This is a genomic window from Methanohalophilus sp. (assembly GCF_030156785.1).
In the GTDB taxonomy this organism is placed as follows: Archaea; Halobacteriota; Methanosarcinia; order Methanosarcinales; family Methanosarcinaceae; genus Methanohalophilus.
This window is the reverse complement of sequence record NZ_JASGLW010000009.1, coordinates 1-57,671: the sequence shown is the minus strand read 5'-3', so window position 1 is coordinate 57,671 and position 57,671 is coordinate 1. Positions and strand designations below refer to the sequence as shown.

Below are 57,671 nucleotides of genomic sequence, written 5' to 3'. Positions count from 1 at the left end.
TACCTGTTGACAACCGATGACACAAAACTCAGAAAAATCGTATTTGATATCACACCCTTTAGCACCCGGAATACCTATGTTCTGTTGGATGAAATGAAGAACATCATTCATTCAACAGTCATTTCAACCCTCATGATTGCAGCCATACAGGGTTCCCTTCTTGCAATCACATTTTATCTTGTTGAGATACATGGAGCGCTTCTTTGGGGCTTTATCACAGCCATCCTATCAATTATCCCAGTAATTGGAGCACCCATCATTTGGGTTCCGGCAATTGTATTTAAACTGATCGAAGCCGATTACTATGCTGCTGTGATAATCCTGATAGCCGGAATAATTATAAGCAATGTCGATAACTTCCTGCGACCAATCATCCAGAAAAAAGTCGGATCCATTCATCCCTTTGTATCCCTTCTCGGGATTTTCATAGGAATTTCTCTCTTTGGCCTTGTAGGAATAGTTGTTGGTCCAATGCTCCTGGCGTCATTTATACTGATGCTTAAAATCTTCAACGAGGAATTTTTGCAAACGTGATTTTCAAGCCTGAACTTTCTTTTTTAAGCCCCTGAACATCTGCTTTATAAAATACTGTGGTGGCGTACGTTGGCCACCTGCTTTGACATTCCCGTTTTTGATTGCCGAAAGCACTGCTTCAACTGTTTTTTCAGATGCATCGATTTCAGTATAGGAACGCCCCACCATACCAGGCTCATGTGCATCACTTCCCCCCACCTGCGGTATGCCTAACCTATCGGCAACCATTTTTGCACGCTTGTTGGCATATGAAGTAAGACAGCGTGAATTAAAAACTTCGACCGCATCAATGTCCAGCCCTTCAACATATCCAATGCCATGGGAAGTACGTTTGAAAGGATGTGGAATTATCACAATTCCTCCCTACTCCCGGGCACATATTATTGTTTCAGGGACACTCAATCCAGGTGGAATTGCTTTATTCACTCCAATGATCAGTACATGCCCTTCGGCAGAGCTAACTTCAATTCCCGGAATTACAAGAATATCACAATCCAATTCTTCAGCGCGTTTGGAACAAGCCACTCCCCCCTCTACCGAATCATGATCACAAATTGCAAGCCCGTCAAGCCCATTTATTTTTGCCCACTTCAGGATGGAATCCAGATCCGAATCACTGTCTTTTGAAAAGCAGGAATGAACATGCAAATCGAATAGCATCAGGAAGATAATCAGTTTTTGTGTGTTATAAGTTTTTGTGCCGAATAAGCAAACCTGATAGGATTGCATTAATCTTCTAAAAGATTCTGGACAAACTTTTTCGCTTTTTCCACAACCGAATCCGATGCTTCTACATCCAGCGTGATTGTATCACCGTAATCCGTGGAATGTACAATACCCTGCTCCATCAGCCATGAAAGAACTGACATACCTTTATCTGAATTAGGTAATGATATCGTGAATCTTTTCCATTCCGGGAGATTGGAGTATATTGTTTCTTTTAGCTTGTCCAAGGCAATACTCTCTTTTGCGGAAACAATCACAGGATTCGGGCAGAGGTATCTAAGAGCATTGATTTTTGCCTCCAGATCTGCCGGAGAGACAAGATCAACCTTATTAAATACAGTAATTATAACCGCATTCTCAAGTTGTTTCCAGAAAATATCGTGGGAAACAGCAAGCTTTTTTCTCATTACATCAATCGGATCACTCGCATCAACAACAAGCAGGATGATATCTGAGAGAAAAACATCTTCAAGTGTTGAGCGAAAAGCATCAACGAGGAAGTGAGGCAGATCCTCGATAAAACCGACCGTATCAGTAAGCATTGCCCTTCTTCCATTAATATTAATAGAACGCGTGGTCGGTGAGAGGGTTGTAAAAAGCATATCCATGCTTTCTACATTTTCGGAAACTAATGTGTTGAAAAGAGTGCTTTTTCCCGCATTCGTATAGCCTGCAAGGGAGATCAGGGAAAAACCCTGTTCATGCCTGCTTTCCCGACGTGTGGCACTGCTTCGAATAGTATTTTTGAGTTCTTTCCTGATCCTGCTAATCCTTTTCTTGAGATCCTGCTCATATGAATCCTCGTAACCGCCCATTCCCATAAATCCGGGGCGTTCTTCTTGTTTTAACAGCGATACAAGTTTGCGTGCCCTCGGGAGTTCGTACTCAAGTTTTGCAAGTTCAACCTGTAATTTGGAGCGGCTGGTAGTTGCCCTTGTAGCAAATATTTCCAGAATCAGCTGGAATTTGTCAATAACCTCGCACTGGCAGAGTTCAGAAAGATTGTAGATCTGTGTAATTGTGAGAGGATTCAGGAAAATCACTTTTGAAGGATATAGTTCAGCTACGTGTCCAGCAATTTCTTCGGCTTTTCCTTTTCCCACATGATACCTCCGATCCGGATGATGTTGCTGCACAATAGAATCAAGCACATTGTAACCAGCTGCAAATGCAAGTTCTTTCAACTCTGCAAGTTTTCGGATGTTGTCCCTTTCCTTACTTCCGGGAACCGTACGCTGGACAAGAATTACATCATTCATGGAAAAACCGCGTTTTTGAATATCGGATATTAGCTCTCACGTACTTCCTGTTTCATCAGGAGATTTCGACTGCTTAGTGATACGTGGTGTGCAAATTCAATTCCCAGCTTTTCAGCCATGGATTCAGGATATTTGAAATCAACCCTGAACATTTGTTTTACCATATCCTCCGGCTGGTTGAACATGTCCCCTCTTTCTGCTACAACAGTACCTTTTATCCCGATTCCTTCAACTGATTCTTCTATCATATGTACAACATCGGTAATCTCAGGTGGTTTCGTACTGGAAAACGGAATGACATGAATTCCTTCTATTCCCCTGATGTTGCCTTCTGAATATGATAAAGCCACAGCCGCACTAACCATAAAATATCTGTCATTTTCATAATGGCGGCCCGATATATCTACGGCAATTATTGTATCAAGCAAGTTTTACTCTCCGGAAATTGTATTCGGAAAGGAATGCAATATTGATAAATTATTTGCTTTTCATGATTCTGAAAAATTCAAAAAATGTTTCAGCCTGTGTTGTTGTGGCTGGCATGTTTCCCCCAAGGCCGCCATCTTCACTAATTTCCATTGCAGCATATCGTTTCATAGAGGAATAGCGTAAGCTATTAATAAATACCACATATATTAGTAATTATAAAAGGTGGTAGATATAATGAAAAGTGCAATACCAATACTTGTCAGTATGCTAATACTATTGTCTCTGGCGATCATGCCGAATGTTGCGGCCCAACCAGATAATGAAAAGGTTCCGGTTATTATCGGATTCAAGGACAAACCGGATGCAACCTTGGTTAAGGCATTCGGTGGGGAAATTAAACAAGAATACACCATAATTCCCGCAATCGCGGCTGAAGTTCCTGTAAAAGCGCTGCGTGGGCTCTCAAATAATCCCAATATCGAGATTATAGAGTATGATGCAGAAGTCCATGTCATGGGGCAGACTACTCCGTGGGGCATTGAGAGAGTAGGAGCAACACAGGTTCATTCAACATATTCGGGAGATGGAATCAAGGTTGCAATAATTGACACCGGTGTTGATTATACCCACAATGATCTCGTGGCTAACTACAAAGGTGGCTACGACTACGTTAACGATGATACGGACCCAATGGATGACGCAGGACACGGGACCCACGTGGCCGGTACTGTGGCAGCAATGGACAACGAGATTGGTGTTATTGGAACAGCTCCTGATGTTGATATATATGCACTGAAAGTGTTGGATTCTACCGGATCCGGTTCCTACAGCGACATAATATCTGCTGTGCAATGGGCAGCTGACAATGATATGGATATTGCATCCATGAGCCTGGGAGGCAGTCTTAATTCTGTCTGGCTCAGGAAAGCATGTGACAACGCTTATAAAGACGGTGTGGTTTTGGTTGCTGCCGCCGGGAATGATTATGGAGGACGCGTAAGCTATCCTGCCGCATATACTTCTGTGATTGCAGTGTCAGCCACCGACGAGAATGATAACATAGCATCATTCTCAAACGTTGGCTCACAGGTCGAACTTGCAGCCCCCGGAGTAAGAATTAATTCCACCACATTATACGGAGGATACAGTGGCAATACATGGAGTGGAACCAGTATGGCCACACCTCATGTGACGGGCACTGTGGCATTGTTGCTGAACACGCCTGTACCTGCAAACTATGATACCAACGGGAACGGTTATTGGGATCCGGCTGAAGTAAGGGAAAGACTGCATGATACTGCCACTGATCTGGGAGATGCCGGAAAGGACAATTTCTATGGTTACGGGCTTGTCAGTGCTGCTGCAGCCGTTGACGTTGGGACAACTGAGCCTGAGCCTGAGCCTGAACCTGAACCTGAACCACCGGGAAGTGACATGTACATAAAGGACATATCAATGGCTATAGGCACAAAGACAGGGGGACCAAATACCTTTATCTGGGCTACAGCTACTGTGACGGTTGTTGATGGGGACGAAAATCCCCTGCAGGACGCCGAGGTATACGGAGTCTGGAGTGGTATGACTTCCGACAGCGATACTGGCATAACCGGAACTGACGGTGCAGTTACCTTAAAATCCAACAGTATCAAGAATCCTGCAAGCGGTGGGGAATACACATTCACAGTAACTGATGTTGTGCTTGCAGGCTGGACATACAACGCCACTGCGAATGTTGAAAATGGCGATAGTATAAATTATTAAACAAACTAGTTGGTGCCACCCTCGGCACCATCATTTTTTAATTTTTTTTCTTTTGGTCATCTGGTGAATGGCTCAAACTTTTCTAAAATCTGTTCCTACAAAGGCTATCAATGAATATCCCCAAAAAATTGCTAGACGCCAACCCATAGCAGGAAGTAAAATTCCATAAACAGTTATCAAAATTCCAATCATTGACTTGCAAATTCGATTAATAATTTGAGTTTATCTTTCCAGAAGTAGCGCATTTCTTCTCTCATGCTTTCTTTTTTCAGGCCTTCCTGATGGAAATTAATCGCCGTGCCATTTGCCCGGGGAGTTACACGGATTTGTAAAGTTGATTCCTTGTCCCAATCCTGAAGTTTCCATGTCATTCTGATATGGGATTCCGGTTTAATTACGCGAATTTCACCGGTGATTCCATCCCTGGTTTCATAGCCGGATTTTTCTTTCAGTTCGACAGCATCACCAAGCCAGATTTGCATGCCATCTGCAGAGGTAATCAATTCCCATGCATCTTCCAGTGGAATCGGGAAAGATTTCTGGACTCCAATCTGAAAACCTGTTTCCATTTCCCCGGTTTTCCTTCTACCAATGTACTTTTCATAGGTATTGGTAATAGTTTGCCCCCACCAGGCATTCTCCAACCCTCCGTCTTCATGAAGCAAAACCACTATTTCCTTATGAGACAAATCAGAAGCTTTCTTGTTTTCCAGATAATCCATCCACTCAGGCCAATCGTGTTCGGTGGCTTTAATGATTGCCTCATTAGAAATCCCTGAAAGGGATTCCAGATCTGGATTTTCTTTCATATTCAAGATTTGGGGGGGTTTTGAAATCACTTTTTCTTCCCAGACATAAAAGATCCGGTTTTGTTGGTTTCATTCACTATTGGCCACATCATCCAATCTGCTCAGAAAGGCATCAGTGTCTACATATCCGACTACCCTCATCCCTGCAATCTCGCTGCCGTCAGCTCTGAGAAAGACGCCTGTAGGTGTGCCGCGAATGTTCAGCCCGCTGGCAACCGATGGATTTCTGGCATTGTTAACTGAAAGCCGCTCAAAATCACTGTTTAGCATTTCAACAACACGTTCGTCATGGAATGATTCGGCCTCAAACTTCTTACACCAGCTACAGTAGTCAGAATCAACATACACATAAACAGGCTTCCCGCTCTCCTCTGCAGCCATAAGAACAGTATCCATAGATATGTAGAAATCAATTTTACCGAGCTGTACGGTATCGCCTTCAACCGTGTTTTCATCTTCGGACGCTAAAAAATCGGTTTGAATCAATCCTGAAGATTGAGCCAAAAGAATCAATACCAGAATTGCTAACGGAATTCCGAATAACAGGAGAAAGGCGCGTTTATTCTGATTTTCCATAACTTAAACCCCTGTAAAAGATATCATTCACCTTATTTGAAACAACTGCTACAGACTTTATGTTTGTTATAAATACAACGATTTTAGATATGTAATCCATATTCGTGAGGGAATTTTACGAGGTACTGGAAACCTGCTGCAACGGTGGTCCACCGTGGCTGTATGTCATGGAAGCAAAGATGGCCAGCCAGTCGAAATCCGTAATGCTTTGAGAAGTCAGCGCGAAGTAGGCCGGATCTTCATGCTGCTAGAGCAGGTCAAAAGATCTGATACCAGCCCCTTATTTTTATCTGTTGAATATTATCCCCGTATGATCAAATAACTTGTAGGCACGAACTTTTATGAAATCTGTTACGACAAAAGCTATCAATGCGTATCCCCAGACGAAAAGTGCCAGATTCCAACCCATCGCAGGAAGCAAAATTCCATAGACGGTTATCAAAGTGGCTATTAGTTGTGTGACTATGATTGCTATAAATAATGGCCTTGCCGGTTTTACTGACCAAAAGGGACCATGTGTTCTTGCCACAAGTATTGTTAAATGGCCTGCTACGGAAAGCTTCAGATATATAAATGACTGGAGAATTTCATGCGTAAGATGAAAAGTATGCAAGCCTATGTAAAGAATTCCAAAAGATGTGATAACTCCAATAATCCCAAGCATAGTAGCCATACTCAATAAAGTTCTCATATCCCATTTTTCCGGCATATTGGAATATTTGACATTATCGTAAGCAATGGTCATGATTGGTGCATCATTTAGAAGTGCCAGCAAAACTATCATTAATGCAGTAACCGGATAGAACTGAAATACGATGATAGAGAGAGTTATGAAAAACAGTATGCGAATGGTTTCAGCAATACGATAGGTGGAATAACTTTTCATCCTCTGGAAGATTATACGGCTTTCCTTGATTGCATCAATTATGGTTGAAAGCCCCGGTGTCGTGAACACTATATCCGCAGCGGATTTTGCAGCATCTGTGGCACCGGCAACTGCAATACCTGCGTCCGCCTTCTTCAGGGCAGGAGCGTCGTTGACACCATCCCCGGTCATGCCCACAATATGTCCCTTGTTCTGAAGCAGTTTAACAATACAATATTTGTGCTCTGGAAATACCTGAGCAAACCCATCAGCTGTTTCCACGACATCATAAGAGCTGCTATCCGGAACGTCAACAAAAGAAGAAGCGGGAGCAATGTTTGTTCCGAGATCCACCTGTCTGGATATCTCTCTGGCAATAGCAACGTGATCTCCCGTGACCATCTTGATATCCACATTCATTGCCTTTGCACTCTTAATTGTCTCTGCAGAATCTTCATAAGGTGGGTCGTAAAGGGCTATAAGTCCAAGTAAACTCCATTCATCTTCAACATCACTCCTGGCAACCCCAAGTGCACGATATCCCTTCTCTGCAAATGCATTTACAGAATCTTCAACCTCTTTAGCTATATTCTCTTTATTTTTAACCATCTCAAGGATTACCTGCGGTGCTCCTTTTGCCACTTTAAACTGTTTTCCTTCCGAATCCTTTATTGTCGCTTCTGCACGTTTTATAACTGGATCAAAGGGTTTGAATTCGGTTATCCTGTAATTTTGCATGGATTTCAAAATATCTTCTGATTCCCTGACCCCGGCCATCACGGCAATATCAATGGGATCCTGATCTTCCTCACGGGATGCTAATGCAGCATACAAAATCACATCTTTTTCATCAGAACCTTTCATCGGCACTGCATCAGCAAGTGTCAACTTATTCCGGGTTATGGTACCGGTTTTATCAGAACAGAGTATGTCCATTCCAGCCATTTCCTCTATGGATACCAGTTTACTGACAATTGCTCCTTTTCTGGCAAGATCTATGGCACCTACTGCCATAGACACCGAGAGCACGGCAGGCAGTGCAGCCGGTATTGCAGCAACGGTAAGAACAAGGGCAAATTGAAGCGTCTCCAGAAGATCGGTATGACGGAATAAAGCCACCACAAATATCAGGGTAACCAGCAGGACAGCAAGGACTATAAGGTAATCTCCGATCTTGACTATGGCTTTCTGGAAATGGCTCTTTTTCTCGACTCCTGCAACAAGTTTTGTGGTTTTGCCAAGATAGCTGTTCATGCCTGTGGCAACAACCAATGCATTCATTTCCCCTTTTTGTATTATCGAGCCGGAATAGGCGATATCTGAAGAATGTTTTTCCACCGGAAGGGATTCACCTGTCAACGCAGACTCATCCACCATCAGATAACCTCCTTCCATGAGCTTGACATCAGCAGGGACAACCTCTCCCAGGCGTATCCGGACAACATCCCCGGGGACAAGATCACGAGCATTCACTTCAACCCATTTATTATCCCTCAATACTCTCGCCTTGAGTGCCATTCTCTTTTTTAATAATTCGATAGCATTGTCAGCTTTATTTTCCTGCCAGAATCCCACCACAGCATTCAAAAGCAAAAGAACAGAAATTATTAGGAAATCCTCCCAACGCTGTATAATCGCAGATAGAATTACGGCAGCTTCAATCATCCAGGGAATCGGACCCCAAAAATAACCAAGGAATTTTCTCAAGGGGCTTGTTTTTTCTTCCAGTATCTCGTTATAACCATATTCTTCAAGCCTTCTTTGCGCTTCGGAGGCAGAAAGACCGTTTTCACTGGAAGATAGTGTTTCTAACAATTCTGTTACAGAAGTTTCTTTACTTTTATTAATATCAAGAATATTCTGCCCCATCGGACTTCCACTCCCCAATATACAAAGCAGGTTTATTGTACAAATAAATAGCTCAAGAAGACAATAGAAATCCTGAAACCCGGTTCCGGAAAGGCTCTTAACATGTTTACCAGAGACAGGTCTAAATTGTGACAACAGACATATGAAAAGTTGAATTCAAGGAAAGGTAAATTAATTATGAATCTTCGTTATGCTTCTGCCTGTAAATTTTCTGTAAACAAATTCTACACCAAAAGCTGAACAAAGCATAAAAGCCAGAATGAAAAGATCTTTAGGTGAATTGTTCACTGTGTACCAGATCAATGCAAAAAGAGCAGTCGAGCAGACAATCGTACCTAATATTGAAATCCACCTTTGACTTCCGGTTTTCTGATGCAGGCGGGCATTCGAAGCGTTTACGGCTCCAAAGAGTATTAGAAATCCGGCACTTCCCATTATTGAAATACTGGACAGATCAAATATATTTGCTACAAAGAGTGTGAAAGCCGAGGTAATCAGTAAACCCTCAATTGGTCGATTCCATATTTTTTCTTCTAGTATTTCAGGCAATTCTCCGTCCTTGGCGATTATGTAACTCACCCGTGAAGCACCGTATAAAGTTGCATTAATTGCGGAAGCTGTTGATAAGAGAGCTGCAACCGCAATGAGATTGAAGCCAAAATTACCTAAAAAGGGTTTTGCAGCTACAGCAAGAGCATAATCCTTGGACTGGACTATGGTATCTATTGATACATTTCCAACAGTAACAAGAGCAATTAATACATAAAGTAAAATGACAAAGATGACTGCTGAATAATAAGCTCGTGGAAGTGTTTTTTCCGGATTTTTCACATCATTTGCCGTGTTTGCTATCAGTTCAAACCCCTCATAAGCCAGAAAAATAATCATTCCCGCCGATATCAATTGCAATGGATTAGAAACAACTGTTGGCTGGAACTGCTGGATTTTAACGCTCCAGATACCTACTCCTATGAATGTCAATAAAATAGCAACCTTAAAACCTACAATCCATTCTTCGGATTTTCCAACTACCTTTGCACCAACGATATTTACCACAGTTAATAAGACTATAATAATGCTGGTGAATACATGCCTTAAAATTGCCTGATGGGATTCAGGAAAAAATGTAGATCCATAGCTTCCGAAAGCATAGGCATAAAGGGATAACATCACAACATAACTTAACCATAAGAGAACATTCAGCCCTCCTGTAACCAGGCCTGAACCAAACGCCTGGTTCAGGAATTCAACTGTTCCTCCTTCTGAAGGATACCTGACAGACAATTTTGCATAGGAATATGATGTTATCAATGCGACTATGCCGGCAAACATAAATGCTATCGGTGTTTCTCCCTGCCCAAGTTCAACGGCAAGACCGAGAACTGCAAAGATACCTCCACCAACCATGCCGCCAATGCCTATGGAAACTGCTGACCAATATCCTATAGATTTCCTGGAAGATGTCTCATTCATAAAATACCCTCATCTGTCAGCGTTCTGGTCTTTAATGATCTTCTGGAGTATTTCCTATAAACCCACTCTACAATAAAACAGAATATCAGAACAGCAGCAAATAGCACTAAGGTTTTTGTTGAGTTTGTGAATTCATAATATGTAAGAATCCCAAAGAAGATAAGACTGCTGAAAAGGGATGTCCATATCAAATAAGTTTTTGCACCTGTTTCCCCGGACAAACGCAAGTGAGCTGCATTAACGGCTACATATATTACCAACAAGGAAGCACTTGCCAGCATACCAATTCCTTCTAAATTGAGGAAGTTTGTACACAGGATGACCAAACCTGACGTGATAAATAAGCCTTCAGTTCCTTTTTTCCAGACTTTCCTTTCAAAAAATTCAGGCAATTCACCGTCCTTGGCAATAAGATAACTGACATTTGCACCGCCGTAAAGAGACGCGTTTATTGCTGAAGAAGTTGAGAATAGGGCAGCTATTGCCATGATCTTAAATCCTATACTACCAAGGAACGGTTGTGCTGCTGCTGCCAGAGCATAGTCCTTGTAGTTGCCGATTTCAGAAATCGAAAGGTTTCCGATTACTGCCAGACTTACAAGAACATAAATGCATATGACAATTAATACACTCAGGTACAGAGCTTTAGGAAGTGTTTTTTCGGGATCATCCATATCTTCTGCAGCATTGGTTATCAATCCAAAACCCTGATAGGCAAGAAATACAATTCCTGCTCCAAAAAGTATATGCGGTGTGTTTGGGAAATGTGATGTGGAAATATTAACCGGATTAATAAAAAACATGCCTGCAACAGCAAAAAGCATGAGAATGCTTACTTTTATTGAAACAATAAAGATTTCCGACCTGCCCACAGCTTTTGAACCTATAAAATTGATGGCTGTGAAGATGACAATTATTGCTGTGGCAAATATATTTGGCCAAATTGCCGCCGAACCAGCCGGCATAAATGTCATTGCATAAAGGGAAAAACCCTTTGCATAAAGAGCAAGTCCAAATATGTAACCGGTCCAGAGGAGGATATTCAATCCACCAGTTAATACTCCATCCCCAAAACCCCTTACAAGAAACTCGACAGGACCACCTGCAGAAGGATACGTAACACCCAGTTTTGCATAGGAATATGTACTTAACAGGGCAATGAAACCCGCAATCACAAATGATATGTAAACCGCATTCCCCGATATCTGAGTTGCAGTTCCAAATATCGAAAATATCCCTGCCCCAACCATCGCGCCAACACCGATGGAAGTGGCCGACCATAGCCCCATTGACTTGTTTTTATCCATCAAATAATCCACACAATAAATTTCGCCTCATATTTTTCGTCTGATTCTGAGTGAAACAAATACAATTCCAAGTATAAATAACGTCGATTCGTAATTTATAAAAGGAATCTCTGGTGCTTCCTTATCAACAATGTAATTGTCATAAACGTGATTATCCGCATAACCTTCTATATTGATCCCCTTGCTGTTATTCAATATGGAATTGTCATTCAGGGTATTGTTTGAAGACTCTTCCAGCAATATTCCTAACTGGTCGTTTGAATTTATTGTATTATTGCTAATTCTGTTACTATTAGAAGAAATCAAAGAAATACCATTCTGCTTATTCAAATTTATAGTATTATTTTTCAGCAAATTATTATTGGAAGCTTCAAAGTCTATACCATCCCGGTCATTCAAGACAATGGAATTGTTATCCAGCAAATTATCATTTGAACGCTCAAGATAAATACCAACCCAGCGACTTGAATTAATATTATTGCCAATCAGAATATTTCCTGTTGAAGATGACACCCCTATACCATTTTGATTATCCGATAGAACATTGTTGCTAATATTACAATTTTTGACACTATCAAGGTAAATTCCTGTTTTTTCAGGACCTCCGGCATCCTTTACAGTAAATCCACTGATTGTCACCCCATCTGCTTTTATGTGTAAGACATGTTCTTCCATTCTGGCAGCTTGAATGATAACATCGGATGGATACTCGGAATTAGCTTTTATTGCCAGTTTCTTATCAATATAGATGTTCTCAACGTAAGTTCCGGGAGATACGAGAATTGTATCTCCTCTGCTGGCATTGTTTACAGCTTCCTGTATTGTTGAGTACTTTTCGTCCCCATTTTCATCCACTTTAAGTGTGGATGCAAAAACTGTAGAAGTAGTGGTCAACAAGAAAAAAAGGATAACTAAAATACAGATTGTTTCCCTTGATTTAGAATCCACCAATATCACCCCATCTGAAACAAAGACATAGCAAAAACATCTTGTTTGGAATCAATATTGTAATCTATTCGTATTCAATATAGGTTTTACCAATCGACCAGATGAATGTGAAAAATGTTGAGTTATGAATGAGAGGTTGGGAATTATAAGATAAATAACAGTTTAGTGAGTTCAGAGAAAAGGATTTCTACAGAGCCGAATTCCTCAATAAGGGAGGAAATCAACAATTAGTTGGAATTTCTCTTGAGTTTAACCATATGATATTTTTATTGTTGAGTCTTCTGAGAAATCAAAATTGAATATAGAAGGGGCCAGCATTATTGGCTGAACCCTGCTTTTAATTGTACAATACGGTTTTTCGTCTCATTTATTTCATCGTGTCATTACTGAATACACGACCTGTCTCCATTTCGGTACTGCTTCTGGTATCCGTCCCCATCCCCAGACCCATGTCCAAGCCTAAGGGAATTGTCATTGATACCATCACCATCTTCGTCTACGAAGTTATCACATACGCCATCACCATCTTCGTCTATGAAGTTGTTATATGCGCGGTCACCGTTTGCATCTGCGAAGTTATCACATATGCCGTCGCCATCTGCGTCGATGAAAGAAGTCATACCTGCCCCTCTTTCTTGGCCTGCAGCCATAGCAGATACTGCCAGAAGACTTACCAGCATGAATGCCACAGCAATCAAACTAAATGTTTTTATTTTCATTATTTAACCTCTTTTTATATTCCTATTTGGCTATCGCAAGGCTCTGGCTTCTTGTTTTTGTGGTGGTAATCCAGCCTGAACCTGCAATTTCCATATTCCTGAGGGAAATATAAACATACTTTATTTCATGAAGCTTTTTATGTGCAATAACAGGTAAAATAAATCCTTTAATGCTTTATTTTGAGTAAAATTGCTTTACTATCCTTTAGATAACTTTTTAAAGGGACAAGGATGATTTTTTTGAAGATAGAGTTTCTAAAAAGCCTGAACTTTGGATTCGTACACAGAAATTTTTTTAAAATATTTGCACTATTTTTTATAATCGTGGCGTTTTTAAGAGGAGCTATAAACCCGATTTATGTGTGAAGATTAAAAATCGAACAACTCCAAAAATAACCCAAACCCAAAACTATCAAAAATTATCTCATGGGCCTAACCGGATTTGAACCGGTGATCGCCCGGTTATGAGCCGGGCGCTCTAACCAGACTAAGCTATAGGCCCTCACTGATATCAAAAGGAAGAGCGCCGCCAACAGGGCTCGAACCTGTGACATTCTGGTTAACAGCCAGACACTCTACCAACTGAGTTATGGCGGCATTGCGTGCGAGTCATGTCGCGGACTTCCTTAATGTACTAATCAAACTTAAACTTTTTGATTGGAAAGCGGTTCCAGCCATCCATTTAAAAGATTTAAGGAACCCGGGAAGAAGGAGATCCTGAGTTCCCGAATATAGGAATAGGTTCCCCGCAGTATTCACACTTCTTGTCAGATGTAATGTGATTTTCTTCCACATCAAAACCGCCCCTTTTGATGAGCAAACTTTTACAATTCGGACAGAACGTATTCTCGTAGATGTGACCGAAGACGTTTCCTATATACACAAATTTCAAGCCCACTTCAGTGGCAATCTCATGCGCCATCTCCAGTGTTTCCACCGGTGTTGAAGGAAGGTTTTGCAACTTGTAATATGGATGAAAGCGAGTAAAATGAATAGGCGTATTCTCCCCAAGTTTTTCATAGACCCATTTGCTCAACATTTCGAGTTCCCCTCGTGAATCATTGAGTGTAGGAATTACAAGGTTAACAACTTCCACATGCATACCTAATTCACGCGCCAGTTTAGCAGAATCAAGAACCGGATGCAATTTGGCGCTTGCAACTTCATGATAAAATTCTTCGGTGAATGCCTTGATATCCACCCTGAAAGCATCAAGATAAGGAGCAATGTGGCGCAGAGCTTCGGGAGTAATATAACCATTGGTTACGTAAACCGTGGCCAACCCGGCTTCTTTTGCAAGTTTCGCAGAATCATATGTATATTCATACCAGATTGTAGGTTCGTTATACGTCCAGGCAATGCTCCTGCAACCGGTTGCAATAGCCCTCTCAATCGCCTGCTCAGGTGTAATTTCCACAGACATTGCCTCATCAAGGCTCACCTGTGAAATGCTCCAGTTCTGACAATGTTTGCATCTGAAGTTACATCCGATTGTTCCAAGAGAATATGCAAGGGTGCCTGGATAAAAATGAAACAGCGGTTTCTTCTCAATCGGGTCTATCGCTTCACTTGAAACCGTATTGTATATCAAACTGTATAACACACCTTCACGGTTCTGTCGCACCCTACAAATACCGGTCTTCCCTTCTGCAATCTTACATCTGTGGTTGCAAAGATTACAGCGGACTTTCAAATCATCAAGTTTCTCATAGAACATTGCCTCTTTAAGCATTTCAGTGTCCCCATAATAATAAATCATAGATACCTTAAAAATATACCTGAAATGTAAAAAACAATATTTTAGAAAATACCGGTTGATATTTCAATCGTACTTTCCTTAAGATAAAGTTCCAAATGACCTGCAGGGGAAATACTGATCCTCGCATAATCATCACCTTCAACCACTGTGAAATCTGTTGAATAGGTCAGACCTGCCGAAAATGCGGAAGTATTGAAATATTCAGCCCATGAAGATGGATAGTTTGAATTAACTGAAATAGTCACATCCGTCAGGCTTTCATTATTTCTGAATAGCCAGACAGAACTCTGTGAATCAAGCCTTACATCCTGAGTACCGCTGCTGCTAACTGATCTGGTATCACCTCTGAGCGATATCGAATTCACATTTACGCTGTAGTTGTTCCCGCAGAGATGTCTTATGTAAATAGAGGGAGAGAGTTTCATGATTGAACGGTTATTCTGGGAAAGCAGCAAGGCACCATTCTCATAAATTAAAACCTGATCAACATAATAGTTATTGTTTGAACTATAGATGATAGAACCTCTGTTATCCATATTGAAATTATAAGTATTGCCACTTGTGCTATTGCTGGCAACAATTTGCATGCTGCAAATATTATCGTTTATGGAAAGACTTCCACTTGACTTACTTGCACCAACTATCGGAATATAACCTCCACCCATTGTTATTGGAACACTCAGGGAAGTAATTGTATCCGGATCAACTGATGTGGAAAGAGCTATTAAATCCCCACCTGTTTTTAGCCGGGACATATCATCATAAACCTCATCCATATGAGCTCTTTCGGCATCCGCTTTCCATTCAGGAACATAATGAACATTGAAAACAGTCACTACTGAAACAAACAACCCCAGCAAAAGGACTGCAGAAAGAACTGTAGAAATACCTGAATCTGAAACTCGAAAAAATTGCCCTGACATGCTATTTATTCCTTGATAAGTTTGTGTTAAATTTACTTTTATGTGCCATCTTGATATTTGTTTAAGTTACTGATTATTCTTAGAGGAACTGGGTAAATACAATATATGATACCAAAACCATAAATGCAGAATGCTTTAAGCCGGATGATATGGAGCCTGAACCCATTTTTCCTGCAACCAATCCCGAACAGAAACCTTGGATAAGGGTTGCATGGAAAAAGAGTAAACTGAAAGCCTCCATATTGAAACCAAAATTAAGAGGCATTCCTGATCCGACTTCTTCCGTACCGGCAGGTAAAGCAGGGAGAAAAATTGCTGCCAGCACATACACAATGAAAAGGAATACAAAAAAAGATACGTAAACAACGAAAACATAAACAAGCATCTCAGAAGCGCGCTCTTTCTTAAGCTGATTATCCATATCTGCTTCCGAAGAGGCAATGTTCAATACACTTATGACATCACTTGTAGATTCACTGGCTTTTATGATGAGAGTAATTATCCTACTGTTAAGATCTGTGCGCACTCTGTATTCGAATTTCCTGAGTACTTCAACAAGGTTCGATCCCCATGAGATATACTCCACCATTCTTTTGACTTCTGAATGTAAAACGCCTATTTTCGATTTTGAAACCAGAACAATTGCATCTATGAGCAAAATACCTGCTTCATTGATACTAGCCAGACGTTTGAGGAAATCGGGCAGTTCATCTTCAACCTTTCGTAACCAGTGAGCGTGCATCTCATAAAATACAATAAACGGAATTGCAATTATGAAAAAAGAAAAAATAATGTGATCGTCGATCATTGAAGCAACTTCAAGATTCATGTTCTCAGGTTGGAAAGTTCTGAAATCCAACTGAAAAAGCATGTCCCAAAAACCCCATGCCGAATACAGGAAATATAATAAGGCTACAGGAATTGTAATGTAAAATGAATAATGTGGATTGGTTTTTAACAAATCAAGGGGATTTAAAATCCTGTTTTTGATTCTGGAAATACGATGATGGAATCTTATTTTCTTCAGTATTTTCTTATCTGTTGATTTTGCAGGGGCAACGGTGACATCATCAAACTCATCAAGCACCTCTGATAAAACGTACAGCTTGGGAGATTTTAATTCGTCTGAAATTGTGGAAAGAAAAACTATGAAGAGAACAGTTCCAATTGGAATCAGTAGATAAACAAGTATATAGAGTACGGATATTGAGTTTGATCCCAGAAATCCCAATACTACAAGAATTGTCATAAGGGATACAGGCCCTACAACAAATACGGTAATATAAACTTCTGCGAGGATGCCTAATGTTTCTAAAAATAACTTCTGTTCACGCGCAGCGATTGACCTGTACTCGTAAGACTTATTTTTTAGATATGCAGTAAGGTCTCCACCACTTGAAATAATTGATATCAGTCCATCAATAAAAATCTTAAATTTCTCAGAAGGAGAAACAAGGCTCGCATTTTTCAGGGCATTAATCAAATCCATCCCGAAATACTCGACATCACGGATTATGTAACCAAATTCCTCCGCTGAAACACCGTATATATGCTGCTGTTTGCTCAATGAGCGTATCATTTCCATGAGATTCATCCCACCTCCACGACTTAAAGCATAAAGATAAGAGACGGAATGGTTGAGGGACATATCCAGATGGGCGCTTCTTGTACTTGATACAATTCTAGGATATCGTATAATCAAGAAATATGTTGCCTTAATCCCACCAAAAAGGAATATGATGGAAATAACCATAGATATCCAGAAATGCAGGTTCTCAGGAATATTTGGATTCCAGGATACAATCAAATTCGATACTATCGAGCCAAAAAAACATAAAATCAAACCGACAACAATGGACAGAAAATAAGCTACTGCAACATATTCTGCAACCGGAACAGGAATTCTGGCGCTCCTAAGGAGAACTTCTAAGGAATCATAGCCACGCCTGTGGTTTAGTATGTATGTTCCAAACAACTTGTAAGCAATGTTCTTCAGAAAATTCATTCATGCACCTTTCATAAACTGCTTTCAAGGAGATCTTCCAAAGTTTCGTGTTCAATAGAATCCATTACAGCATCAGGAGAAGTAGAATATTGTTTCACAAGGGTAGAGATCTGAACGCAACCCCTTATGTTATTCTTTAGCAGATATTCAAGTATTTTTAAGCGGTTTTCGATTTCGTTCTGTAACATTTCTTCGGTCCATCCACGTTTCTGAACAATTCTTTTCAAAACGTATGAATAACCATTTCGATTAAAAAAATCCTTAGCAGGGTCCCACTGATACAATTCATTTATTATCAAATCCCCTGATTTTGGATCAATACCTGAAAATTCAACTATTGAACCGGTTCTTCTCACCCGTTTATCACCAACAAAAACCTGCTTCTGGATACAGAGAATATCAAGTGACTGGAGCATAACACGAGGAACATTGATGGGCTCATTCTGCAGTCTGTTTACCGCCGTCTGGACATCGCCTGCATGCATTGTTGAATATGTAGTATGGCCTGTGGAAAGTGCCTGGAAAAGAGTTAATGCCTCCTTTCCCCTTACTTCACCAACTATGATTGTTTCTGGCCTCTGTCGGAGTGCGGATTTCAAGAGATCATACATTGAAACCTCTCCCATACCTGTTTTTGAAATAGGGGATCGTGTGACTCCTGCAATCCAGTTATCATGGTAAAGCATAATCTCCCGAGTATCCTCAATTGAGACAATCTTTGAAAGGGGCGGGATGAAAAGAGAGACTGCATTAAGCATACTGGTTTTTCCGGATGCAGTACCTCCTGCAAATATAGCACTAAAACCATTTTCAATAGCCATCCAGAAATAAACCATCATTTCAAGACTGCATGTTCCAAATTTAATCAAGTCAATTGGAGTAATAGGATCCCCACGGAATTTCCTTACATTAAAGGAACTTCCACGCGTAGTGATTTCACGACCAAGTGTTGCCTGAAGCCTGGAACCATCCGGAAGCGTTGCATCAACCAGAGGCTCGCTTATTGAAATGTGCTTTCCTGAACGCTGGCAGAGAGTAATAACAAATGAGTTTAGTTTCTCTTCATTAAAGGATATATTAGTTTTAATATTCAAATACTTCATATGATAAAGATAAATTGGAATATCAACCCCGTCACATGAGATATCCTCTATATAAGGATCCATCATTAAAGCATTGATTCTTCCAAAACCCAGAAAATTGCGCCTCAGGAAATACAATATCTTATATTTGGAACGTACGTCAAGTGGCACATGATACCTTTTGAAGAGATTTAGTGCCTTTATAACAAGAATTACCTCACGATCACAATCTTCTTGTATATCATTTAATGTGAGAATATCTTTTAGATCGTTGTAAGTACGCTCAAGGATTTCTTTTTCATAAGCTGAAAGGGTGGGTTCCACTACATGGTAGTATTTCAAGCCGCTTTTTTCAAGGATATTGATATAGACATAGGGTTCGTCGACCCAATACCATTCAACCTGACTAAATCCTTCTGGAACATCGAAACTTACCATATGACCATTTTTTTCAGGGTCATAAACCGGTATGGAATCAAAAGAGTCTTTCCAAAATGTCAATTTGTGAGTAAATCCGGATTTCTGATAACATCTCGCATTATAGTCACGGATCTTTTCATCAAAATCATTCATAAAAAACCCTTTCAACAAAAATTTGTCTAAAATATAAATGTGCGGGAATATATAAAAGACTTGGCATGTTGCTGACAGAAAAAAATAGAGAAGGAGTCAGTATTTCCTACTTAGCATATAATCAGTAATTTCAAGAAGAGCCTGTTTTGCTTCAGAATCTTCGAGAACATTAAGTCGATCTTTACCTTCTTTGAGATAAGACTCTGCAAGATTCCTTGCATAAGGAAGAGAACCGGATTCTTCCAGCACTGAAACTGCTTTATCGATTTGCTCCTTTGTGGCGTTTCCTTTCCCGAAAATATCAAGCTTTACACCATTATTAAGAGCATGAATGGCAATCAGTGTCTTTTTGCCTTCCATCAGATCACTGCCCCGTACTTTACCTAGAACATCTTCTGGAGTGATCAGATCAAGAACATCATCATGTATCTGGAAACTTACACCTATAAGTAATCCAAAATCATAAAGCGCACTTGTAACCTCTTCGGAAGCACCTCCAAGCAATCCACCCATTTTGGCAGCTGCTCCGTAGAGCACAGAGGTTTTCTTCGTGATCATTTCAAGGTATTCATCCTCAGTTACATCATCACGGTCTTCAAACTCAATATCAAGCCATTGACCTTCACAAATTTCCGTACATGTACGGGATAACAACTGGATGCATTTGATAAGGCGTTCTTTATCCACATCCATCCCGGAAAGGATTTCAAAAGCCCTTGAGTACAGGGTGTCACCGGCAAGAATGGCACCAGCATCTCCCCATTTCACATGAAGCGCAGGCATTCCTCTGCGAATGTCATCACTGTCCATGATATCATCATGAATCAAGGTAAAATTATGAACAAGTTCTACAGCAACAGCAGCCGGAATGACGGATTTGGAATCTCCTCCTACAGCCTCTGCAGCAAACATAAGAACCGAGGGTCTAAGACGTTTTCCTCCTGCATCCGGAAGGTAACGGGTAGCTTTATAGAGTTCCTCTGGATGGGTTACAGGGAGATAAGTTTCTATACCTTCATCCACAAGTTTGCTTTTTTTTTCGATTTCAGCGAATAAATCCATGTTAGTCCCTTTCAGAGTCTATTATTCTTCAATATATAATTCTTCACCATTTCTCAGGAGATGAGTATTATGACCGAGTTCATAACCCGCATCTTCCGCCATCTCAAGATAAGCACTGTGCATGTTAAGTGTTCCATGGGCTGGTATAACATGCTCCGGATTGATCAGCCTGAGCAATTCCCAATGATCTTCTCTGTATGCATGTCCCGAAACATGAACATTGTCATAAATGCGAGCACCTTTCATCTTGAGTTTCGTTTCCAGTGCATATCTGTTTGCCTGTGTCATTGGAGTAGGAATAACATTGGCAGAGAATATTATGCGATCCCCTGATTCAACCTGATAAGGAGTTTCTCCGTTTGCTATCCTTGAAAGAATGGCTCCAGGTTCTCCCTGATGTCCGGTGACGATCGGGAGGTACTTATCCTTTCCTTTTTCCATTATTTTCTTCAGGGCGCGGTCAACATCCCTGCGATGACCATAGATTTCAACATTATCCGGAAGGGTAATGTAGCCAAGTTCTTTGGCAGTAGTGAGATAACGATCCATAGAACGACCAAGAAGCATAGGAATCCTGTCCATTTCTTTCGCAAAATGTACAATGGAATTAATTCTTGCAATATGGGATGCAAAGGTTGTAATAATCATTCCTACATCCGATTCCTCGGTACCTAGCAACACATCCTTGACCATGTCATGGGCTATCCTCTCAGAAGGAGTTTTACCGGCACGTGTGGCATTGGTACTTTCAGTAATCATAGCCAGGACACCTTCCTTGCCAAGTTCCCTGAGCCTATCAAAATCTGGTGGCAATCCAATTGTAGGAGTGCGATCCAGTTTGAAGTCACATGCATAAAGAATAGCACCTCTTGGAGTGTGTACTGCTACAAATATAGAATCAACAATACTGTGCTGCATTCGTATCAATTCAATGTAAAGATCATCACTGATCTGGTAGGTTCCACCTGCTTCAATGGGGATTATCTTGTTTCTCACACCAAATTTCCTCTCTGAATCAATCTGGTGCTGGATAAGTGCTGCCGTGTAAGGAGTACCTATAATTGGCGCAGTATATCTGTGTGCAAGTTTGGATATAGCCCCGATATGATCAAGATGCCCATGTGTACAAACTATTGCACAGACATTCCCATTAATCTCCTTCATAATAGTATCATCTGGGATCGCTCCCATCTCAATCAGTTCAAGGGAATGCATTTTATCTATTTCTACATCCTCATGAATTTGCACCCTGTCAAGGCGCAAACCCATATCAAGAATAATAATCCTGTCATCAACTCTGATGGCAGTCATGTTACGGCCCATTTCATTATAGCCGCCAACTGCAATTATGCTTATTTCTGTCATTAAATACCTCAATTAACAATTTTTCTTTTCAAAAATCCAAAGCCCTGCAGTATCTTTCTACCGCTGTTTCCAAATTCATGAATATGATATTGTGTTTCATATATCGAAACCACGTTGTGTTAGATATTCCAGTGTTTTTCCCGTGACTACAACCGAACAATTCGTTTTTAGTGTATCAATGTTTTCACATCCACAGAGGAACATGGCAACCTTAAGTTCTTCAAACATTTTTTTAAGACGCTCTTTTACAGCTGTTGCGTCATTAAGAGCCGGTGCAACAAACGGAAGGGCTGCACTTGCAACATCCGCACCCATTGCTATGGATCTGGCTATGTCAAGCCCTGTACGTACGCCACCTGTTGCAATCAGAGGAAGACCTACACGACATTCAACGAGACTTGATACTGTTGGGATCCCAAAATCCCAGAATAACTCACCCAGACTCTCAAACATTGTATCATTGCGTTGTCTTGCACGATAAACCTCCACACCTGCCCAGCTTGTGCCCCCTACGCCTCCTACATCAATCGCTGATACACCTGCCTTTTTGAGAAGAACGGCATCTTCCCTTGATATTCCAGCACCTGTTTCTTTTACAATGACTGGAACATCCAGTGAACAGACATTTTCGATTGCTTCAAGGCATCCTGTCGCATCCCTATCGCCTTCTGGCTGGATTGCTTCCTGTAGGAAATTCAGATGAACCGCCAGAGCATCCGCATCCAGCATATCAACAAGTGATTCGGCAATTTCAATTCCATATTCCTTAATCTGAGCAGCACCCACATTTCCGTAAACAAAAGCATCCGGCGCTTCTTCTCTGACAACTGTAAATGATTCTCTCTGGGAAGAGTCATCAATAGCAGCTCTCTGGCTTCCAACACCAATACCTATTCCCAGCTCACCTGCAGCTTTTGCAAGAGCTGCATTCACAGATGTTGTAGCAGGATGTCCACCTGTTATTGATGCAATCAAAAAAGGAGCACTCAAATCCTTGCTAAGGAATTTGGTTGAAAGATCAATCTTATCCATATCAATTTCTGGGATAGCACGATGTACGAGTACAATATCATCAAAACCTGGTTTATTATTTCTTGCCTCCACCGGTTTTTCAGCACAAAGTTTCATGTGTTCAATTTTTCTCTGAGAAGTGCTCATGCTAACCCCAACTAAAATTCATTCGAGACTGTCAGATATAGCTGTACCTATTTCTTCACCATTTAAAAAGTTAAGGACGTTTCCAGCAACTTTAGCATTGAAAATATATGAAGTCATGGATCTCCCATGACACATATCAAGGAGTTCACGCACCTTCCCCAACATCCCACCAGTAACGTCGGTGCAGGCAGATCCTCCCAGACAAGCTTTAATATAATCAAAATTGTCGTTTGTTATAAGTGGAATTGGATTTCCGTTTTCATCCAGTACCCCGTCCTCTGCACTTCCAAGACCAATCCTGCCAGCACCAAAAGCAAGAGCCAGATATGGAAGAACCTGATCTCCTGATACGATAGAAACACCTTTAGTACTGTCCATTACAACATCGCCATGGAGCACAGGAACTATGCCTTTCTCAATCATAATTCGAATTGGATCAAGAAAAGATGACGAAATACGTCCATCAGTTGTGGTAAAGCAGTCCATGGAATGTACTCCCACAGATTTTACTCCAGATTCATTAAGAGCATCCACAACAATAGAGTTAAGTATCTTTACTGAACGGTGAGTCAAAACAAGCCCTTCCGCATCGAAATTATCCACAAGGGAATAACGGTGTGCAAGAGGGTGACCAAAAGAACCTGCTCCATGCACTATTATCATTTGTCCTTTATAAGAACTTATTTCCTTTGCAAGCCTGCTGATTTCCTCTTTCAGGGCAACACCTTCATCTGCATTCTTGTCGGTAATTACACTGCCACCCAGTTTTAAAATCGTTAAATTGCCGCTCATCTTATTCAATTCTTACACCCTGACCTGTAGATTTTGTGACAAGAGGTACACCACCCGCTTCAGAAATCGCCAGACTTACATCATCAACTTTATCTGTATCTGCAATTGCAACCATGCAACCTCCACCACCGGCACCTGTAATTTTTGCTCCGAATGCCCCTGCATCACGTGCTGCATAGATCAAACGGGAAAGTTCAGAACAATTGACTCCAATGGAATCCAGAAGACCCTGATTAATATCCATCAGTTTTCCAACCTCTTCATAATCCTTTTCAGCGAGAAGAAGTTCACCACGAAGTGCAGCTTTCCCTATCGTGGAAAAAATTGGCAGTATCAATTCGGGGTAGTTATTCTTGAGTGTAGATACATTTGATACAAGCTCTTTTGTCGAGGAAAAAATGTTGGTGTTCCCTATAACAACACCACAATCAAGCAGATCAAGGTGTTTACGTTGGGGTAACATTACAGTCCCGCCCATCGTGCAAACATATGTATCAGTCGGACTTGCCGCACCCTGAACCTTTATTTCAATTTCATGCCCGATTGAAGCTATATCTTCAAGGGAAAGATTCAATCCGAGTAAACTGTCAAGCCCTTTGAGTGTGGCTACCGTAACTGCTGCGGATGAACCAAGACCTGAACCAATTGGAATATCTGATTCCACATGAACTTTAACACCCTCAAAAGAGGACATTGTGTACACCTTATCCAAGACTTCCGAAACATAAGGATGAATTGAATAATCAATTCCTGTTGATCCAAGAGACGACTCAATTAAGACAGAATCGTATTCCTCTACGGTGATCCTTGCCCTTATATCTATAGCACAGCAAATGGCACTTTCGCCATAAACAACTGCATGTTCCCCAAAAAGATAGATTTTGCCCGGTGCTGAACAGGTAACCATCCTAATACATCCTGCCTATTGCAAATATCTCAATGAATCACTATTGCCGCATATCCAACTACTGCAGAATAGTCGCCGGATACGTCTCCGCTTGTTGCATATTTCAGAAGTTCTGCAGATGTTGCACCCATTTCCTTTGATGCTGCAAGCATAGCTGCAATTGGACCGTAACCACATGCTGATGCATTGACCTCAACAATCCGTTTGTAGAATTCCTCAATATCCATCTCAAGAATCGCTTCAATAAGGGCTTCATCTTTCTCCAGTGCCACTTCCTGAGGTTCATAGTGAGTAAAATCGCTGGAAGCTATGAATACGACATTTCTTCCAAGTTCTTTGGCAGCTTTTGCCACTTCCCTGCCAACTTCCATAGCAGTATCCATGTCCTGCATGCCAAGGCAGATTGGAACTATTTTAAAATCAGATCCAAATCTGTATTGAAGGAAAGGAATCTGCACTTCAATTGAATGTTCATAACGGTGTGCAATTTCATCCATGTCAACAATGCTTCCAGCGAGTTTTTTGCAAAACTCAGAATCATTTGCCACATCCCCGAGGGGAGTTGACCAGTTATCACAGGAAAGAGCTACAGGCGAACCATATCCAGTATGATTTGGTCCAAAAATCACAAACGTATCCGCTTTTGGAAGACGGGAATATGAATTAGCTGCTACTGTACCTGAATAAACATATCCTGCATGAGGTACTACAGCCCCTTTTGCAGAAGTCTCTTTCAATTCCAATCCTCTAAAACAACGCCTAAGCTCTTTCTTTAGAGAATGTGGAGTTAATGGATAAAACTGTCCGGCTACTGTTGGTTGTCTCATAGTATCTATCCCCTATAAGAGATAGACTCTATTATATAAGTAGTGTGCAAAGGATTCATGGGAAAAAGATGAAAAAGAGACTTCAGAGGCCTGCCTCAAAGTCACTCATCTCATAGTTGAAAGGAATGTTCCTCTCAGCTGCAACTTCCCTTGCAAGCAACCAGTAAACAAGAGAGAGGGCTTTTCTTCCTTTGTTGTTTGTTGGAATTACCAGATCTACATTTGAAGTTAGGTTGTTGGTATCACAAAGACCCACTACAGGAATTCCAATATCAACAGCTTCCTTGATAACCTGCGCATCTCCGGTAGGATCTGTTACTACTACAACATCTGGTTCAAAGAATCCTTCTACAGCCGGGTTGGTAAGTCTTCCTGGGATAAAGCGTCCGACCATTGCCTTTGCACCTATTGCCTTGGAGAACATTTTTGCAGGGAACTGGCCATACTGTCTTGCAGATACAACAAGTATCTTGGAAGGATCGTATTTTGCCAGGAATTGCGCAACTTCCTTAATCCTTTTGTCAGTTGACTGGATATCAAGGACATAAAGACCATCTGTGCGTACCCTGTAGACGAATTTCATCATGTCCTTAGTTTTCTGCTGTGTACCGATGTGGACACCTGCTGCCAGATATTCATCGATAGGAACAAGGGATGTGGAGTCAACTGAGGCGGACTTGCTTTCCTCGTCTTCAGCCACTGCTTCCTGTACGGGCTGTTCTACTTCTTCAATTGTTTGTTCAATATCTTGATCCTGTGTTTCTTCCATTTAGTTCACCTCATTATTGGAAATAGTCACGTTTAACGGTAATAGGGATCACACCTTCCTCATACTCAAGTGTGGCAATTTTTAAGGGATCATTAGTCTCTACATCATCAAGGAGTATTGGTGCCCCCATTGATATCTGAAGGGATCTTGATCCAATAATCCTCGCACGTTCATATCTTGTATATTTCAGTTTGCTCAAATGATCACCCTTAAAGAAATAAATCTTCGAAAAATGTATACGTTTACGTAATGCATTACAAGAAAAGTCCGGAATTTACTTATTTTCTTTGAAACAATGATGGGGTTATTCGGAATCCCTCCGAATGTGGTCTTCATGCGAAATATTGCCTTATTCCAGTTTTCCCATAAAGGGTATGGGACCGCTGAGATTCGAACTCAGGTACCGGCGTCCCGAACGCCGAAGGATGGTCCAGGCTACCCTACGGTCCCTTTACTGGTATGGCGAAACAACTTCCACGAGCTCAACATGAGTGAGTAACATTCGCCTGCAGCAATACCTATTGATGCCAAGATCATCAAGTACTGATGCAGGGTCTTCGCCTCCATCTACGCGGCGTTTGTACTCTTCCCAGCTGTTTGCTATGACTTTGCCACATGTGAAACAGCGAACAGGAATCATGTAAAAGCCTCACCTATAAGATTTCTGGTACTTTGCACGTGCACCCGGACCGCCTGCTTTCTTGGTTTCCTTCTGTCTGGAATCGTTTACAAGAAGGTTACGATCATAAGACATGAATGTGTCTCGCAGGGATGTATCGTTCGTCCATTCAATAATGCCTCTGGCAATTGCAGTACGAACTGCGTTTGCCTGTCCCATTATGCCGCCACCCTGCACCTTTATATCAATGTCGATATCAGATGCGATGTCGCCTGCAAGGATGAGAGGCTCCATAATTTTGAGTTTTGCATAGAGAGGTTCGAAGATTTCTATGGGCTTCTTGTTTACACGAATTTTACCATTTCCCTTACGAACTGTTGCACGAGCAATTGCAGTCTTTTTCTTACCCGATGTATTACAAACTTTGGTGGACATGTATTAATCTCCTTTAGAATTTCGACCCTAACTTGTGGCTTAAAGTTCCAACAGTCATGTATTTGCCTGTGCTGAGACGTTCTATGCTTGCTTCTTCAAGTGTTGTGAATTCTTTTCCCTGCAACTCATCAGGAACGCCAACATATACCTTAAGGCGTCCTAAAGCATCCCTGCCCCTTGCTCTCTTGTAAGGAAGCATTCCCCTTACAGTCCTCTTAAGAATACGGTCGGGTCTTTTTGGGAAATACGGACCAAATTCCTTGGAACCAATATCTCTTCTCTCCTTGTATTCACCAAATGTTGCTTCTTTGGTACCGGATATAACTGCATTTTCAGCATTAACTATATAAATAGTTTCTCCGGCAAGCAATCTTTTTGCAACTGAGCTGGCAAGCCTGCCCATGATAAGTCCATCAGCGTTAATAACAGTCATTAAGATCACCTTTTATCTCAGAATCCTTATACCAGAACCCTTTGGATACTCAGCCATCATTTGTTCAATGGTCATGACTTTACCACCGGCATCTGCGATCTTTTCCTTTGCTGAAGCACTAAAACCAAGTGCTCCAACTACAACAGAGTGAGATATTTTCCCGGCACCCAATACTTTCCCTGGAACAAGTATAACATCATCAGCTGCAGAATGGCGATTAAGCTTGCTGATATTTACTTCCGCATAATTCTTCCTTGGAGACTCAAATCTCCGTGCAATATCTTTCCAGATTGGTGCATCTTCCTGAAATGACTGCTTTCTTAATGCAGAAATTAATGCCGGCATCCTTGGATCGGTCTTCTTATATACAATTTTTTGAATTTTTTTGCTCATTATGCTCCTCCGCAAGAGTTGATCTTACTCACGCAAATCTGCGTTCGAACATAGGTAATACTGAATATAGAGTGGGTTGTAATTACATTACTAATACATAAAGATTATGTGCAAATGATTAGTCACTTGAAATCTTTTGCTGAACCGATTCATAAAAAATATCCATGTTACAACCTAATTCCTTCCCTACAAGAAATGCGGCGATCTCCGGATCTATCATCTATGAAAAATGTTCCTGAATTTGATTTACTTTAGAAGCGATATCTCTGATTTCCAGATTACTGCAAACTGCTATATACTGAAGCATTTTATCAATCAGAAGTGTTTGCTTAAGCAAATCACCAGATGGATGGAAATCCCTAGGAATTGTTAGTGTAGAAGGATCAAAAGAAGGATACAACAGCTTATCTTCTTCACGGAGGAGACCTGATTCTACTGCCAGATCCCGCAATGCAGCAGCTTGCTGCGGAGATATCCACTTTAGATCAAAAGAGAGAGAATAATCAAAATCTCTAACAGAAATGGAAGTACTATCATTACGCTTAAATGGCGCCGCCACAACATACATCAATTCGTCCATCATGATCCACGCCGGAGCTCATCAATAATAGTATCTGCAATTCTTCCGCATTCGGTACGTCCAGGACCATCAACGTGATTAATACGCAATGTCAGAATATCCTCTTCAAGAATTGCACGCACAAGGAAAATATCTCCCCTAAGAGGAACACGGTCATACTTGCCATCAAGGTAACTATATTTCAGTGATATACGGAAGTCAATGGTTCCCTGAAATTCGATAGTATCTATAATAGAGCCAACATTGCGATAATTCAGGCGAGAAAAGTCAAGTCCATTTGTGACAATTTCCACTTCAATTTCACGACGGGCCTGAATACGCGAACCTTTCCGGGACACAGATTCCGTTACGAACATCCCGAATTTACCATCAATACCAGCCATTACTTTCACAAGAAAAGGAAGATCCGCATAGTAGCGATTCCTCTGCTCGAACTCTACTTCCCTATGCGGAAACCGATGGTATATCCTTTTCTTCATTGTACCCCGAATCCGTAATTTGTGCGGGTATTAGAGAGAAATAAGTTTTGCGTCAATAATGCCGTCAATATGCCTTATTTTCTCCAAAATATCTTCTGTCAATTCAGAATCAACATTTAATGCCATAATAGTCTTTTCACCAATTGGTACACGACCTACCTGCATCCCGGAAATATTGATATTATTTTCACCAAGGACAATACAACATGGCCCAATGACATTCGGTCTGTTGATATGTGTGGAAACAACCATGTAACCAGTAGGAGCCAGATCAACTCTTTGCCCGTCTATCATGATAATTCTTGGTTCACCTGCCACAACAGCACCGGTAATTGATTTTGAGACTGAATCCTGGCTGAGCTTAATTTTAATACTTGATGCATATTCCTCAGACTTCTCAGACTTGGTCTCAACAACCTCAATATCCCGACTCTTTGCAATTGCAGGAGCATTTACATAATTGACAGAAGAACCCATTATGGTTCCAAGAATACCTTTCAGTGCGGCAAGTGTAAGATAACGGCAATCCTTTTCAGCAATATCCCCGTTATAGTATATCTCAACTTTTCCATAATTACCATCCATTAGCTGCGACACTGCACTACCAAGGGTTTCTGCAAGATTAATGTAAGGTGTGAGAACTGACGCGAGTTCCGGCTTCAGGGGTGGAATATTAATGGTATTGCGTGCCTGACCTCCACTTAAAACGGATATAACTTCCTCTGCAACTGCAACCGCAACGTTTACTTGTGCTTCTTCGGTGGAGGCACCAAGGTGAGGGGTCACAACCACATTATCAAAGTTTATGAAGGGACAATCCGTAGGTGGTTCACTCGTGAAAACGTCCACTGCAGCACCGGCAATCATTCCACTTTTTAGTGCATCTGCGAGGGCGTCCTCATTAATTATACCTCCCCGGGCACAATTGATAACCCTTGCAGTCGGTTTCATCAATGCAAACTGATCTGCATCAAGAATGTTTCTTGTCTCCTTTGTGAGGGGAGTATGAACGGTAATGAAATCTGCACGTTTTGCAATATCATCCACGGTGGTAAGTTCAACACCCAATTCTTTTGCGCGATCTTCGGTGATGAAAGGATCATAAGCCAAGATGTTCATTTCAAGACCCTGAGCCCTTTTTGCAACTTCAGCACCTATACGGCCTAGTCCAATTATACCAAGGGTTTTTCCGTTGACTTCAACACCCATGAACTTCTTACGCTCCCATTTCCCTGCCTTAAGGGAAGCATCTGCGCGGGGTATGTTGCGTGCCATGGAAAGCATCATAGCAATAGTATGTTCTGCTGCTGAAAGCATGTTTCCTTCGGGGGCATTTACAACAATAATACCTTTTTCAGTTGCTGCTTCCACATCAATATTGTCAACACCTACCCCCGCACGGCCAATAATCTTTAGATTATCGGCAGCATGGATCACCCGGGCGGTTAACTGCGTACCACTGCGGATTACAATGGCATCGAATTCGCCTATTTTCTCAACCAATTCGTCTTCGGAAAGACCTGTTGAAATCTCAACATCAAAATGCTCTTTGAGTATTGAAATACCTTCTTCAGATAATGAATCGCTGACCAGCACCTTCATGATAAAAGTCTCCATAATATGATGTGATACACCGGTGAAGTTTATGGATAGTCCCGGTGAACACTGACTTTAGATTGAACCATCCAATAAATATATCTAACCACTAACAAACCGAATTATTTATCGCATTCCCTTGATTTCCCAAAATAAACACCTGTCATGCACATCATCCACTTGTAATGGAGTACAATATGTACAAAAACAGCAATTGTAAGCATTATAGACGTTCTGTTATGTATCAATGTCCACGTTGCTTTTGTCAGTCCCATATATACCTGATAGCGGCCCTGCGGAACGCCTGAAGGTATAAATAAGTACATATAAAAGCCTGTTATAGCCACTATTATAAAAAGAAGAAGGATTGCAATGTCAACCAGATAATTCAATTTTGCCCGGTTCACCATTTGCAACCCCCTAAAGACATTATTTAATATAGAGACCACACTTGCAGGAACCTGTGGTTTCAACGTCTCTCGCCCTTGCAGCACACGGACAAATGATCTTCTTGTCTTTTTCAACATCACCGGTTCTTTTCTGGCAGAAGCAATACCATTCACCGAACTCACGCTTGTTTTTTGCGATATTCTTAACAGCAGTGGAAATAATATCGTACTCGGTATTTAACCTGTATCCGGTAGTCTCTGCGTTCTTTTTGGAACGCTCATAAAACTCGGTTTCAAGGTCGTCATAAAATTGCATATTTATTCTCCGTTAAACAAAATGCGTTAATATCAATTTAATGTATCGTTAGATTCGCTTTTTGCAATTTCCGCAAGCCTTATGCCCAGTTCACGGCAAGCCTGCAAATCATCAGATGTCGGCCTGAACTTAATCTGAAAGGCATCTTCCATAAGTTCAACCTTGAATTTTTCAAGATTTTCTTCTATCTGCTTTGTGGCGCCACCGCCCCATCCGTATGAACCAAAGACGACTGCCTTTTTCCCTTTGGGATGAAGACCTTTAAGATAAGTCAAAAAGCCTCCAATTGTATAAAACATACTGTTGTGCATTGTAGGTGAACCCAAAGCAAAAACTGGTGTTTCCATCATTTCCTTAACCAGCAAACTCCAGTCATTCTTACGAAGATGGAACAGATGTGCCTCAACCCCAGTAAAGCGCACCCCCTCAACAATGGCACGTGCCATGAGTTCAGTGCTGCCCCACATGCTGTCGTAAATCACAAGAACCTTTGGAATCGTTTTCCCTGATGCCCAGTTAATATAAGCATTAATTATCTTATCCGGAGAACTGCGCCAAATAACACCATGCGAAGGTGCAATCATGTCGATGGGAATATCAAGTTTATGTAACAATTCCACGTACTTGAGGATTCTTGATCCAAAAGGCATGAGGATATTGGCGTAATAGATTTCCGCCTCTTCTATGGCATCCGGTCCTACTTCATCATCAAAGCGATGGGATGTTGCCAGATGTTGTCCAAATGCATCGTTGGAAAAAAGGATTTTTTCTTCCTTGAGGTACGTCTGCATGTTGTCCGGCCAATGAAGCATCACTGTTTCAATGAACATAAGGGTCCTTTTCCCGATGCAAATTTCCGAACCTGTAGTTACGGTTTCAAAATTCCACTCCCCACAACCCTCCTCTTCATAATATCCAAAAAGACCGCTTTTGCCCCTTTCTGTTGTAATAACAGTAGCATTCTGACATATTTTCATAATTGCCGGAAGGGAACTCGAGTGATCCCTTTCAACATGATTGGATACCACATAATCAATCTTTGAGGGATCAATAATCCTACCGATATTCTCAATCAACTCATCAGCAAACTGATCCTTTACAGTATCAATAAGGGTTACCTTTTCGTCCACTATCAGATAAGCGTTGTATGTACCGCCACGAGGAGTTTCATACCCATGAAAATCACGCAGGTTCCAGTCAATAACACCTACCCAATAGACACCTTCTGCCAACTCAAGAGGATCATTAATAGTATTCACAAACTTGCCCTCCACAAATTATGTCTGCATCCTAAACTGGGTTGATTCGCTGAGAAGCCCGTCTATGAGTTCATAGTGACCGCGTTCAACCATTGAAAGTTTCTCAAAGAACTCTTTTTGCTGCGGGTCATCAGTCCTTTTTGCAAGTACTGCATAGAAATCCTCACTTTTTCTTTCAAAGCGCAGAGCAGCAAGGAGAATACCGACTTCTTCCATCCTTTCACCTGAAAACTCTTCAGACAGGGTTTTTGTTAAATTCGGTATTGCAGAAACCGTAACTTCCATATTGTTTTCCTTGAGGAAATTGCGTAGGTATTCGGCATGCTTAATTTCTTCCTCTGCAAGGAAATTGAACATTTCCTGAATAGCTACTTCTTTAGTGGCTTCTGCTTTTTCAAGATAAAAGTCGCGGCCCTGATCCTCAAGAGAGATGGCCATTTCAACAGCTTCTTCAATTGAGTTCAGATTTTCAATTTCTCCTATAACATCTTCCAACATATTCATTGTTTTAACTCCAAAATAAACACTCTATTAAAGCGAAGTTAATTAAAATTTACCAACATGCAACTTTTCAGAAACTGGCTTCCTTATTGGCTTTTCAGGGAACTCGGCAGGATAACCAAATGGAATTACTGATGCAATTTCAAATCCTTCCGGTAATCCGAGCAAATCCTTGATTTTTCCGCCATGAAAAGTTAATGTAACCGCACCTAAACCCAATGATGTGGCAGCAAGAAGCATATTTTCCACACATGCATAAGTAGAACTTAATGCTTCATTTCCCAATTCATTGTTATAGCAAACAACAATTACAACAGGAGCGGTTTTAAGAGCTTCTTTCTGTGGTGGCACTTTTTGCCGCATTGAAACAAGCTCATCCTTTACACGCCCCTCTCTTATCAATATGAATTCCCATGGCTCACGATTAAAAGCATTTGGAGCCTGTGTCCCTGCATAAAGAATTTTGTCAAGAGCGTCATCAGGGAGATCCTCATCAGTAAATTTTCGAATACTAGTCCGCTTTTTAATTGCCTCAAGGACTTCCATACTACCCCCACACCGAAACTGGTTTTATATTAGGATCTTGTGTATGTCAATGCTTAAATAGGTTTTCAGAGAGAATATGAAAAATAAACGTATTATCTCACCTGATAATTTAACTTATAAAGTGGCATCCAAACAGTGCTTCTAAAAAGACAATGCAACAATATGTAAAATGATTAAACATAGAAAAACAGTACTTTCTAAATCCGAGGAAAATAAAAGTAGGGGATACTTTTTCATAAATACGTTTTTGGGATATTATCATTTTCAAATCTTCTCTTGATCATGCCCTGAATGTATTTGATTTTTTACATATTGTGCACCCATGAGCCATTGCTTTTTATTGCACTCATTATGGTCACACCGATTGAGAATTGTAGAAGACTGCAGTTTAAATTCACATCCTTCGCAAGCAAGAGTAATCTTATATATCTATGCTATCGGAAGGGCTGTATTATTCCCATTTGTTATGCGGTTTGCCTTGTATACAAGAAACTACATTTTTCAGCTTTTGATGGTTAGAAAGTTATTTGAAAAAAATCGAAATGGATACTGGACATCATATCTCAGAAATATTTTTATTGTTGGCTATCTACGTTATAGTCTGTTAATTAAATAATGATTAATTATATATGACATATACAGCAATTTACTGCATTCATATTAAAAGGAGGAAGTGCTATAGATAAAATAAAAATCGCAATTGCAGGAATAGGCAACTGCGCAAGCTCCCTCATTCAGGGCATGGAATATTATAAGGATAAAACTGAAAATGATTCTATCGGTCTCATGCACTGGGACATAGGAGGATACAAGCCCTCAGATATCGAAGTTGTAGCTGCTTTTGACATTGATAAAAGAAAAGTGGGAAAGGACATATCTGAAGCTATTTTTGCAGAACCAAACTGTACTACCGTTTTCTGTTCGGATATCCCAAAAAAAGGCGTAAAAGTGACTATGGGGAATGTGCTTGATGGTGTCTCCGAACATATGAAGGATTATGACGACAAATATAAGTTTATAATCAGCGATGAGAATAATTCCACAAAAGAAGACATTGTAAAAATCCTCAAAGAATCTGGAGCAGAGATGCTTCTCAATTACATGCCTGTGGGATCCGAAAAAGCCTCACGTTTCTATGCAGAATGTGCTCTTGAAGCTAATATTGGATTTATTAACAATATGCCTGTTTTTATTGCAAGCAATCCCGAATGGGCAGAGAAATTTGCTGAAAAAGGACTACCAATCATTGGTGATGATATTAAGGCTCAGCTTGGTGCCACAATTACTCACAGGACACTGGCTGACTTATTCCGCAAACGTGGTGTCAAACTTGAAAGAACATATCAGCTTAATACCGGCGGCAATACAGACTTCCTCAATATGCTTAACCGCAGCAGACTCTCTTCAAAAAAGACATCCAAGACAGAAGCCGTCCAGTCGGTTCTGGATGAAAGACTGCCAGATGAAAATATACACGTTGGACCAAGTGACTATGTCCCATGGCAAAAAGACAACAAAGTCTGCTTCCTCCGGATGGAAGGCAAACTATTCGGCGACGTGCCCATGAACCTCGAACTCCGCCTTTCAGTAGAAGATTCACCTAACTCTGCTGGAGTTGTTATTGATGCAATTCGCTGCTGCAAGCTGGCACTCCAAAGAAAGACCGGTGGAATTCTTTATTCTCCATCTGCTTACTTTATGAAACATCCCCCTCAGCAATATGCGGATGACGATGCCTTCAGGATGACAAATGAGTTCATTGAAGGCACCAGGGAGCGATAAGCTGTTACAAGGGGATGGTCCTCTTTTGTTCAGAAGTGGATTTTTGTGGCGCAAAAGATGCAAGCCATAAAGTCTGGATAAGCCATGGGGTTTAATTCCATGGCTTTTTTTAATTTATAATATGTACTTCACTTGAAGAAAAGATATAAGGCTTATTCAAGCCCTACGAGTTTGTAAATATCATTCGGGCTTTTCAGAACAGTAATGTTTTCCATCTCTGCCAGCTTTTCTGAATTCCGAACATCCACTTCACGCATTTTGAGCTTCATTTCCTTCCCGTTTGGAGCGTAGGTAGTAACTTCTCCCCTAAACTGATCAACCGGCAGGATATAGATAGGGGTCTGCCCTTTTGCAGTCTGTGCAACAACATTGGTCACAAGTGTATCGGCAATCCCATGGACTATTTTAGCAACACTGTTTGCTGTAGCAGGTGCAATTATTAGTGCATCATAATGACCAACCTGTAATGGACCGGCAATGAAAGGTGAATTTGGGCCGGCATCTGTCTTAAAGTTTGGGAAGTCATGCTGAATACTATCCCACATCCTGTACCATTTCATGACGGTTTCCCCTTCTTTTGAAAGAAAAACCATAAATTCTATATCTGTTCTTTTGCTGATATCTACCATTATCTCATAGGTTTCCTTAATCAGGTCACCCGAACCCGTAATTCCCCATGCAATTCGTTTCATACACAATCCCTCCTGATTATTAATATCCTGCAAATAATTCAATTTTCATCATTGATTTTGGCACGTGCATTTCATCCAGAAGTTCCTTTACGGATTTAATCATCCCTGGAGGCCCGCAAAGATAGAATACTCTTTCCATATAATCTGGGATTTCTTTTAATATCATGCTTTCGCAAATATGCTCCCTGTGACCCTTCCAGCTTTCATCTGCCCTTGTAAGAGTATGAACCACACGAAGATGAGGATTCCTGGATTCCATTTCTTCAAGTTCAGCGCGGAAAGCAATGTCGTCTTCCGTTTTATTGCTTGCAATGAGAACAATATCGGAAGGAATTTTTTTAGCAGTGCAATATTTACAAATGCTAATCATGGGAGTTATCCCGATTCCACCGCTTATCAAAGCTATTTTGTCATATTCACCGTCAAAAGTCAAATTCCCGTAAGGTCCTTCAATTGTGAAAGAATCACCTATCTCCAGAGAGTTAAGAGCATTGGAAAACTCATGCCCTGTTAGTTTTTTTGTAAACTCAAGGAAATCATCCAATGGGCTACTGGAAATCGTTAAAGGTTTTTTCAGGATATTTCCATCTGCACAAACTGAAACCATTATGTATTGCCCTGCCAGGTAATAAAACCCTTCCGGTTTGTTGAAACGGAAGGTCTTCACATCATGGGTTTGAGTGATAACATCAATGAGGGTTGCATCAAATTTCATCAAATACCTCATTTTGTAATACATTTAAAGTTCTGAGCCAAAGTAACCATTTTGTTCACGGTTTTCCTGAGACTGCGCAGTCCTTCATCGTCCTCGGAAACCCCCTGAGCACCTTTATCCCGCGACCAGATAGTTCCTCCAAGATTTGAGCCAAATGAACCCCCTGAAACCGGAATCATTTCACTTATAACATAGAAGTTAAGGATAGTCTGGATGGCCGGTTCCTGTCCTCCTATGCGATCACCGCCAACCGCAAGAGCAGAACCTACCTTGTTATGGAATGACTTTGGATCCTTTGCCACAACAGCACGACATCGATCCATGATGGTCTTGGTCTGCGCACTCAGAGTACCCTGATAAACAGGAGTCCCGATAATCCATGCGTCTGCCCATAACATCATGTCGTAAAGGGAAACAATATCATCTTTGTGAATGCAACCCTGCCTTGTCTTTATACAATGATCACAATGGATACAGAATTTTAGATCCTTTCCGCTTGCAGAAAAATATTGGGTTTCTGCACCAAACTTTTCTTCGGCATGCTGAAGAGCATATTTTACTGCATAATCAGTGGACTTTCTGCGGGGACTTCCCGAAATCCCCAGAATTTTTATTGGTTCTCGATCCGACATGGTAGTATCCCTTATTTTGCTGCAACTTTATCCTGTACCTCTTAAAGTTTAGTTTTTCATCTTTAAATATCTATTTCCCGTAAGCCAGTTTTTATCATGATCAAACTGCACTGCAACTACCAATCTCATTAAATTAGGAGAAATAGTATTTATATTTTGAAACAACCTCATATATCTGGTAAATTACAAAACAAATAATATTAACAAATAATATTAGTATCATATATGTATTATATAATTATTTTAATAATTTGTTTATTTCTGTAATAGATAATTATACGATATTTTTATCTACCACCTGTGCATCATTCCTGCATTATCATTGGAGGAATAATGGTAAATTTGCAGACTGGCTCAATACGTAAGGCAACAATCAATGATGTTGAATCAATCAAGAATCTCATTAACGGATATGCCAAAAAAGAAATGATGCTCCCACGTTCTCTGGGAGAACTATATGAATGCATACGGAACTTTTATGTATATGAGAAAAATGGCGAAGTTTTAGGTTGCTGCGCTTTGCAGGTGGTCTGGGAAGATCTTGGTGAAATACTATCATTTGCGGTCGCATCTGATCACAGGAATGAAGGCATCGGTTCCCTTCTGCTTCAGGCAACTATTGAAGACGGAAAAGCATTATGTATTCGAAAAGTTTTCACTTTGACATACGTCCCGGAATTTTTTGAGAAAAAAGGCTTTAAGCGTATTAGTAAAAGGGAGCTTCCTCACAAAGTATGGGTTGGATGCATTAAGTGCCCGAAATTCCCGGATTGTAATGAAGTGGCTCTCTCAAGGGACATTTGATATCGGACTTTGGCTTACGAGGAATTATATGAAAGTCAGGCTGCGGGATTTTCTTATTACAGATGAGAATTTCATTTTTGCGGTAGTAGATTATTTCCATCCCCAACATGGTATTCGCTCTATTTTGAGATATGTTCCTGATAAGGAAGGGGATAGAATTAGGTATGATACCAGATTCAGAAAATGTGATTTTGATGTTGCTTTTAATTTCATGCACAATGTTCATCCTGAATGGGTTGACGATGTTCACATTGTTCCCGAGAACCACATCAGAGAGATTTTACATCCTCCGGACAGGATAGCTGAATTGGCAATATCAGATAAACGGATCTTCCACATTGTGGATGTCCTTAAAAGAGCTGATATTCCATTATCCATGATGGGAGTTACCGGTTCCTTGCTACCGGGTTTACAGAATGATAAATCTGATATTGATTTTGTAGTTTATGGAAATGCTTGGTTCCGTGCAAGGGATGCAATTGAAAAAGCAAAGGCAGACCCTGATATTCCAATCAAACCACTTGATGAAAGCATGTGGCAAAGAATCTACGCAAAACGAATGCCTGAGCTCTCCTACGAAGAATTTGTTGCACATGAACTTCGGAAAGGAAACCGAGGTATGGTGGACGGGACTTATTTTGACCTTCTTTTCGTAAGGAACTGGGATCAAATCCATAATCCTCTTCTTCGTGGAAAGGATGGTGATGTTATGCAGATTGAAGCGCTGGTCACAGATGCGACCTTTGCATTTGACAATCCCGCATTTTACAAAATAGAGCACGATGAAATTGATCACATTCTTTCTTACACTCATACTTATTCGGGTCAGGCAACTGAAGGTGAAATTATTCAGGCAAGAGGAATAGTTGAAGATCTGGGGGATAAAAAAAGACTTGTGATAGGTACGTCGCGGGAGCCAAAAGGTGAATGGATGCGCTCCCTGACATTGCTTGAAGAAAAGAATCTCCTGTAATCAGCCTCCCCCTGTGAACTGCCTGACTGCATTCAGATCATGTGCTTCCGCTTCTTCTTCCAGATGTTTCAAGTATTCCTTGACATCCTTGGTTGTAGCTTCTTTTTCGTGCTCAATGGTAGCTTCTTCAGTTGTAAGTATGAGTGTTTCGGGTTTGTAGTAAAGGTTTGTAGTATCGAGTAAAACCCAGACGCCTTCGCCATCTTCCATTATTTCGGCTGCTTTTCCCAATGTCCCAGTTTTAAGGTATTTTAGCTTAGCTCCGAGTTCAATAGGTTCATCATTTGCATCCCACACATCTGGACTTTCTCCCATTACAAAACCCTCTGATTATCTCTGTGCTATTTCGTTTTTCAGATCGCCAAATTCTGCAACCCTTTCCGCGAATGCATTGTGGCGGTGTATACTTTCCTCGTTAATTTGTTTGATTGTGATGATTGCGTCATCAGGAAGATAGCCAAATTTATTAACAATATTCTGGGCCATTGTACGAACGCAATCTTCAACAAATTTTGGATTTCTGTGAGCGCTTTCCACAACAAATGCTTCATCTTCACGCTTCAAAAGTTCAAAGATACTTGAACTCAGGGATTTCTCAATGATTGTAATTATTTCATCAAGTGAGACTTTAACGTCTCCACGCGTCTTTATTGAAATAATTCCACGCCCTCGCTGATTATGTGTTGGCATGGGCATTGTTTTCAGGAATTTGGAAATTCTATCTGGATCAACTTCCAACTCCTTAAGAATTTTTGCTGCTTTTTCACGCATAATTTCCTGGGCGCATGGGCAGGCGGTTATACCCAAAACCTCGGAACCGATTAGTTTTTCCACATCAATTGAGTCATCTTTGTTACGCATTGCAATAGCTTCTGCAAAAATATCCACTACTTCCTGGCACTCCATCTTTTTCACAGGAGATTCCCTTTTTATCACATATTCACTTTTCATGCGAACTTCTGCCTGTGTGGCATATTCATGCCGTGTAAGAAGGTTTTTTGCAACATCACTACAAAGTTCTTCAATTTCATAAACTGGTAGATTTACAGCTTTTTCAAGGACTTCATCAATTGCCTCAAAGTTTCTGGAAAGGTTTGCACCTTTCCTATCTGAAGGTAGATCCACAAAAATGTCAAAAATGGAGATAAGCACAATGGGACGTTTGTCCTTTCTTTTTATTTCTACGAGTTTTTTGACATCAGTCACACCGACACGGGTGAGGTTGATAGGGATCTTTGGTTTGGTTGCCTGAACGTCAGGTAATTCTAGTACTGGAAGTTCCATAATAATTAACCTCACAATAATATGAGAAATAAAGAAACTATAATTGAAATATGTTCATTACATGTAAAGTTTTCCCGCCAAAAGTGAACCAGTGGCAGGAAAATTATATTTTAAGATGTTATAAATCTTCATTTTTTTGTTTTTTTTGAAATCATTACCCTTAGGCAACATTCAAAGAAAAATATTTATACTTTATACGAGCAACACTAATAATAACCGGCAACGGTAAACAAGGTGATCGGATGACTAACACGAGGAATTTTGTATTAAGGGATGAAGAGGGTAACGAGCATGGAGTGTTTACTGGAAAGCAGCCACGTCAAGCTGCATTGAAAGTTGCAAACCGTGGAAACGGTACCAAGAGCAAGCCACAGAAAATCATGCTTCGTGAAAGGGGTACCAAGAAGGTTCATGTATTCCTTGGATGGAAGGAAAAAGTTGCAGCTCCAAAGAACAAACCCGACTGGATGCCTGACACAATCAATAAACCATTTGTCAAGAAAGAGAAAATCATTAAACTTGATAAACTCTAAGTTTTTCAGTAAAATGGATTTGCGTTTATTATTTTTGGAAAGGATTTTGGTTTCCTTTCCATTTTTATAACTATACTTACACTTTTTGATGCCCTGTAGATATCTATTCCCTAACTCTAGATAAGCTGCTATAAATTTTATGGACCCATTTCATAACTCCATCTTGTCCTTTTTTCGGCTCTGTAGAAATCCTCACAAGAATACAAATGTAACCACAGAGTTCACAGAGGATTTTCTTCTTCTCTGTGTTCTCTGTGACCTGCACGCTTCACAGGCGTAGCAGGCACTCAACTCCGCAGGAGGTGAGTGTGCTCTGTGGTTCATATGTGAAGTATAGGTTTTCTACAAAGCCCTTTTTTCTAACATAACATCAATAATGCAATACCAAGAAATCCCCTGAAAAAGTAAATTGAAACTTTTCATATCCTGCTTGCTAATCTTCTAAACCCCGCTTATCCCCAAAGTCCAGTATAAATCACTTAATAAGATAAGTAACATGCACGGACATTGAAATAGTTGATTCCCCAGGCATAATCGGGGTGGAACTTTCGACTTTCTCATCAAAAGCTGCTTCTGCTACATCGTAGTAAAAGCGGGGACTGAAACCATCACTAATAGATGATGTCTGTACACCAATTATTTTGACACCCAGACTATCAGCAAGCATCATGGCTTTTGAGGATGCGTCTGCTACTGCCTCTGTAATCAGTTCTTCACGAAGCTCCTTTTGCATTTTATCGGAGACTGAGAACGATACACTTCCTATCTGGTTCGCTCCGGCTGCTGTGGCCCTGTCCACAATATCGCTCAGAAGGTCAAGATCAGTAGTCGTGACCTCCACAGTATTGGAAGCAGAATAACCCTCTATTGTGCGCACACCATCGTAATTATAGACAGGATAAACAGAAACATAGGATGTCCTTATGTCCTTATCCTCCAGACCGAGACCTTTGAGTTCCTCCAAAACCGCCGTCATGACATCTGCATTTTTTGCAGATGCTGCTGTGGAAGTATCTGCTTCGATTACTACACCTATACTGATTGTTGCAGTATCGGGAACTACTTTTTGTTCGGCATAGCCATTCATCTGGATTGTATTTTCTGAAACTCCCTGCACAGAAGTGTTTGTACCTACAAACAAAGCTGCGGCCATTATAACAAGAGCTATTGACAGAGCAAATACAACATAGAGTAATTTGTTGTTTGAATTTTCTTGTACCATATCTTACACCTCATATATTTTATTGAGTTATACTAGACGCCACAAGCTTATATTCTTGCCTTAAGCTACGAGTAAGATTGAAGTTATCATTTGTTGGAAAAATACACTAAAAAGAAGAACTGCTGAATGTGATTTTAAGTAACCGATGCAACATAATGTGATATAGCACTCCGAGAATCTGCATACTGAGATTGCGCTGGAAAATGACATTGATAACCTTGTTTCTATCTATGTTGGATATATGGAAGTCCTTTCAATCAATCAGGCATTCAATAACCAGATGGCTTCACGACCTTTGACACATGATCTCCTGATAAATATCCTCCAGAGAACGTTATATCACCGTCGATAATGTTATTATTGACGAAATTATAGGCGGATTTTTTAAAAGTAACTTGATAGTGTTGTCTGGGACGAGGTTTCCTGCAAACCTGAAACCATGATCCCCACCCGGCGGACTATGACATTATTATCTTCGAGAAATTGTGATAGCAGGGAATATGCTGTAGTTAGAATTGTCTCTTTTTCCGAACACGGTAGATTCAATGTTCTGTTCCTGCTGTAGGCTTTGAAATGTGAAGTTATTATGGTTATGGAAACTTGTTTGAATGACAGTTTACGCTCATGAAGCTTCTCAATTACATCGTCTGCAAGCATATCAATTTCCCCCATAATTTCTTCAACATCAGACGAATTGTGAGGCAATGTGACAATTCTACCGATCTGGTCTGCCCTGCCCCTCGGGATCACTGGAGATTCATCGATGCCCTGTGCCGAAGCCTTGAGCCATGCACCACGTTTCTTGCCGAAAGTCGATACCAGTTCCACAGCATCATGTCGAGCCAGTTCGCCTATGGTATGGATGTTCATTTCCTCAAGTTTTAAAGCCGTGACTTTTCCGACACCCCACAACTTCCCTACAGGTTTGTCTCTCAGGAAAGCAGCTACTTCATCAGGCGTGGTAATAACAGTCAGTCCATCAGGCTTCTGCTCAGAGGATGCCATTTTGGCAACCAGTTTATTGGGACCTATTCCCACAGAGCAAGTCAGTTTTTCTTGTTCAAGTATTTCCTGCTTGATCTGTTTTGCAATCCTTACGGCACAATCGAAATCACCCTTACAGGTTTTCGATATCTCAATGAATGCCTCGTCAATGCTCACCTGCTCAAAGGAGTCCGGTGAATCCGCATGGCTTTCAATTATCCTCATAATTCGATCAGATACTTTCGTATAGAAATCCTTGCGCACAGGAAGATAGATCGCATCCGGGTTGAGCTGCCTGGCACGCGAGCAGGGCATGCCTGAATGAATTCCAATATTGCGAGCCACATAGTTACAGGTGCTCACAGAGCCGCCATCACCCCTGCCAGAATACATGCAGACCACCACGGGTTTGCCATGCAGCGATGGATTTTCTCGTTCCTCTACTGCTGCGTAGAAGTAATCCATGTCAACGTGGGCGACAATGCGGAACATTGAAAAGGGAATTGTTTGCAGGGGTTTTATTGTTTGTGGACATTTTAATTAAAAATCGAAAATTGGCTATCTATAAATCCTCTTCTCTAACTCCAGCTAAACTAATATAAATTATATAAAAAGAGAAAACTGAATCCAATTGGATCCAGTTTGTTATCCCTGCAGCCTCTGTCCTGCTCTCTGTAAAGCACTGCCAAGGGTTTTTGCAATCTCACAGTTTTCAGCACACTTTGAGGGGCATGTGCAGTATTTTGGTGTATTTTCCATCATCCATTGACCAAGGAATCCAAAAGCTTTGAGTTCCTCAGGGCTGGCATTCTCTACGTAGTCATTTATGTCATCCAATTCCATGATTGATCACCAAAAGTACTTTGCACGTACATATTAATATAGTATTTTATCATTAAAATGTACAAAAAAACTATTTGATACATATTTCTAACCAAAAAATCAATTCATCCGGATCATGGTATTATGAGAGAATTAGAATTAACATCAGATGCTGTTTCTATTTTATGCAAGGAAATTACTGCCCTTCGCTCGGATCTTAATCGGTTCAGAAGTGAAGTTAGCACAAATAAAACAAAATCACTGTTTAATGAATTTAGGAATCAATGTGCTGCAACAGTTATCAGCGAATCTGTAGATAATGCTTTTGATCTCATTGGAAGCGAAGGGAAAGACTGCCCTATGTGGACGCAATGTAAGCCCACGTTTATTAATTTTTTTGATGAGTTAATAGGCTATGCCAAGAACGGTCAGCTATCAGAGAACAACATTGCAATTATGAGGAGTCAATTTGACAAAATTAAGAAACAGGCAGCCGAATTTGATCAATGTTCAAAATGCTTCAGATATGTAGAAGCCTATTTTGATCGGCAGGTTGAAATATTACAGAAGATGGGAATTTATCAAAACGAAAGTAGCAGAGGATTACAAATTCAGGATCTTCGTGAAGATCAAGTATCCAGCCTGATAGGAGAGTCATTAAGCAGCGCTGTAAGGGTGCAGATTTTGAAAGCCTTATATGACGAAGGAAAATCATTTACTGAACTTTCAAAAATAACAAAGCTTCGTGGTGGCAATCTCCTATTCCATCTGGAAAAACTGCTGGACAAAGGATTAATCAGGCAGCGTGAGGAACGTGGTGAATATCAGATCAGCTTGCAAGGTTATCATATACTTAATTCTATGCTGGAACTTATGAAAACACTGAGTATTAATGATAACGAACCTAAGCTTTGTGGAATTTCCCAACCAGACTAAACATACAATTTTAACTATCAAGGTTGTGTATTAAGACCTTGAATTTTAGTTTTAAAATTAATTTCTATACCTTCTGATCCTCAATTATCCTCATTGTGTTTTCTGTATTGAGTAATATCTAAAGGATATATTCTTTTTTTGTGGATAAAGGGTGCATGAAGGTATGTTTTACAAGGATGACGGGTGTTACTTCCCTGAAAAAGTTGGCTAAAAAGAAGAAGCGTGACGAATCGCTTTTAGTTCATGCGTGACATATGTCAGGGTATATAGGATGTTTATTGGATTTTACATACAAAAGACTGTAAACGATCATTAGTGCATCCGTTGTTTTAAATGCCCTTGGCATCGAAAAATAAATTAGAGGAAATAGATTATCACCGGCAACAAAATCACTCCCATTGCATGGGCTCGTCTTACTTTCATAAAGGGTGGCAGCAATCCAATGGTAGTGGCAATTATAAACAGGATGAAACCATAAAAGCCTGTTAATAGTGTTACAGTTACACATAGGAATGCAAGAACAGCTTTACAGATCTTTTTATACTCTATTCTTGTAAGCACTTTATGGACATTGTTTCCTATAATCACAGTTGAGAAATACGAAAATAATGAAGCTATCAGAATGGTGATAATGCATATAACTATAAACATGTTGTTGATTCCTGTATCCTGAAGAAGCTTGTCCACTGCAACCATCGCACCATTGCGTGTTTTTTCGATAATTACCAGTGCAAATAAACCAAAAATAGCGTTACTTGTGTTCACACCTGAAATCGAAACTATGAATTCTTTTGCTTTTTCAAGCACATGGTTGCCATTTTGTTCCTTTGAAAAGTTATCCGGAATCAAGAGTCTGGTTATTACAGTTGCAGTGGATGAAGAGACTCCAGGTAGCCATGCCACAAGAGAACCTGCAAAACTGCCGGTAAGAATTCCTCTGGCAATGTTTTTGGTGGGGAGTTTCATCTGCGAAATGTTTTTGATAGGAATATGGGCACCCGACATCATGCTAATGATCAGCTGTGAGGATCCAAATAAGCCACTAAGGAGCGGAAGCAATACAGTTGGTTCTCCCAGATCAATAAGTGGCTTTACCAGATAGTCTGTTTTAAAAGCCATATATCCCAAAAATCCGCTTGCCAGGAAAATTAGCATTGCATAAAAGCAGAAGCGAAGCCGAGACAGTGAGCCCTGTCCGGGTACAAATTCTCCCTTTTCAGTGAGGATCAATATGATTGATATCAAAATCAGAATAAGAGCCATATTTTCCTGAATAAGGGAGTAGTTATTTGCAAAAATGAAGATGATTGGAGGTGCAAGAACAAGGGAGAATATAACAGAACCTGCACTTCCAAGTGCTGAAAGCCTGACCGCTTCCGCACCGTAGCCATCGAGAAGCAGCCGATGTCCCGGCAATACTGCCAATGCTACATCATCATTTGGTGCTCCCAGGAATATCGCCGGAATTATATCATGGAAAGTATGTGAAATCGAGTTGGAGAGGATTACTAAGGCAATATATATCGGTGATATACCAAAATCAATAAAAATTGGTGAGAGGGACAGGAGAATTAATGCAAAATTATTGGTATGTATTCCCGGGATAAGGCCAGATACCACTCCAAGTAAGTAGCCAATGAGTATAGAAATGATGAGATAAGTAATTGTTATGGTTTCAAACATGTTTAGAGGAAATGTGTTATTTCTCAAATCCAATTTAATTATTTTTACTTATAGCTTGTGTTATTTGGACTGGACAAAGGTTACTACTTTATACCAGAACTCCAATGGAATGATTTAATGCCACAATCCACCTCCAAAAAATGCATGAAATGCAATGCTGACGCTATTATTTTCCAGAAGTATTCCGGCATGCACCTGTGTCGCAAACATTTCATTGAGGATGTGGAGCGCAAGGTCAAGCTCACGATACGCAAGCATTTCAATATAGGGAAAAATGAAACACTGGCTGTTGCATTAAGTGGTGGAAAAGATAGCTGTGTTGTACTCTATGTTCTCCATAAGATTTTCCATGAGCGGCGGGACCTTAATATCGTGGCAATAAGTGTTGATGAAGGTATCAAAGGCTACAGGGAGCACTCCCTAGAATATGCAAAAGAACTTGCTTCAACCCTTGGAATAAAACACATTATACGTTCATTTGAAGACGAATATGGCACTACCCTTGACGGACTCACAGCAAAAAACCGTGTTCTTGGAGCATGCAGCTATTGTGGCGTATTGAGAAAATCCATCCTCAACAAAGTAGCATTGGAAATAGGTGCAAACAGGTTAATTACCGGGCATAATCTGGATGATGAAGCCCAGACGATACTTATGAATCACCTTAGCGGGGATGTGGATCGAATGGTCAGGCTTGACCCTCCCAGGGAGATCGAAGGCATGGTCCTCAGGGCTAAACCGCTGCGGAAAATTCCGGAAAAAGAAGTAGCACTTTATGCTCTTGTGAACGATATCCCCGTAGATTTGGAAGTTTGTCCCTATGCACATGAAGCACTTCGAGGGGAAGTTCGCGATATGCTTAACGGTTTTGAATCAAGACACCCAGGTACAAAATACTCTCTTCTGAGGGGTTTTGACAAGATGGTTAAACTACTGGCCGCTGATTTTCCTCCGGCAACAATCAGCAAGTGTAGGGTATGTGGGCAGGCATGCAATGCTGAAGTTTGTCAGGCATGTCGTTTGCTTGAAAAAATCTGATCTCAAACTTATGTCAGGTAATCGTCGATATCATAGATTTCTTTTCCTGTTCTTCGCATAAACATTCGTGTCCACCAAATGACCGTAAGTGGTTGTATTACTGCGAAGGAAATAACGAAATCTGCAAAAGACCAGAATGTACCAAGAGCTTCAATTGTTCCCATCATCTGACCAATAAGTGCAACCAGGATTGAAATACTGAATATGAATAACCAGAGAAGGAAAGTATCAAGCTTGTTTTGCATGAAAACACTGAAACCTTTCTCAAGGGCGCCGACAGGATCAAGATTTTCGATAACAACTGCATATTCGGAGTAGGTGAAAATCAAATCTACTGCCATTATGTAGAGTGTCCATAAGAGCATTCCCAAAGCCAGTATAAGTGCTCCTGACACGGCTTCTTCCGGATATAACAGGAAACTGTCCAGATCCCTTATGCTAAGGATTCCCGGTAAGATAAAAACAATGCCTGTGAGCATTATTAAAAGAAGTATGAATTTGATAAGGAAAAGATTTACAAAATTCTCTTTTCCATATGTGAGCATGTCCCCGATTGTAGAAAATCCTTTTTCAGAAGCCGATTTTGCCATTCCTATGGCTCCAGCCTCAAAATATGATCCAATTATTGTCATAATAATTATTGCGAGCAAAACAATAGCTCCCACCAGCAGAAAATTGTCATAGAAAGAGGTGTTTAAAATTTTCATTACCATTTCAGGTTCAATTGCATCAGGGTTTTTCGGTAGAGAAGGCATTGCCGGCACAACAAGCAATGCAATAGCAACTGTTAACGCACCAAAAATGACAAACATTCCAAAAAAAACATTCAGAAAAAATGGAATGCAAATGTTTAAGTTATGTGTCCATGTCTGAAAGCCTTTTCTTAACGTCAGGCTTATGCTTTCCATTTGAAAAATCTCTCCTATTTATTATCGCGATTGTTATATCCTTTTTCAGCCTAATGGGAATATTGTACTTAATGCGTTCTTATACTATAAAAATAGTGTAAAAGCTGTGATGACCATGGAATCTGAAAAACAGACTTTGGTAGTTGTATCGCATTGCCACTTAAATCCTTCTTCAAGGCTTTTGGGAATTAAACCTCCTTCCCGGATTAGTACCGGGGATGCAAATATTATGCAGCTACCATGTCCTGAATTGATCTTCTTTGGTGCAAACAGAAGAGAAATTACGAAAGACCAATTACAACATCCTTCTTATAGGCGTTTCTGCCATGATCTTTTTGTGCCCTTTGCTGATATGATAGAAGAGCTTTACAACAAGGGAATGGAGATCAAGATTGCTGGTGTAAGGAAAAGTCCTTCCTGTGCAGTTAAATGCACTACCGTGGGAGGACAAAAAGGCAAGGTTTCGGAGTTCACTCATTATCATGTGGCGGGTAAAGGTGTATTTTTTGAAGAAATCGAAAAAGAACTTTTTGAGAGAGGGGTTTCATTTCATATGTGTGAACATTAAAAAGGAACGATTCATTTAGAAACATTTATATAGGATAGCACGATCTTAGAGTCGTGCTAGCGGGTAAAACTCTAATTTTCTTCAAACCCCACTCCCCAAATACACCAAACCCCCCATTAAGCCCGCTAGCTTTCTTATCATACTTTTTTTTGAATTGTTAATTCCAATTGAAGTCTGTATTATATGCTTAGAAGGGGGTCACTTTTGCGGATTTTTTATATTTGGAACAAGCTTGAATCTTAAATACCAAAAGTGGCTGATTTTTCAAACGATTACTCTTGTTGAATACGGATAAAGAAATGATTATCCTCAACTCCTGCATTCAAAAGTAACGCCCGGAATAACAAAACTAAGATAATTGAAATATTTTTCTTAATACAGTAATTTATATTTAAAAAGAGTAACTGAAGGTCGTCCAATGACCTTCAGAAAATACCTGCTCCGATGAACAGGGATGCAAACAGAATGGCCACCATGTTGACTACCTTTATAAGGGAGTTCAGTGCGGGACCGGCTGTGTCTTTGAATGGGTCACCAACGGTGTCACCGACTACTGCTGCTTTGTGTGCATCAGAGCCTTTTCCGCCGTGATATCCGTCTTCAATAAGTTTCTTTGCGTTATCCCATGCTCCACCGCCGTTATCCATTGTGAGAGCAAGCAGAAGACCGGATGCAATAATTCCTATAAGAAGTCCTCCGAGTGCAAGTGGACCGAGTATGACTCCAACGAGCAAGGGGGTTACCACTGCAAGGATACCGGGAATTGACATCTCACGGATAGCTGCTGCGGTAACAATGTCCACACATTTTCCGTATTCCGGTTTTGCAGTTCCTTCCATGATTCCGGGGATTTCACGGAACTGGCGACGTACTTCATTTACAATACTAAAAGCAGCTTTTCCGACTGCCTGCATGGTTACTGCACTGAAAATGAATGGCAAAAGGGCACCAATAAATAATCCCACAAGAACCACGGGGTTATCAAGACTCAGGGATCCAGACTCAAGATTAACTTTAAGGCGGTAGTCTGCGAAGAGTGCAAGCGCACCAAGGGCCGCAGAACCGATTGCATATCCCTTTGTGACGGCTTTTGTGGTATTACCTACAGCGTCAAGGGCATCAGTTGTGTTACGAACCTCCTCAGGTAGGCCGGCCATCTCGGCAATCCCACCTGCATTGTCAGTTATTGGTCCGTATGAGTCAAGTGTTACAATCATACCGGTCACAGAAAGCATTGCAGCTGCGGCAATAGCAATCCCGTAAAGACCCATTGCAGGATCCGTGGCTCCTCCGGTAATGAAGAAAGAAGCGAGAATACCAATTACAATGATTGCCACAGGAAGAGCTGTACTTTCAAACCCTATTGCAAGTCCTTCAATAACGTTAGTACCTGCACCGGTTTCCGAAGCTTTTGCTATCGTTTTGACAGGGCGGAAACTGGTGGAAGTATAATATTCTGTGAATACCACAATCAGAACCATTATTGCAATCCCTATAAGAGATGCATAATAGAGGTTCATGTTGCCCATTAACATGTCTGTTACAAAGTAGAATGCAACAAGACAGAGGCCTGCAGATACGGCAACCCCTTTGTAAAGCGCTTTCATAATCTTACGATCATCCCCGACTTTCACAAAGAAGATTGATATGATTGATGCTAAAATAGCGACTGCACCGAGAATAAGCGGGTAAAGAATAGCGTTTGGATAAGCTTCAATTAACTGGCTACCCAGCAACATGGAAGCAAGGACGGTTACAACATAGGTCTCGAACAGGTCTGCACCCATTCCTGCACAGTCACCTACATTGTCGCCGACGTTGTCAGCAATAACACCTGCATTACGCGGATCATCTTCAGGAATTCCGGCTTCTATCTTACCTACAAGGTCTGCGCCCACATCAGCAGCCTTTGTGAAAATACCACCCCCAACCCTTGCGAACAGGCTGATGAGACTTGCACCGAATCCGAATCCTACGACTTGATCTACGTCTCCGAAGAGGATGTAGAAGATACTGGTGCCGAGAAGAGCTAATCCTACAACTGCAAAACCGGTAACTGCACCTCCTTTTACTGCAACGCTCATTGCGTCCTGAAGGCTGCGGGATGCAGCATTAGCAGTCCTGACATTAGCACGTACAGAAACATTCATTCCTATATAACCTGCAAGTGCAGAACTTACGGCACCTACAATGAAACCGATAGCTACCCTGCCACTGTGTTCAGCAATCAGGAAGTATATCAGGAACGTCAAAATGACGGCTACTATTGCTATTGTTTTATATTGACGATTCAGATATGCCATTGCCCCTTCCTGGATTGCCTTGGATATTTCCTGCATCTTCTCATTTCCGGTTCCTTCTTTAAGAACACGGCTTGCAAAGAATGCGGAAAATACAAGACTAATAATACCTGCCAGGGGGGCAAGATATATTATATTCTCCATTACAACACTCCTCTGGTCTTTTGTTGTTTGATTTTATTAGTGTATAGTGTATTATTTGATCAAATCAAAGTTATTCGATTACAAATAACAGGCAGTAATATTTGCAAATAATTTATATTCCTGCCAGAAGGCAGGTTGAAATAGTATACACCAGATATGAATGTATCGCTTGAAAATTTTTTAACCTGTACATATCAATTATGTTTTGTAATGATAGCTTCTATTTTAATGTGGAATTGGAGCTGAAGAGAGACTTAAATAAGATTTAAAATCAATCTTAAAGTTGTTGCCTTTTCCCAATCAATAAATTGATTTATGATTTTGGGTCATACTTATGTTTTGAATATTAAGTAAAAATAATTATAATGCATATAAAATCCCATATTGCTTATAAACAATTAGTATTTATAGTAACTTTATGAGACAGGTGGCAATCATCTTTATATGCATAATTATTACCTCATTATTTCTTACTCCGGCGGTAGCTCAGGAAGAAAGTGCCTGTATTCATATTAAGGAGATGTACCTGAGATTTGACGGTGATGATGCTACTGTAACTATCTATTTTGATATGGATTTATTTGGAGACCTTTACGTATTTGCTTTTGGAAGTCGTCATCTTGAGCCTGAACTTATAAAGATATTTTCGATTTTTGATGATTTAGAGATTCGGAAAATAGGAATGGATAATGCTGTAATAGAGCTAGCTAATGTATCGCGACAAACGGATAGTTATTATCTGTTTGATGAAAGAGAGCTCGGTACTGAGGTCGAAGAACTCATTATTCTATATCCTTCCGGTCCTAACATGCGTTTTAATGATGTGTCCGAGATACCGCCCCTCTTTTATGAAGTTTCATAATCTTTTAGAAACGACATATATAGTCTCGATTTGTAATGGTTATTCATTAACTATATATACCATCACTTACTGATTTCTAATGGACGCTAACAATCTTCCACATTCATAAAAGGAAGTATTTCCTGCCTTTCATAGGGCTTAAAAGAACTGGATCATACGGGAACATGGAGTATGTGAGGGTACAATCACATGGATGAAATGATAGAATCTTCTTTAAAAGAACAACTGGTTGTAAATCCACCTGAAGAATTTTCCAAATATGCAAATATCAACGATCCTGAAATCTACAGGAGGGCAGAAGAAGATCCCAAAACGTTTTGGGAAGAACTTGCCCGAAATATAGATTGGTTTGAAGATTGGGATGAAGTACTTGAATGGAAACCTCCGCATAGTAAATGGTTTGTCAATGGCAAGTTAAACGCATCTTACAATTGTCTTGATAGACATCTGGAGTCTAAAAGAGACAAACTTGCTATAATATGGGAAGGGGAAGAGGGTGCTGAGAAGACATACACTTATGAAGAGTTATATGATGCAACCTGTCGCTTTTCTAATGTTCTCAAAAAAATAGGTGTTCAAAAAGGGGATATTGTTACCATTTATCTTCCTATGATACCTGAGGCAATTATTGCAATGCTGGCTTGCGCCCGAATTGGAGCCCCTCACAGTGTAGTCTTTGCAGGTTTTTCTCACGAGGCGCTTGCTCAGAGGATTAATGATGCCAGGAGTGAATACGTTATCACCTGTGATGGATATCATTACCGGGGTAAACTCCAGGCCCAGAAGGCAAAAACCGACAAAGGCCTGGAAAAGGTTTCAGGTGTTAAACAGGTTCTGGTTGTCCGACATGCGGGAAATGAAGTTGATATGAAAGACGGGAGAGATGTGTGGCTTGACCATCTGCTTCATAAAGTAAATTCCGATTGCCTGGCTGAACCTATGGATTCCGAAGATGTTCTTTTCCTTATGTACACCAGTGGAACTACAGGAATACCTAAAGGAGTTGTACATTCCACCGGCGGTTACCTTGTAGGTGCATATGCCACTGCCAACTGGGTTTTCGATTTGAAAGATAATGATATTTACTGGTGTACTGCTGATATTGGTTGGATTACCGGTCATTCATATATTACGTATGGTCCGCTACTCAATGGTGCAACAATCCTAATCTATGAAGGAGCTCCTGATTATCCTGAAAGAGATCGATTCTGGAGGATCGTGGAAAAATACAAGGTTACTATTTTCTACACTGCACCTACAGCTATACGCATGTTTATGAAATGGGGTGATACTCTACCACAAAAACATGATCTCTCCTCCCTGCGCCTGCTTGGAAGTGTGGGAGAACCGATTAATCCTCGCGTATGGCTCTGGTATTATTGCCAAATAGGAGGTAAACGCTGCCCTGTGGTTGATACCTGGTGGCAGACGGAAACCGGCATGATCATGATAACTTCCCTTCCCGGCATAACGCCCATGAAACCGGGAAGTGCATCAAAACCTTTCCCGGGTGTAAAAGCGGTAGTTCTTGATGAAGAAGGTAATGAGGTACCAGTTGGAAAAGGCGGATATCTTGCTATCAAAGACCCGTGGCCAAGTATGATACGTACCATTCATGGCAATGAAGAGCGCTTCCTCAAAACATACTGGAGCAAGTGGGGTGGTGATATTTACCTTTCAGGAGACGGTGCTCGTGTGGATGAAGACGGTTATATATGGGTGCTTGGTAGGCTTGACGATGTCATCAAGGTCGCAGGACACCGACTCGGGACAATGGAAATAGAAAGTTCACTTGTATCACATCCCGCAGTCGCTGAAGCGGCAGTTGAAGGAAAAGCCGATGAACTCAAAGGAGAGGTTATTGTTGCTTTTGTTATACTTGAGGAATATGTGGAACCTTCTGATAAACTTAAGGATGAGCTCAAAGCCCATGTTGCAGATGAAATCGGACCCATTGCAAGACCCGCCGATATCATCTTTACTGAGGACCTTCCCAAAACCCGCAGCGGTAAAATCATGCGAAGGATACTAAAGGCCATCACCAACGGGCAGGATGTGGGAGATGTGACAACACTCCAGAATCCGGATATTGTGGAGAAGTTGAAGCAGAATGTTGCGGGGGAGTGATCGCAACTAGATATATTTTCAGGGAGTAAAAACGATTGGGGTTTTGACTCTACGGTTATGCAGTTAAAGGCGTTTGTATTTTCAAAAGGAGTTAGTTGTGACAATTTAGTTTTAGCCAGCTGTCTTCCAATTAAATTAACTCTGGATCATCAAGCTCCACATCCAATACTGGAAGATCAATAACTGTACCATCCCTACTGTAACAAACCCAGCTATCTTCATCATAAGGTTCAGCCACAATTATGTGTCTGTTTCCTGTTTTGCTGAATAGTCTTAAGTCTTCTTTGGATGGTCTTGCACTAGGTCCGGGGTGGCTATGAACAGATCCCACTGATTCAACATTTGGCATCATGAATAATTTGATTACGGCATTTCTGTCACTGCTCTCAGTACCCGGCAAAATAAGTACATCTGTAATAATCCCATTTTCTTCACGCAGCAATCCGGCAAATTCATTTGGAGCTGTGGTTTTTGCAGCTCCAAGTATAAATTCCAGTGTAGCCTTTGCAATGCCCCTGATCATTTCCATAAGTTAGTAAAGAATGGTTATGATATATAGTTACGTTCGTAGGTTTTAGGCAATCAAAAGATATGCCAATCCGGAAAATAATCCACCTGCTAAAGTCGCATAGAAATTTACCCCACTGTTTGACAGGTATCCCCTTTTTTGTAAAGTTCCACCAAGCAAACTATCGATGTTTGTTCCAACAAAACCACCTACACACGTGAAAATTATAGCATAATAAATATTTTCAGTCATTCCGAACACAGTTGCAAGAATTGCAATTACACATGCTCCTCCGATTGCCGCCATTTCTCCTAAAACTGTAATTGCACCGTCTGTACCACTTTTTGTAGGTTTCAGATTTGTTATCATACGAGGAGTCTGTTTTGCAGTAGTTCCAATTTCACTGGCGAGTGTATCTGCAGTTGCTGTCGCTACTGTTCCAAGGTATGCATAACTTATAAGCTCTGCATGCTGTGGGTAGATCCCATAAGCTATTGCAAATGCAAGTGCAGCAGTGCTATTGCTGAAAACGTTTTCATAACTGCGTATCCCTCCCTTTTCCTGTGCGAGTCCTTTTGATAGTTTGTATTCATAGCGGTATCTTGTAAACATGCCTCCAAGTATGAAAAATGTGAGCAGTAGGACATACCATAAAATGTTACTAAAAACGATTATAAGAACGCCCATAAGGGTTGAACTCATAACAGCGGATATATCGGCTATTTTTGTAATGTATGCAAGATACCCAAAAGACAACGAAAAAATGAAGGCAAAGAGCAAGTGCAGTGGAGAGATTGAATATCCAAATGAAACAAGCACCCACATAGCCATAGCAGATCCGAGAGTCATGGAGAGCATCTTATCAAATTCAGACGGTATCGATTCGAAAAGTGCCGCCATGATCGCACCGATTATGGCCGTAAACAACATTATTTCATAGCCACTTTCTCCGTTGCAGTATAATGACCATCCTCCTGCAATGGCAGCTACAATTCCTCCGGCAAGAAGCAGACAAATGCTTGAGGGGAGAGAGTGATGATTTCTATTTAGATTCCCATTTTCACGGATGGTTTTTGCAACCATTAAACCAATTGAGGATATTTCCAGTGACTGAATTATGATATAATCAGGGAATGAATATTCCAATTGCTGAGAAATCAGATCTATAACAAAAAGGATGGTTATTGCAAGGAAGAGGTAATAGTATTCCCCGATAACTTTGCTTAATACGGTTTTGGATGTCAGGGTCAGTGCAAGAAACAGTAATGTAAGGGGTAAACTCCCTATATATGGGAAGAGTATTAACAAAATGATTGCAAATGAAAGAATTTTCACGTTTTTATTTTTTGAAAATGCTTCCTGAAGACAAGGGGTAGCTTCTGACATATTAATCAAAATGTTTTGTACCATACTTATTCACTGGATTTATAAAAACATAGGGGCAAAATCAGGTTTAATCTACAAAAAAGCTTTTTTGAATCTGGGTGCAGAAATCTGCTATATCATTGTATTTAAGTTCAGCATACCTGTCATGTGGAGTCAGTAGTATTGATTAAAAGAAAACACAGCTAGGGAATGTTGAAATTACAATGAGAACAGAGGTTTTACAAAAAATGTATATATTCCCATGTACGAGGAAAGGAAACGGAAAGCCAACAGTTTAAAAGAACAAACTCTAAATAGCCCTCATCTTAAATTAAAGGTGGGGGTTTTAAGCTTTATGAAAAATTGACATGGATTTATTATTTAGTATTATCGAGAAGATTGTAGTGTTAGATGGATAAAGTTTATTGTAAGTTAGCTAGATAGAAAGTAGATTGAGGTTGAAATAGATTAGATATTATGAAAAATGAGTACAAACATAAACTTTAAGAATATAAATTCAGATAAGTTTTTAAAAAATTTTTCAATGGAAAAATGATTAAGATTTGATATAAAAAAAGGAAATTTAAACCATTTGTCGTATTAATAAATTATTAGTTTCTATGGCAAGTAGCTATAAAAATAGACCGAGGGAATTAGAAAAAAATTTTAAATTTGTTCTATTAATTGTGTATAGAATATTAATATAGATTTATTTATAAAAATGAAATAAAAAATAAACTAATTAA

The 57,671-nt window shown here is 40.5% G+C and carries 60 protein-coding genes and 3 tRNA genes (1 of these 63 running past the window's edge); 12 read left to right on the top strand and 51 right to left on the bottom strand.

All coding sequences use genetic code 11. The features are described from left to right. Positions 1-534: the 3' portion of an AI-2E family transporter gene (locus tag PWQ49_RS06305; protein WP_300609093.1), read on the top strand. It extends 480 nt beyond the left edge of the window; the window shows 534 of its 1,014 coding nt (coding positions 481-1,014); its start codon lies off the left edge, out of view; its stop codon occupies positions 532-534. Between the two features lie 3 nt (positions 535-537). Here PWQ49_RS06305 and PWQ49_RS08345 read toward each other — a convergent pair whose 3' ends face one another. The 4 genes from PWQ49_RS08345 to PWQ49_RS06290 all read right to left on the bottom strand — a co-directional run bounded on the left by PWQ49_RS08345 (position 538) and on the right by PWQ49_RS06290 (position 2,947). Further along, entirely contained in the window at positions 538-888 is a 351-nt protein-coding gene (locus tag PWQ49_RS08345; RefSeq protein WP_363321824.1) for a PHP domain-containing protein, read from the bottom strand. Positions 889-897: 9 nt separating this feature from the next. Further along, on the bottom strand, positions 898-1,194 hold the full coding sequence (locus PWQ49_RS08340) for a PHP domain-containing protein (protein WP_363321823.1): 297 nt from the start codon (positions 1,192-1,194) through the stop codon (positions 898-900). A 68-nt stretch (positions 1,195-1,262) separates the two neighbouring features. Next, complete coding sequence (gene hflX, locus PWQ49_RS06295; protein WP_300609091.1) at positions 1,263-2,519, bottom strand: GTPase HflX; 1,257 nt, start codon at positions 2,517-2,519, stop codon at positions 1,263-1,265. Positions 2,520-2,548: 29 nt separating this feature from the next. Then, positions 2,549-2,947: a DUF2209 domain-containing protein gene (locus PWQ49_RS06290; protein WP_300609089.1), complete on the bottom strand. Its 399-nt coding sequence runs from the start codon at positions 2,945-2,947 to the stop codon at positions 2,549-2,551. A 235-nt stretch (positions 2,948-3,182) separates the two neighbouring features. Between PWQ49_RS06290 and PWQ49_RS06285 the strand changes: the two genes are divergently transcribed. Beyond that, positions 3,183-4,709 (top strand): S8 family serine peptidase, encoded by a 1,527-nt coding sequence (locus PWQ49_RS06285; protein WP_300609087.1) that lies wholly within the window; start codon positions 3,183-3,185, stop codon positions 4,707-4,709. Positions 4,710-4,897: 188 nt separating this feature from the next. Here PWQ49_RS06285 and PWQ49_RS06280 read toward each other — a convergent pair whose 3' ends face one another. From PWQ49_RS06280 to PWQ49_RS06115, 34 genes are all read right to left on the bottom strand, one after another. Then, positions 4,898-5,518 carry an SRPBCC domain-containing protein gene (locus PWQ49_RS06280; RefSeq protein WP_300609085.1) on the bottom strand — a complete coding sequence of 207 codons (621 nt, stop codon included), beginning with the start codon at positions 5,516-5,518 and terminating at the stop codon, positions 4,898-4,900. 69 nt (positions 5,519-5,587) lie between these two features. Further along, positions 5,588-6,094 (bottom strand): thioredoxin fold domain-containing protein, encoded by a 507-nt coding sequence (locus PWQ49_RS06275; protein ID WP_300609083.1) that lies wholly within the window; start codon positions 6,092-6,094, stop codon positions 5,588-5,590. 286 nt (positions 6,095-6,380) lie between these two features. After that, positions 6,381-8,828 carry a plasma-membrane proton-efflux P-type ATPase gene (locus tag PWQ49_RS06270; RefSeq protein ID WP_300609081.1) on the bottom strand — a complete coding sequence of 816 codons (2,448 nt, stop codon included), beginning with the start codon at positions 8,826-8,828 and terminating at the stop codon, positions 6,381-6,383. A 171-nt stretch (positions 8,829-8,999) separates the two neighbouring features. After that, the gene (locus PWQ49_RS06265; RefSeq protein ID WP_300609079.1) at positions 9,000-10,301 is read right to left on the bottom strand and encodes an APC family permease; all 1,302 of its coding nucleotides are present in this window, start codon (positions 10,299-10,301) and stop codon (positions 9,000-9,002) included. Next, positions 10,298-11,608, bottom strand: a complete 1,311-nt coding sequence (locus tag PWQ49_RS06260) for an APC family permease (protein ID WP_300609077.1) — start codon at positions 11,606-11,608, stop codon at positions 10,298-10,300. The genes PWQ49_RS06265 and PWQ49_RS06260 overlap by 4 nt, the downstream gene beginning before the upstream one ends. Before the next feature lie 27 nt (positions 11,609-11,635). Then, positions 11,636-12,556, bottom strand: coding sequence for a right-handed parallel beta-helix repeat-containing protein (locus PWQ49_RS06255; RefSeq protein ID WP_300609075.1), 921 nt, complete (start codon positions 12,554-12,556; stop codon positions 11,636-11,638). Positions 12,557-12,939: 383 nt separating this feature from the next. Continuing rightward, on the bottom strand, positions 12,940-13,275 hold the full coding sequence (locus PWQ49_RS06250) for a hypothetical protein (protein WP_300609073.1): 336 nt from the start codon (positions 13,273-13,275) through the stop codon (positions 12,940-12,942). A 427-nt stretch (positions 13,276-13,702) separates the two neighbouring features. Continuing rightward, positions 13,703-13,777 (bottom strand) — tRNA-Ile (locus PWQ49_RS06245). 22 nt (positions 13,778-13,799) lie between these two features. After that, positions 13,800-13,872 (bottom strand) — tRNA-Asn (locus PWQ49_RS06240). Between the two features lie 94 nt (positions 13,873-13,966). Then, positions 13,967-15,007 (bottom strand): AmmeMemoRadiSam system radical SAM enzyme, encoded by a 1,041-nt coding sequence (gene amrS, locus PWQ49_RS06235; RefSeq protein WP_300609149.1) that lies wholly within the window; start codon positions 15,005-15,007, stop codon positions 13,967-13,969. A gap of 68 nt (positions 15,008-15,075) precedes the next feature. Next, positions 15,076-15,957: a hypothetical protein gene (locus PWQ49_RS06230; protein WP_300609071.1), complete on the bottom strand. Its 882-nt coding sequence runs from the start codon at positions 15,955-15,957 to the stop codon at positions 15,076-15,078. Between the two features lie 79 nt (positions 15,958-16,036). Then, positions 16,037-17,962, bottom strand: coding sequence for a type II secretion system F family protein (locus PWQ49_RS06225; RefSeq protein WP_300609070.1), 1,926 nt, complete (start codon positions 17,960-17,962; stop codon positions 16,037-16,039). 11 nt (positions 17,963-17,973) lie between these two features. Then, on the bottom strand, positions 17,974-19,617 hold the full coding sequence (locus PWQ49_RS06220) for a type II/IV secretion system ATPase subunit (RefSeq protein WP_300609068.1): 1,644 nt from the start codon (positions 19,615-19,617) through the stop codon (positions 17,974-17,976). Positions 19,618-19,713: 96 nt separating this feature from the next. After that, on the bottom strand, positions 19,714-20,679 hold the full coding sequence (locus PWQ49_RS06215) for a polyprenyl synthetase family protein (RefSeq protein ID WP_300609066.1): 966 nt from the start codon (positions 20,677-20,679) through the stop codon (positions 19,714-19,716). A 21-nt stretch (positions 20,680-20,700) separates the two neighbouring features. Continuing rightward, on the bottom strand, positions 20,701-22,044 hold the full coding sequence (locus tag PWQ49_RS06210; RefSeq protein ID WP_300609064.1) for an RNase J family beta-CASP ribonuclease: 1,344 nt from the start codon (positions 22,042-22,044) through the stop codon (positions 20,701-20,703). Between the two features lie 96 nt (positions 22,045-22,140). Beyond that, entirely contained in the window at positions 22,141-23,202 is a 1,062-nt protein-coding gene (gene fni, locus PWQ49_RS06205) for a type 2 isopentenyl-diphosphate Delta-isomerase (protein ID WP_300609062.1), read from the bottom strand. A gap of 18 nt (positions 23,203-23,220) precedes the next feature. Beyond that, positions 23,221-23,994 carry an isopentenyl phosphate kinase gene (locus PWQ49_RS06200; protein WP_300609060.1) on the bottom strand — a complete coding sequence of 258 codons (774 nt, stop codon included), beginning with the start codon at positions 23,992-23,994 and terminating at the stop codon, positions 23,221-23,223. A 1-nt stretch (position 23,995) separates the two neighbouring features. Further along, a complete protein-coding gene (locus PWQ49_RS06195; protein WP_300609058.1) occupies positions 23,996-24,901 on the bottom strand; it encodes a mevalonate kinase in 906 nt (301 codons plus the stop codon). A 29-nt stretch (positions 24,902-24,930) separates the two neighbouring features. After that, positions 24,931-25,728 carry an MEMO1 family protein gene (locus tag PWQ49_RS06190; protein WP_300609056.1) on the bottom strand — a complete coding sequence of 266 codons (798 nt, stop codon included), beginning with the start codon at positions 25,726-25,728 and terminating at the stop codon, positions 24,931-24,933. Positions 25,729-25,810: 82 nt separating this feature from the next. Then, positions 25,811-26,497 (bottom strand): 30S ribosomal protein S2, encoded by a 687-nt coding sequence (gene rpsB, locus PWQ49_RS06185; protein WP_300609054.1) that lies wholly within the window; start codon positions 26,495-26,497, stop codon positions 25,811-25,813. 13 nt (positions 26,498-26,510) lie between these two features. After that, positions 26,511-26,696 (bottom strand): DNA-directed RNA polymerase subunit K, encoded by a 186-nt coding sequence (locus PWQ49_RS06180; protein WP_300609052.1) that lies wholly within the window; start codon positions 26,694-26,696, stop codon positions 26,511-26,513. 176 nt (positions 26,697-26,872) lie between these two features. Continuing rightward, positions 26,873-26,947: transfer RNA gene (locus PWQ49_RS06175), tRNA-Pro, on the bottom strand. 1 nt (position 26,948) lies between these two features. Further along, positions 26,949-27,137 (bottom strand): DNA-directed RNA polymerase subunit N, encoded by a 189-nt coding sequence (locus tag PWQ49_RS06170; RefSeq protein WP_300609050.1) that lies wholly within the window; start codon positions 27,135-27,137, stop codon positions 26,949-26,951. Between the two features lie 9 nt (positions 27,138-27,146). Next, positions 27,147-27,551, bottom strand: a complete 405-nt coding sequence (locus tag PWQ49_RS06165) for a 30S ribosomal protein S9 (RefSeq protein ID WP_300609048.1) — start codon at positions 27,549-27,551, stop codon at positions 27,147-27,149. Between the two features lie 13 nt (positions 27,552-27,564). Then, positions 27,565-27,984 (bottom strand): 50S ribosomal protein L13, encoded by a 420-nt coding sequence (rplM, locus tag PWQ49_RS06160; protein ID WP_300609046.1) that lies wholly within the window; start codon positions 27,982-27,984, stop codon positions 27,565-27,567. A 12-nt stretch (positions 27,985-27,996) separates the two neighbouring features. Beyond that, positions 27,997-28,377, bottom strand: a complete 381-nt coding sequence (locus PWQ49_RS06155; RefSeq protein WP_300609044.1) for a 50S ribosomal protein L18e — start codon at positions 28,375-28,377, stop codon at positions 27,997-27,999. Between the two features lie 220 nt (positions 28,378-28,597). After that, a complete protein-coding gene (locus PWQ49_RS06150; RefSeq protein ID WP_300609042.1) occupies positions 28,598-28,960 on the bottom strand; it encodes a DUF2240 family protein in 363 nt (120 codons plus the stop codon). Further along, positions 28,957-29,436, bottom strand: coding sequence for a hypothetical protein (locus PWQ49_RS06145; protein ID WP_300609040.1), 480 nt, complete (start codon positions 29,434-29,436; stop codon positions 28,957-28,959). The genes PWQ49_RS06150 and PWQ49_RS06145 overlap by 4 nt, the downstream gene beginning before the upstream one ends. A gap of 30 nt (positions 29,437-29,466) precedes the next feature. Next, on the bottom strand, positions 29,467-31,038 hold the full coding sequence (gene serA, locus PWQ49_RS06140; RefSeq protein ID WP_300609038.1) for a phosphoglycerate dehydrogenase: 1,572 nt from the start codon (positions 31,036-31,038) through the stop codon (positions 29,467-29,469). A 116-nt stretch (positions 31,039-31,154) separates the two neighbouring features. Further along, positions 31,155-31,442, bottom strand: coding sequence for a DUF4405 domain-containing protein (locus PWQ49_RS06135; protein ID WP_300609036.1), 288 nt, complete (start codon positions 31,440-31,442; stop codon positions 31,155-31,157). Between the two features lie 19 nt (positions 31,443-31,461). After that, on the bottom strand, positions 31,462-31,737 hold the full coding sequence (locus tag PWQ49_RS06130) for a ferredoxin-thioredoxin reductase catalytic domain-containing protein (RefSeq protein WP_300609034.1): 276 nt from the start codon (positions 31,735-31,737) through the stop codon (positions 31,462-31,464). A 32-nt stretch (positions 31,738-31,769) separates the two neighbouring features. Next, entirely contained in the window at positions 31,770-32,996 is a 1,227-nt protein-coding gene (locus tag PWQ49_RS06125; protein ID WP_300609033.1) for an FprA family A-type flavoprotein, read from the bottom strand. 18 nt (positions 32,997-33,014) lie between these two features. After that, the gene (locus PWQ49_RS06120; RefSeq protein ID WP_300609031.1) at positions 33,015-33,500 is read right to left on the bottom strand and encodes a ferritin family protein; all 486 of its coding nucleotides are present in this window, start codon (positions 33,498-33,500) and stop codon (positions 33,015-33,017) included. A 42-nt stretch (positions 33,501-33,542) separates the two neighbouring features. Next, complete coding sequence (locus PWQ49_RS06115) at positions 33,543-34,043, bottom strand: nitroreductase family protein (RefSeq protein ID WP_300609029.1); 501 nt, start codon at positions 34,041-34,043, stop codon at positions 33,543-33,545. A 678-nt stretch (positions 34,044-34,721) separates the two neighbouring features. Here PWQ49_RS06115 and PWQ49_RS06110 point away from each other — a divergent pair. Beyond that, the gene (locus PWQ49_RS06110; protein WP_300609147.1) at positions 34,722-35,825 is read left to right on the top strand and encodes an inositol-3-phosphate synthase; all 1,104 of its coding nucleotides are present in this window, start codon (positions 34,722-34,724) and stop codon (positions 35,823-35,825) included. Positions 35,826-35,977: 152 nt separating this feature from the next. Here the strand turns inward: PWQ49_RS06110 and afpA are convergent, their stop codons facing one another. The 3 genes from afpA to PWQ49_RS06095 are packed head-to-tail and all read right to left on the bottom strand — an operon-like array spanning position 35,978 to position 37,864. Continuing rightward, positions 35,978-36,517: an archaeoflavoprotein AfpA gene (afpA, locus tag PWQ49_RS06105; RefSeq protein WP_300609027.1), complete on the bottom strand. Its 540-nt coding sequence runs from the start codon at positions 36,515-36,517 to the stop codon at positions 35,978-35,980. A 19-nt stretch (positions 36,518-36,536) separates the two neighbouring features. After that, complete coding sequence (locus tag PWQ49_RS06100) at positions 36,537-37,232, bottom strand: FAD-dependent oxidoreductase (RefSeq protein WP_300609025.1); 696 nt, start codon at positions 37,230-37,232, stop codon at positions 36,537-36,539. Between the two features lie 8 nt (positions 37,233-37,240). Continuing rightward, a complete protein-coding gene (locus tag PWQ49_RS06095; protein ID WP_300609023.1) occupies positions 37,241-37,864 on the bottom strand; it encodes a flavodoxin family protein in 624 nt (207 codons plus the stop codon). Positions 37,865-38,197: 333 nt separating this feature from the next. Between PWQ49_RS06095 and PWQ49_RS06090 the strand changes: the two genes are divergently transcribed. Continuing rightward, complete coding sequence (locus PWQ49_RS06090; RefSeq protein ID WP_300609021.1) at positions 38,198-38,668, top strand: N-acetyltransferase; 471 nt, start codon at positions 38,198-38,200, stop codon at positions 38,666-38,668. A 28-nt stretch (positions 38,669-38,696) separates the two neighbouring features. Beyond that, on the top strand, positions 38,697-39,641 hold the full coding sequence (locus PWQ49_RS06085; protein WP_300609019.1) for a DNA polymerase subunit beta: 945 nt from the start codon (positions 38,697-38,699) through the stop codon (positions 39,639-39,641). On the opposite strand, the gene PWQ49_RS06080 is transcribed toward PWQ49_RS06085, so the two are convergent. Beyond that, the gene (locus PWQ49_RS06080) at positions 39,642-39,956 is read right to left on the bottom strand and encodes a DUF2098 family protein (RefSeq protein WP_300609017.1); all 315 of its coding nucleotides are present in this window, start codon (positions 39,954-39,956) and stop codon (positions 39,642-39,644) included. It lies immediately after the preceding gene. Between the two features lie 15 nt (positions 39,957-39,971). Further along, positions 39,972-40,925: a GTP cyclohydrolase MptA gene (gene mptA, locus PWQ49_RS06075; RefSeq protein ID WP_300609015.1), complete on the bottom strand. Its 954-nt coding sequence runs from the start codon at positions 40,923-40,925 to the stop codon at positions 39,972-39,974. 242 nt (positions 40,926-41,167) lie between these two features. On the opposite strand from mptA, the gene PWQ49_RS06070 reads away from it, so the two are divergent. After that, the gene (locus PWQ49_RS06070) at positions 41,168-41,458 is read left to right on the top strand and encodes a non-histone chromosomal MC1 family protein (RefSeq protein ID WP_300609013.1); all 291 of its coding nucleotides are present in this window, start codon (positions 41,168-41,170) and stop codon (positions 41,456-41,458) included. Positions 41,459-41,933: 475 nt separating this feature from the next. Here the strand turns inward: PWQ49_RS06070 and PWQ49_RS06065 are convergent, their stop codons facing one another. Next, entirely contained in the window at positions 41,934-42,680 is a 747-nt protein-coding gene (locus PWQ49_RS06065; RefSeq protein WP_300609011.1) for an SIMPL domain-containing protein, read from the bottom strand. A gap of 178 nt (positions 42,681-42,858) precedes the next feature. Here PWQ49_RS06065 and PWQ49_RS08335 point away from each other — a divergent pair, with 178 nt between their 5' ends. After that, positions 42,859-43,032 carry a bifunctional nuclease domain-containing protein gene (locus PWQ49_RS08335; protein ID WP_363321825.1) on the top strand — a complete coding sequence of 58 codons (174 nt, stop codon included), beginning with the start codon at positions 42,859-42,861 and terminating at the stop codon, positions 43,030-43,032. A gap of 32 nt (positions 43,033-43,064) precedes the next feature. On the opposite strand, the gene dinB is transcribed toward PWQ49_RS08335, so the two are convergent. Together dinB and PWQ49_RS06055 are read right to left on the bottom strand one after the other, a co-directional pair. Continuing rightward, positions 43,065-44,156 (bottom strand): DNA polymerase IV, encoded by a 1,092-nt coding sequence (gene dinB, locus PWQ49_RS06060; RefSeq protein ID WP_300609009.1) that lies wholly within the window; start codon positions 44,154-44,156, stop codon positions 43,065-43,067. Between the two features lie 153 nt (positions 44,157-44,309). Further along, a complete protein-coding gene (locus tag PWQ49_RS06055; protein WP_300609007.1) occupies positions 44,310-44,507 on the bottom strand; it encodes a hypothetical protein in 198 nt (65 codons plus the stop codon). 123 nt (positions 44,508-44,630) lie between these two features. On the opposite strand from PWQ49_RS06055, the gene PWQ49_RS06050 reads away from it, so the two are divergent. Next, the gene (locus PWQ49_RS06050; RefSeq protein WP_300609005.1) at positions 44,631-45,422 is read left to right on the top strand and encodes a winged helix-turn-helix domain-containing protein; all 792 of its coding nucleotides are present in this window, start codon (positions 44,631-44,633) and stop codon (positions 45,420-45,422) included. Between the two features lie 357 nt (positions 45,423-45,779). On the opposite strand, the gene PWQ49_RS06045 is transcribed toward PWQ49_RS06050, so the two are convergent. Continuing rightward, the gene (locus tag PWQ49_RS06045; protein WP_300609003.1) at positions 45,780-47,105 is read right to left on the bottom strand and encodes a tripartite tricarboxylate transporter permease; all 1,326 of its coding nucleotides are present in this window, start codon (positions 47,103-47,105) and stop codon (positions 45,780-45,782) included. A gap of 144 nt (positions 47,106-47,249) precedes the next feature. Here PWQ49_RS06045 and PWQ49_RS06040 point away from each other — a divergent pair, with 144 nt between their 5' ends. Further along, entirely contained in the window at positions 47,250-48,143 is an 894-nt protein-coding gene (locus tag PWQ49_RS06040) for a TIGR00269 family protein (protein WP_300609001.1), read from the top strand. Positions 48,144-48,151: 8 nt separating this feature from the next. Here the strand turns inward: PWQ49_RS06040 and PWQ49_RS06035 are convergent, their stop codons facing one another. Further along, the gene (locus PWQ49_RS06035; protein ID WP_300608999.1) at positions 48,152-49,051 is read right to left on the bottom strand and encodes a hypothetical protein; all 900 of its coding nucleotides are present in this window, start codon (positions 49,049-49,051) and stop codon (positions 48,152-48,154) included. Positions 49,052-49,166: 115 nt separating this feature from the next. On the opposite strand from PWQ49_RS06035, the gene PWQ49_RS06030 reads away from it, so the two are divergent. Beyond that, positions 49,167-49,619, top strand: a complete 453-nt coding sequence (locus tag PWQ49_RS06030) for a hypothetical protein (protein ID WP_300608997.1) — start codon at positions 49,167-49,169, stop codon at positions 49,617-49,619. Between the two features lie 425 nt (positions 49,620-50,044). Here PWQ49_RS06030 and PWQ49_RS06025 read toward each other — a convergent pair whose 3' ends face one another. Further along, positions 50,045-52,063: a sodium-translocating pyrophosphatase gene (locus PWQ49_RS06025; RefSeq protein WP_300608995.1), complete on the bottom strand. Its 2,019-nt coding sequence runs from the start codon at positions 52,061-52,063 to the stop codon at positions 50,045-50,047. A 418-nt stretch (positions 52,064-52,481) separates the two neighbouring features. Between PWQ49_RS06025 and PWQ49_RS06020 the strand changes: the two genes are divergently transcribed. Together PWQ49_RS06020 and acs are read left to right on the top strand one after the other, a co-directional pair. Then, positions 52,482-52,925, top strand: coding sequence for a hypothetical protein (locus PWQ49_RS06020; protein ID WP_300608993.1), 444 nt, complete (start codon positions 52,482-52,484; stop codon positions 52,923-52,925). A gap of 189 nt (positions 52,926-53,114) precedes the next feature. Beyond that, entirely contained in the window at positions 53,115-55,052 is a 1,938-nt protein-coding gene (gene acs / locus PWQ49_RS06015) for an acetate--CoA ligase (RefSeq protein WP_300608991.1), read from the top strand. Between the two features lie 130 nt (positions 55,053-55,182). Here the strand turns inward: acs and PWQ49_RS06010 are convergent, their stop codons facing one another. Further along, positions 55,183-55,581, bottom strand: coding sequence for a Mov34/MPN/PAD-1 family protein (locus PWQ49_RS06010; protein WP_300608989.1), 399 nt, complete (start codon positions 55,579-55,581; stop codon positions 55,183-55,185). A gap of 45 nt (positions 55,582-55,626) precedes the next feature. Beyond that, a complete protein-coding gene (locus PWQ49_RS06005; protein WP_300608987.1) occupies positions 55,627-56,946 on the bottom strand; it encodes a TIGR00297 family protein in 1,320 nt (439 codons plus the stop codon). Between the last annotated feature and the right edge of the window lie 725 nt (positions 56,947-57,671).

Coding starts and splice junctions, on each gene's coding strand:
- PWQ49_RS06285 (WP_300609087.1), top strand. CDS start 3,183: ATGAAAAGTGCAATACCAATACTTGTCAGTATGCTAATACTATTGTCT.
- dinB (WP_300609009.1), bottom strand. CDS start 44,156: ATGTTCCGCATTGTCGCCCACGTTGACATGGATTACTTCTACGCAGCA.
- acs (WP_300608991.1), top strand. CDS start 53,115: ATGGATGAAATGATAGAATCTTCTTTAAAAGAACAACTGGTTGTAAAT.
- rplM (WP_300609046.1), bottom strand. CDS start 27,984: ATGACTGTTATTAACGCTGATGGACTTATCATGGGCAGGCTTGCCAGC.
- PWQ49_RS06275 (WP_300609083.1), bottom strand. CDS start 6,094: ATGGAAAATCAGAATAAACGCGCCTTTCTCCTGTTATTCGGAATTCCG.
- PWQ49_RS06265 (WP_300609079.1), bottom strand. CDS start 10,301: ATGAATGAGACATCTTCCAGGAAATCTATAGGATATTGGTCAGCAGTT.
- PWQ49_RS06260 (WP_300609077.1), bottom strand. CDS start 11,608: ATGGATAAAAACAAGTCAATGGGGCTATGGTCGGCCACTTCCATCGGT.
- PWQ49_RS06100 (WP_300609025.1), bottom strand. CDS start 37,232: ATGAAATTTGATGCAACCCTCATTGATGTTATCACTCAAACCCATGAT.
- PWQ49_RS06130 (WP_300609034.1), bottom strand. CDS start 31,737: ATGCAATTTTATGACGACCTTGAAACCGAGTTTTATGAGCGTTCCAAA.
- PWQ49_RS06270 (WP_300609081.1), bottom strand. CDS start 8,828: ATGGGGCAGAATATTCTTGATATTAATAAAAGTAAAGAAACTTCTGTA.
- PWQ49_RS06030 (WP_300608997.1), top strand. CDS start 49,167: ATGGAATCTGAAAAACAGACTTTGGTAGTTGTATCGCATTGCCACTTA.
- PWQ49_RS06065 (WP_300609011.1), bottom strand. CDS start 42,680: ATGGTACAAGAAAATTCAAACAACAAATTACTCTATGTTGTATTTGCT.
- PWQ49_RS06085 (WP_300609019.1), top strand. CDS start 38,697: ATGAAAGTCAGGCTGCGGGATTTTCTTATTACAGATGAGAATTTCATT.
- PWQ49_RS06165 (WP_300609048.1), bottom strand. CDS start 27,551: ATGTCCACCAAAGTTTGTAATACATCGGGTAAGAAAAAGACTGCAATT.
- PWQ49_RS06070 (WP_300609013.1), top strand. CDS start 41,168: ATGACTAACACGAGGAATTTTGTATTAAGGGATGAAGAGGGTAACGAG.
- PWQ49_RS06190 (WP_300609056.1), bottom strand. CDS start 25,728: ATGAGACAACCAACAGTAGCCGGACAGTTTTATCCATTAACTCCACAT.
- PWQ49_RS06020 (WP_300608993.1), top strand. CDS start 52,482: ATGAGACAGGTGGCAATCATCTTTATATGCATAATTATTACCTCATTA.
- PWQ49_RS06220 (WP_300609068.1), bottom strand. CDS start 19,617: ATGAATGATTTTGATGAAAAGATCCGTGACTATAATGCGAGATGTTAT.
- amrS (WP_300609149.1), bottom strand. CDS start 15,007: ATGCTTAAAGAGGCAATGTTCTATGAGAAACTTGATGATTTGAAAGTC.
- PWQ49_RS06035 (WP_300608999.1), bottom strand. CDS start 49,051: ATGGAAAGCATAAGCCTGACGTTAAGAAAAGGCTTTCAGACATGGACA.
- PWQ49_RS06080 (WP_300609017.1), bottom strand. CDS start 39,956: ATGGGAGAAAGTCCAGATGTGTGGGATGCAAATGATGAACCTATTGAA.
- PWQ49_RS06280 (WP_300609085.1), bottom strand. CDS start 5,518: ATGAAAGAAAATCCAGATCTGGAATCCCTTTCAGGGATTTCTAATGAG.
- PWQ49_RS06150 (WP_300609042.1), bottom strand. CDS start 28,960: ATGATGGACGAATTGATGTATGTTGTGGCGGCGCCATTTAAGCGTAAT.
- PWQ49_RS06200 (WP_300609060.1), bottom strand. CDS start 23,994: ATGAGCGGCAATTTAACGATTTTAAAACTGGGTGGCAGTGTAATTACC.
- PWQ49_RS06025 (WP_300608995.1), bottom strand. CDS start 52,063: ATGGAGAATATAATATATCTTGCCCCCCTGGCAGGTATTATTAGTCTT.
- PWQ49_RS06155 (WP_300609044.1), bottom strand. CDS start 28,377: ATGAGCAAAAAAATTCAAAAAATTGTATATAAGAAGACCGATCCAAGG.
- PWQ49_RS08340 (WP_363321823.1), bottom strand. CDS start 1,194: ATGCTATTCGATTTGCATGTTCATTCCTGCTTTTCAAAAGACAGTGAT.
- PWQ49_RS06045 (WP_300609003.1), bottom strand. CDS start 47,105: ATGTTTGAAACCATAACAATTACTTATCTCATCATTTCTATACTCATT.
- PWQ49_RS06095 (WP_300609023.1), bottom strand. CDS start 37,864: ATGTCGGATCGAGAACCAATAAAAATTCTGGGGATTTCGGGAAGTCCC.
- PWQ49_RS06120 (WP_300609031.1), bottom strand. CDS start 33,500: ATGAATATGTTGGAAGATGTTATAGGAGAAATTGAAAATCTGAACTCA.
- PWQ49_RS06005 (WP_300608987.1), bottom strand. CDS start 56,946: ATGTCAGAAGCTACCCCTTGTCTTCAGGAAGCATTTTCAAAAAATAAA.
- PWQ49_RS06135 (WP_300609036.1), bottom strand. CDS start 31,442: ATGGTGAACCGGGCAAAATTGAATTATCTGGTTGACATTGCAATCCTT.
- PWQ49_RS06145 (WP_300609040.1), bottom strand. CDS start 29,436: ATGAAGAAAAGGATATACCATCGGTTTCCGCATAGGGAAGTAGAGTTC.
- hflX (WP_300609091.1), bottom strand. CDS start 2,519: ATGAATGATGTAATTCTTGTCCAGCGTACGGTTCCCGGAAGTAAGGAA.
- fni (WP_300609062.1), bottom strand. CDS start 23,202: ATGAGCACTTCTCAGAGAAAAATTGAACACATGAAACTTTGTGCTGAA.
- PWQ49_RS06215 (WP_300609066.1), bottom strand. CDS start 20,679: ATGGATTTATTCGCTGAAATCGAAAAAAAAAGCAAACTTGTGGATGAA.
- PWQ49_RS06250 (WP_300609073.1), bottom strand. CDS start 13,275: ATGAAAATAAAAACATTTAGTTTGATTGCTGTGGCATTCATGCTGGTA.
- PWQ49_RS06230 (WP_300609071.1), bottom strand. CDS start 15,957: ATGTCAGGGCAATTTTTTCGAGTTTCAGATTCAGGTATTTCTACAGTT.
- PWQ49_RS06170 (WP_300609050.1), bottom strand. CDS start 27,137: ATGATTCCTGTTCGCTGTTTCACATGTGGCAAAGTCATAGCAAACAGC.
- PWQ49_RS06040 (WP_300609001.1), top strand. CDS start 47,250: ATGAAATGCAATGCTGACGCTATTATTTTCCAGAAGTATTCCGGCATG.
- PWQ49_RS06225 (WP_300609070.1), bottom strand. CDS start 17,962: ATGAATTTTCTGAAGAACATTGCTTACAAGTTGTTTGGAACATACATA.
- PWQ49_RS06090 (WP_300609021.1), top strand. CDS start 38,198: ATGGTAAATTTGCAGACTGGCTCAATACGTAAGGCAACAATCAATGAT.
- PWQ49_RS06050 (WP_300609005.1), top strand. CDS start 44,631: ATGAGAGAATTAGAATTAACATCAGATGCTGTTTCTATTTTATGCAAG.
- PWQ49_RS06115 (WP_300609029.1), bottom strand. CDS start 34,043: ATGGAAGTCCTTGAGGCAATTAAAAAGCGGACTAGTATTCGAAAATTT.
- rpsB (WP_300609054.1), bottom strand. CDS start 26,497: ATGGAAGAAACACAGGATCAAGATATTGAACAAACAATTGAAGAAGTA.
- PWQ49_RS06010 (WP_300608989.1), bottom strand. CDS start 55,581: ATGGAAATGATCAGGGGCATTGCAAAGGCTACACTGGAATTTATACTT.
- PWQ49_RS06210 (WP_300609064.1), bottom strand. CDS start 22,044: ATGACAGAAATAAGCATAATTGCAGTTGGCGGCTATAATGAAATGGGC.
- serA (WP_300609038.1), bottom strand. CDS start 31,038: ATGAAGGTGCTGGTCAGCGATTCATTATCTGAAGAAGGTATTTCAATA.
- mptA (WP_300609015.1), bottom strand. CDS start 40,925: ATGGAACTTCCAGTACTAGAATTACCTGACGTTCAGGCAACCAAACCA.
- PWQ49_RS06195 (WP_300609058.1), bottom strand. CDS start 24,901: ATGGTTACCTGTTCAGCACCGGGCAAAATCTATCTTTTTGGGGAACAT.
- afpA (WP_300609027.1), bottom strand. CDS start 36,517: ATGAAACGAATTGCATGGGGAATTACGGGTTCGGGTGACCTGATTAAG.
- PWQ49_RS06055 (WP_300609007.1), bottom strand. CDS start 44,507: ATGGAATTGGATGACATAAATGACTACGTAGAGAATGCCAGCCCTGAG.